This window comes from Campylobacter sp. CCS1377 (assembly GCF_040008265.1).
In the GTDB taxonomy this organism is placed as follows: Bacteria; Campylobacterota; Campylobacteria; order Campylobacterales; family Campylobacteraceae; genus Campylobacter_D.
The window spans coordinates 1671080-1727682 of sequence record NZ_CP155620.1 but is presented as its reverse complement, the minus strand read 5'-3'; the positions used below and the strand labels follow the sequence as shown (position 1 = coordinate 1727682).

Genomic DNA, 56603 nt, shown 5'->3' with positions numbered 1-56603 from the left:
AAAGATGAGCCTTTGTATATGCAAGGAGTTGTTATCATAGGCTTAGCAAGATGCATTGCAATGGTGGTTGTGTGGAGTGATTTAGCAAAAGGCGATATGGAATACACTAGTGCTTTAGTGGCGATGAATAGTATTTTTCAAATTTTCTTTTTTTCTGCTTTGGCTTATGTTTATTTAGACTTTTTACCAAGCCTTTTTGATAAAAATTTAGCGACTAATTTAAATATTAATTTTTCTATGATTAGTGAAAATGTTTTGATTTATTTAGGAATTCCTTTTTTAATGGGCTTTATAACGAGATTTTTACTTTTAAAATACAAAAACAAACAATGGTATGAAAATACTTTTTTGCCAAAAATCAGTCCCATAACACTTATAACTTTGCTTTTAACCATCATCATTATGTGTTCTTTAAAAGGCGATAAAGTGTTTGAGTTGCCTTTGGAAGCTTTGAAAATCGCCTTTGTTTTGGTAATGTATTTTGTTATTATGTTTTTTATAACTTGGTTTATTTCTAAGAAAAATAAAATTCCTTATTCTAAAACTTGTTCTTTATGCTTTAGTGCAAGTGGGAATAATTTTGAATTAGCTATCATTGTTTGCATTGCTACTTTTGGACTCAATTCAGAGCAAGCTTTTGCAAGTATTATAGGGCCTTTAGTAGAAGTGCCTGTGCTTATTTTACTTGTGAAATGGGCTTTGATGAAGAAAGAAATTTCAAGATTTTAATTTATATAATATATTATTGTTAAATTATAGAATTATTTATTATTTATAAAAAAATAATAAATAATTTATTTTATAAATGATAAAATACTAAGTTTTAAATCATTTTTAGGAGAAATTATGCAGTGTTATTCTACGGCGTATTTTTTAAGATTATCTAAAATCATCATCTTGCTTACTGTGGCTTCTTTGGGTGGTATTGTCGTGTTTGGAAATGTGACAGATTATAATTCTAATTTCCAATTTGTTTCTCATGTCATGAGTATGGATACTAAACCTGATTATTTAGGTGAGGCTATCGTTTATAGAGCTATTACTTCGCCAATTATCCATCATATTGGCTATATAGGCATCATTTGTTTTGAGACTTTTATCACGCTGACTGCTTTAAAGGGTGCTTGGGATATGTTTAAGGCAAGAAAGCTTGATGCTAAAGTGTTTCATGAAGCTAAAAAATGGGGAATTGTAGCTTTAACTTGTTGTTGTATTCTTTGGTTTTTTGCTTTTCAAGTAGTGGCTGCTGAGTGGTTTGGAATGTGGATGAGCAAGACTTGGAATGGCTTACCAGATGCTACAAGATTAGTAACTTATATGTTTATAGCTTTAATTTATATTAGTTTAAAAAATGATGATTGATTTTATTTGCTAAAAGTATTTTATACTTTTAGCTTTTTAAGCTTTGCAAAATTTATCACAAGGTGTATAATCTTTACTTTGCGGATTAAAACCATCTATTTCATTTTTTAACATATCTTCATAAATTTTGATTTTTTTGCTTAAGACTTTTTCGCTTTCTTTTAGAGTTTTGATTTGAATTTGTAGTTCTTTTTTTGCCCTTTTTAGCATATCCTGTCTTTCTTTGGCGGTTTTTATGCCCAAAGGACAAAGCATTATATAGTGTTTTATTTGCTCACAACTCATGCCCGAAATTCTAAGCCATTCTATCCATTTTGCCCATTCTATATCGCTTTTTGCAAAATATTTAATTCCATTTTCATCTTTTTGGACAAAGGGAAACAAGCCTTTTTTAGCCCAAAATCTTAGCGTATGTGAGCTTATTTTTGTTTCTTTTTCTACATCTTTTATCGTATAGGCCATTTTTACTCCTTTTAAATTTGGTATTATAAAATATCAATAGTAATTTTCATTTAAATCTAAAAAAATTAATTTAACAAATTTAAGCATTAAAATTTTATTTTTTATCCTTTTTATAAGGAAAAAAAATAAATATTTTGCCAAATTCTCTTGACAATCAAAACACGAATTTACTATACTCTCATTTTTATTTTTAGTTAGTTTTAGCTAACAAGTTCTTTATAAAGGAAAAATTATGGAAAGAATTAGGCTTAAGCTTAAAGCTTATGACCATCGAGTACTAGATAGAACAGTTGCAGCAATTGTAGAAGCTGTCAAAAGAACAGGTGCGGATATCAGAGGTCCAGTGCCAATGCCTACTAAAATCAAACGCTATACAGTGTTAAAATCTCCACACATTAATAAAGATTCTCGTGAACAATTTGAGATGAGAATTCATGCGCGTATGCTTGATATTGTAGCGGCAACTCCAGACACAGTTGATTCTTTAACCAAGCTTGATTTAGCGCCAGAAGTAAGCGTTGAAGTAAGAGCAATGGGAAAATAAGGATAAAACATGGAATATATTGTAGAAAAAATTGGAATGAGTAGAACTATAAGCAATCCAAGTATCCCAGTGACTTTATTAAAACTCGTTGATACAAAAGTTTGTGAAGTGGTAAATGGTAAAGCTATTGTAGCCTATTCAAAAGGTAAAAATAAAAATAAATGTATTGTAGGTCAGCAAAAAAAATACAATCTTTCTGCAGAATTTAACAAATTTGCGACTTTAGAAGTAGCAAATAATGAAGCAGGTGATATTGATGTAAATCCTTTAAGTGAAGCAAAAATTCTAAAAGTAAGCTTTAATTCTAAAGGTAGAGGTTATAGCGGGGTTATGAAAAGACATAATTTTGCTGGTGGTCCTGCAAGTCATGGTTCAAGATTTCACAGACGCCATGGTTCTATTGGTAATAGAGAATGGCCAGGTCGCGTTCAACCAGGTATGAAAATGGCAGGACATTACGGAAATACAACTGTAACTGTAAAAAACGAAGTTGTATCTTATGATGCTGAAAATAAAATTTTAGTTGTAAAAGGTGCAGTGCCAGGATATAACGGTGCTATGGGTAGAATAAGGATTGCAAAATGAGTAAAGTAACGGTTTTAAATGATAAATTTGAAAAAACAAGCGAACTTGAACTTCCTGCAAGTTATGCAGAGGTAAATTCACACAATCTTTACCTTTATGTAAAATCTTATCTTGCAAGTCTTAGAGCAAATACAGCTCATACAAAAGGTAGAAGTGATGTAAGTGGTGGCGGTAAAAAGCCTTGGAGACAAAAAGGTCGTGGCGGCGCAAGAGCGGGATCAACCAGAACAAATGTTTGGGTTGGCGGTGCTGTGGCATTTGGACCTAAAAATAATCGTAATTATTTTCAAAAAGTAAATAAAAAGCAAAAAAGATTAGCGCTTGAAAGAGCTTTAATGGATAAAGCAAATAATAGTATGCTTTTTGCAGTTGAAAATTTAACGATTGAAAGTGGTAAAACAAAAGACGCAAACGCTGTAATTAAAAAGCTTGGTGTAAAAGATGCGTTAATTGTTAAAGATTTACTAGATGAAAAAACACTTCTAGCTTACAGAAATTTAGCAAATTGCTATGTGGTTGATATAAGTGAAGTTAATGCTTATTTAGTATCTGTATTTAATGCTGTGATTATTGAAAAATCAGCATTAGAATCTATTACAAAAGAGGGATAATTATGGCAGATATTACTGATATTAAAACAATACTTTATACAGAAAAAAGTTTGAATTTGCAAGAGCAAGGTGTCGTAGTTATTCAAACTTCACCAAAAATGACTAAAACAGGTTTAAAAGCGGTTTTAAAAGAATATTTTGGTGTAACTCCGCAAAGCATCAATTCCTTAAGAATGGATGGAAAAGTAAAACGCTTTAGGGGTCGTTTAGGTCAAAGAAATGACTATAAAAAATTCTATGTTAAGCTACCAGAAGGTGTTAGCTTAGAAAATACGGAGGCTTAAAATGGCAATTAAAACTTATAAACCATATACTCCAAGTAGAAGATATATCACAGGTTTAAGTTCTGAAGATATTACAGCAAAACCAAGTGTTCGTTCGCTACTTATTAAACTTCCAGCTCATGCGGGTCGCAATAGTTATGGAAGAATTACAAGTCGTCATAAAGAAGCAGGTGCTAAAAAACTTTATAGAATTATCGATTTTAAACGCCGCAAATTTGGCATTGAAGGTAAAGTAGAGGCGATTGAGTATGATCCATATAGAAATTGTAGAATTGCTTTGATTTCTTATAAAGATGGAGAAAAAAGATATATTCTTCAACCACGCGGACTTGGTGTTGGTGATATCGTTGCAGCAGCTGAAAGTGGACTTGATATTAAGCCGGGTAATGCAATGAAGCTTAAAAACATTCCAGTGGGAACTATAGTTCATAATGTTGAGTTAAAACCAGGTAAAGGCGGTCAAATGATCCGTTCAGCAGGTGCTTATGCACAACTTATGGGTAAAGAAGATAAATATGTTATCTTAAGACTTGCAAGTGGTGAAATGAGACAGGTTTTAGCCGAATGTATGGCAAGTATAGGTGAAGTTGGAAATGAAGAATGGGCAAATGTGACTATCGGTAAAGCAGGTAGAAATAGATATAGAGGAATTCGTCCACAAACTCGTGGTTCTGCCATGAACCCAGTAGATCACCCACACGGTGGTGGTGAAGGTAAGAAAAATTCAGGTCGTCACCCAGTAACTCCATGGGGCAAACCAACCAAAGGTGCGAAAACTCGCCGTAAAAAAGCTAGTGATAAACTAATAATTTCAAGAAGAAAAGGAAAGTAAGATGGCTAGATCACTAAAAAAAGGTCCTTTTGTTGATGATCATGTAATGAAAAAAGTCATCGCTGCTAAAAAGGCTAATGATAATAAACCTATTAAAACTTGGTCTCGTAGAAGCACTATCATTCCTGATATGATAGGTTTAACTTTCAATGTTCATAATGGCAAAAGTTTTATCCCAGTCTATGTGACTGAAAATCACATCGGTTACAAACTTGGTGAATTTGCTCCAACTCGCACATTTAAAGGGCACAAAGGCTCTGTGCAAAAGAAAATTGGTAAGTAAGGGATAAGATATGAGTAGAGCATTAATTAAATTCATAAGATTATCTCCAACTAAAGCGAGATTAATTGCAAGAGAAGTTCAAGGAATGAATGCAGAATTAGCGATGGCTAGTTTAAAATTTATGCCAAATAAAGGTGCTAAATACATTGCCAATGCAATTTCAAGTGCAGTAGCAAATGGCGGTTTTGAAGCAAATGAAGTAATCGTAAAAAGTTGCCGCGTAGATGCAGGTGCAGTGTTAAAAAGATTTAGACCGCGTGCTAGAGGAAGTGCAAGTCGTATTAGAAAACCAACTTCACATATTTTGGTAGAAGTAAGCAAAGTAGAAGCAAAAGCAGATAAAAAAACTTCAGCTAAAGCGACAAGCACCAAAAAAGCAACAGCAAAAAAGGAAAACTAAATGGGACAAAAAGTAAATCCAATCGGTCTAAGACTAGGAATTAATAGAAATTGGGAATCAAGATGGTTTCCAACTAAAGCAAATTTAGTAGAAAATATTGGTGAAGATTATAAAATCAGAGCTTTCTTAAAAAGAAAACTTTACTATGCAGGAATCAGTCAAATTTTGGTTGAAAGAACAGCAAAAAAACTTCGTGTAACCGTTGTTGCTGCAAGACCAGGAATTATCATTGGTAAAAAAGGTAGTGATGTTGATATTTTAAGAAAAGAATTGCAAGATTTAATCGGCAAAGATGTAAATATCAATATTAAAGAAGAAAGAAAAGCAGGTGCTTCAGCTCAACTTGCTGCTGAAAGCGTTGCGACTCAACTTGAAAAAAGAATTGCTTTTAGAAGAGCGATGAAAAAAGTAATTCAAGGAGCACAAAAAGCAGGTGCTAAGGGTATTAAAGTTTCAGTTTCTGGTCGTTTAGGTGGTGCTGAAATGGCTAGAACTGAATGGTATCTTGAAGGTCGTGTACCACTTCATACTTTAAGAGCAAGAATTGATTATGGTTTTGCGGAAGCTAGAACTACTTATGGAAACATCGGTGTGAAAGTTTGGATCTTTAAAGGTGAAGTTTTACAAAAAGGTGTTCAACCTGAAAAAACAGAAGAAGCGGCTCCTGCTAAAAAACCAAGACGCACAAGAAGGAGTAAATAATCATGTTAATGCCAAAAAGAACAAAATATCGTAAGATGATGAAAGGGCGTAACAGAGGTTATGCTAATCGTGGAACTGAATTTACATTTGGTGATTATGCGTTAAAAGCAACTGAAGCAGGACGCATCAATTCACGCCAAATTGAAGCAGCTCGTATTGCTTTAACTCGTTTTGTTAAAAGACAAGGTAAAACTTGGATTAGAGTTTTCCCTGATAAGCCTTTAACCAAAAAGCCTTTAGAAACTCGTATGGGTAAAGGTAAAGGTGGAGTTGAAGAATGGGTAATGAATATTAAACCAGGTCGTATTATTTATGAAATGGCAGGTGTAAGCGAAGAAATGGCAAGAGAAGCTTTGACTTTAGCAATGCATAAATTACCATTTAAAACTAAGTTTGTTACAAGAGAGAGCCAAAATGAAATATACTGAGATTAAAGATAAAACAGCAGCTGAGCTTGCAACAATGTTAAAAGAAAAAAAGGTGCTTTTGTTTACTTTAAAACAAAAGCTAAAAACTATGCAACTAACTAATCCAAAAGAGATTAGTCAAGCAAAAAAAGACATTGCTAGAATCAATACAGCAATTAACGCTTTAAAATAAGGATCAAAAATGACATTTAAAAGAGAAATTCAGGGCGTTATTGTTCAAAAATCAGGTGATAAAACTGTAAGCGTATTAGTAGAAAGAAAAGTGGTTCATCCAAGATACAGAAAAATCGTAAAACGCTTTAAAAAATATCTAATCCATGATGAAAGAAATGAAGCTAAAGTGGGTGATGTGATCGTTGCGATAGAATGCAGACCACTTTCTAAAAGAAAATCATTTCGCTTAAAATCTGTATTAGCGACAGGAGTTGAGTAATGGTTCAAAGTTTTACAAGACTTGCAGTAGCTGATAACAGCGGTGCAAAAGAATTAATGTGTATTAAGGTTTTAGGAGGTAGCAAAAGAAGATATGCTACTGTAGGTGATGTAATTGTTGCATCTGTAAAAAAAGCTTTACCTAACGGTAAGGTTAAAAAAGGTCAAGTAGTAAAAGCAGTTATTGTTAGAACTAAAAAAGAAATTCATAGAGATAATGGTTCTTTGATTCGTTTTGATGAGAATGCCGCGGTTATTCTTGATGCTAAAAGAGAACCTATCGGAACTCGTATCTTTGGACCAGTGGGCAGAGAAGTTAGATATGGTGGCTTTATGAAAATCGTTTCACTAGCACCGGAGGTATTATAATGGCGGTTAAATTGAAAATTAAAAAAGGTGATAGCGTTAAGATTATCACCGGTGATGACAAAGGTAAAACAGGTAAGGTTTTAGCTGTATATCCAAAAACTCTTAAAGTAGTAGTTGAAGGATGTAAAATTGCTAAAAAAGCAGTTAAGCCTAGTGATAAAAACCCAAATGGTGGTTTTATAAATAAAGAAATGCCGATGGATATTTCCAATGTGGCAAAAGTTCAGGAGTAAGCAATGAGATTAAAAGAAAAATATGATTCACAAATCAAAGCTGCTTTGGTTAAAGAATTTGATATTAAAAATCCTATGCTTGTTCCTGCACTTGAAAAAGTGGTTATTAGCGTAGGTGCAGGTGAGCTTGCAAAAGATCAAAAAGTATTACAAAATGTTGCTGATACTATTTCTTTAATAGCAGGACAAAAAGCAGTGATTACTAAAGCTAAAAAATCTGTTGCGGGATTTAAGGTTCGTGAAGGTTTTCCTGTAGGAGTAATGGTAACTTTAAGAAAAGAAAATATGTTTGCTTTTCTTGATAAACTCATTACCATAGCTCTTCCTCGTGTGAAAGATTTTAGAGGTTTAAGTAGAGATGGTTTTGATGGACGCGGAAATTATAATTTCGGACTTGATGAGCAATTAATGTTCCCAGAAGTAGAATACGATAAAATTTTACGCACTCATGGTATGAATATTTCTATTGTTACAACAGCACAAAATGATAAAGAGGCACAAAAGTTATTAGAACTTATCGGTGTGCCATTTACAAAAGGAAAATAAGATGGCTAAAAAATCAATGATTGCAAAAGCAGCGCGTAAACCTAAATTTAGCGTGAGGGGATATACTAGATGCCAAATTTGTGGGCGTCCACATTCAGTTTATAGAGATTTTGGAATTTGCAGAGTTTGTTTAAGAAAAATGGCAAATGAAGGCTTAATTCCAGGTCTTAAGAAAGCAAGTTGGTAAGGATGAATAATGATAAATGATATAATTTCAGATTCACTCACAAGAATTCGTAATGCGGGAATGAGAAGACTTGAAACCACCAAGCTTTTACATTCTAAAGTTGTAGAAGCTTTAGTTGGAATTTTTCAAACTAAAGGTTATATTGAAAGTTTTGATGTAATTGAAGAAGACAAGAAAAAATTCATCAATGTTGTTTTAAAATACGATGAAAGAGGTAATAGTGTAATTAATGAAATTAAAAGAGTTTCTAAGCCTGGTCGTCGCGTTTATAAAGGAAAAGATGAAATTAAGCGTTTTAAAAATGGTTATGGTACTATCGTAGTTAGCACATCTCGTGGTGTTTTAGCAAACGATGAAGCTTATAAAGCTGGAGTTGGTGGCGAAATTTTATGCACCATTTGGTAAAAATCTGCTTTTTATGGCATTGGGTATCCATTCTTGAAAAAAGTAGAAATATCCTAGACAAATAAAAAGGAAAAATATGTCTCGTATAGGTAAACAACCAATTGCTATCCCAAATGGGGTAGAAGTAAAGTTAGAAGGAAATTTGCTGAAATTTAAAAAAGGTAATTTAGCAAAAGAACTTGATATTAAAGCGAATGTAAATGTTGAGATTAAAGATAACAATATTATCTTTGCTCCTAAAGGTGAAGATCGTCAAAGTAGAGCTTATTGGGGAACTTATAGAGCTTTAGCTTATAATATAGTTGTAGGTTTAACTCAAGGTTTTTCAAAAACTCTTGAAATTAATGGAGTGGGCTACAAGGCTGCTTTAAAAGGTAAAGTTTTAGAATTAAGTCTTGGTTTTTCACATCCTATTAACTACGATATTCCAGAAGGTATAGAAATTTCTGTAGATAAGAATACTATTGTTGTAAAAGGAAGCGATAAACAAGTTGTAGGTCAAGTAGCTGCTCAAATTCGTGAATTTAGACCACCTGAACCATATAAAGGAAAAGGTGTTAAATATGCCGATGAACGCATTATCCGTAAAGCCGGTAAAACATCTAAGAAATAAGGGTTAAATATGAGAGCGAATATATTAAAAAGAAAAATTAATTTAAGAATTAAAAGAAAAAAAAGAATCAGAGCAAAAATTTCAGGTTGTGAAACTTTGCCAAGAATTTCTGTATTTAAATCAAATAGAACCCTTTATATTCAAGCAATTGATGATATCAAAGCTGTAACTTTAGTAGCAGCAGATGGTCGTAAATTAGGTATTAAGGCAAATAAAGAAGGTGCTAAAAAAATTGCAGCTGAATTTGCAAAATCTTTAAAAGCTAAAAAAATCGAACAAGCTATTTTTGATAGAAATGGTTATGTATATCATGGCGTAATTGCAGCATTAGCTGAATCTTTAAGAGAAAATGGCATTAAGCTATAAAACCCGGAGGAGAATCGATGGAAAAATATAATAAAGAAGAATTTGAAGAAGTAATCGTCGATATTGGCAGGGTTACTAAAGTTGTAAAAGGTGGTAGAAGATTTAGATTTACTGCCTTGGTTATTGTTGGAAACCGCAAAGGTTTGGTTGGTGTTGGTTATGGCAAAGCTAAGGAAGTTCCAGATGCTATTCGTAAGGCAGTTGATGATGCATTTAAAAATATCGTTGAAGTCAAAACCAAAGGTTCGACTATTGCTCATGATGTAGAAGTAAAATACAATGCAAGTAGAATTTTACTTAAACCAGCTAGCGAAGGTACTGGTGTTATTGCGGGTGGTTCTACTCGTCCTATTGTAGAACTTGCAGGTATTAAAGATATCTTGACTAAGTCTTTAGGATCAAATAACTCCGCTAATGTGGTTCGTGCTACAATTAAAGCTTTAACAATGTTAAAAGGATAAAAAATGAATTTACAAAAAGCAGCAGGATCAACTCATAAAACTAAAAGAATAGGTCGCGGACAAGGTAGTGGTATGGGCAAAACCTCTACCAAAGGTGGCAAAGGACAAACTGCAAGAAAAGGTTATAATGAAAAAAGAGGTTTTGAAGGTGGACAACAACCACTTCAAAGAAGATTGCCAAAAGTAGGTTTTACTTCAAAAATTTTGAAACCTTATGTGATTAATGTTGAAAAAATTACAGCCGTAAAAGAACTTAGTGAAATTACTCTTGAGAGCATAAAAAGTGTGCATAAAATTTCAAAGGCTGTTAGTAAAATCAAGCTAATTGGCGTAAGCGCAAAAGATTTAGCTTCTAAAATCAAAGACGAGAATATCAGCGTTACTGGAACAAAATAATGAATAAGGCATTAGTAAATAAAATCCTTATTACTCTAGCCTTTTTGTTGGCATATCGGGTATTAGCTTATGTAAGCGTACCCGGTGTGGATACTGGAGTTATTGCGGATTTTTTTAACAAACAGAGCAATAATGCTTTTGGTTTGTTTAATATGTTTAGTGGTGGTGCAGCTGAGAGATTTTCTATCATTGCTTTAGGCATTATGCCTTATATTACTGCTTCTATCATCATGGAATTGCTCGCTGCAACTTTCCCAAATATCGGCAAAATGAAAAAAGAACGCGACGGTATGCAAAAATATATGCAAATCATTCGTTATGCAACTATAGTTATAACTTTAGTGCAAAGTATAGGTGTAGCCATTGGACTTCAAAGTCTTTCAGGATCAACGGGCGGTAGTGCTATTGTTATCGAAGATATGAATGTTTTTATTGCCATTTCTGCTATTTCTATGCTTGGCGGAACCATGCTTTTGATGTGGATAGGTGAGCAAATCACACAAAGAGGTGTGGGTAATGGTATTTCTTTGATTATTTTTGCGGGTATTGTTTCAGGTATTCCTGCGGCAATTAGCGGAACTGTTGATCTTATCAACTCAGGCGAGATGAATTTCTTAGTAGCTTTTGCGATTTTATTGATTATCTTACTCACTATTGGGGTGATTATTTATGTAGAACTTGGTGAAAGAAGAATTCCTATTTCTTACTCACGCAAAGTTGTAATGCAAAATCAAAATAAACGCATTATGAATTATATTCCTATTAAGCTAAATTTGAGTGGAGTTATTCCCCCAATTTTTGCAAGTGCGATTTTAATGTTTCCAGCTACTATTTTACAAGCTAGTAATAATCAATATTTAAAAATCATCAACGACTATCTTAGTCCAAATGGTTATTTATTTCATATTTTAACTTTCTTGTTTGTGATTTTCTTTGCATATTTTTATGCTTCTATTGTGTTTAATGCTAAAGATATTTCTGAAAATCTTAAAAAACAAGGCGGTTTTATCCCTGGAATTCGTCCAGGAGAAGGCACAGCAAATTATCTTAATGAAATTGCTTCGCGCTTGACTCTATCTGGATCGATTTATCTAGGACTTGTGGCGACTTTGCCTTGGGTTTTAGTGAAATTTATGGGTGTGCCATTTTATTTTGGCGGAACTTCAGTGTTGATTGTAGTGCAAGTGGCACTTGATACTATGAGAAAAATTGAAGCCCAAATTTATATGAGTAAATATCAAACTTTAAGCGCGGTAGGTTTATAGAACCTTTCAATTCAATGCAAAAATTTAAGCAAGGAATTTTAAAATTTTTTCTTTTCTTGCTTGTTTTTGCTTATTTTAGAAAAATTATTTTTTTAGATTTGTCTAAAAATAATGATTTAGGTCAAATGGCTATTTTATCACATAGAAATGGCGCCATTGATGGTTTTTTATACGCTTTTATTTTCCCCAAAATTCAATTTTTACTAGCCAGAAATTTAAGACGCAGTTTTTTAGGAAAAATCTTCTTTCAAGGTATTGAAATTACAAGAGAAAAAGATAAAGAAAGGGCGTTGCAACAAGGTTTAAAAGTAAAAGAAAATGATAATTTTAGCGCCTTAAAACAATGCTTAAATTTGATGCAAAGAGGCAGTACTTTAGGGATATTCCCAGAAGGCACAAGTGCTTTAAATCCCAAGCATTTAAAATTTGCCAATGGAGCTTCTAAAATAGCGTATTTAATGTTGCAAAAAAATGCTTTAGAAATCACGCCTTTAAGTATCTTTTATGATGATCCTACTCAAATGGGTTCTAAAGTTTTTATTGTTAAAGGAAAGAATTTAAAATTTGATCATATTCAAGATAAGGAAATTTTATATACTCAAATTAGCACCGCTTTAGAAAATATACTGATAGAATTTAAAGATGAAAAAGAACAAGAAAATTGTGAGAAGATAGCTATTTTTTCTTCTTTGTATAAAGATGAATTATATTTAAAAGTATTGAAAAATTCTAAAATTTCAAAATTACAAGAAAAATTGAAGTCTTATGAAATCAAAAGCTCTAAAGCTTTTTTGTATAAAAATTGTGCCATTTTTCCTAAGTCTTTTTTGCTCAGCCTTTGGGTATTTTTCATAACAGCAATTATTGTAATACCTACTTTTTTGTTTAATTTGCCTATTTTTCTAAGTTCTTTTATAGCAGCAAAATTTTCTAAAGAAAAACATACCATAAGCCTTTATAAAATTTTATCAGGGACAAGTGCTTTTGTGATTTTTTATATGGCTTTAGCTTTATTTTTTCCGCTTATAGCTTTTTTGTGTTGCATTTTTAGTTTGTGGGGTTTTCATCTTTATGGGGCTTTTAAAAAGCATGGAATTTTTTTGCTTAATGCTTTATTTTTTAACAAATTAAAGCGAGACTATGATGATTTGCAAGAAGAGATTAATGAGTATTTTAAAAACCAAAATTCAGCTTTTTGAATTTTTGTGGTTTTGCTTTTTTGGTATTATGTTTATAAGGCTTATTTCCAACGCATTTTTTAGCATTTATACTTTAGTCATTATGGGTTATTTGGTAATTAGTTTTGCACTTTTCTTTCTTAAAAACTATCGTTTGAAATTTGGTATTTATGTGCTTTTTATGAATAGCATTTTTACTTTGCTAAGAGAAATATCACCTTTAATAAATATGGATAAAAAAGATTCTTATCTTGCTTTAATTGATGCTTTTATTTTGGGAGATATTAAAAATCTATCTTTATTTTTAGAAAATTTTTCTAATATTTATTTGACAGAGCTTTTAAGTATTGCTTATTTACTTTTTATGGTACAACTTGCATTTTATTTCGTCTTTTATCTTTGCGCAGATGAAAAAATTTCAAAAGCCTTTTATAATGGAATCTTAAGCTTTTATGCCATTGGGTTTTTAGGATATATTTTTGTTCCAGCCATAGGGCCTTATTTTTATTATGCGAGTGAATTTAAAAATTCGCTGAGTGGGTTTTTCTTTAGAGATTTTTTAGATAAAGCTTATCCAATTTTTAGTAATTTTAGTGATGTTTTTCCAAGTTTGCATTGCGGAATTTCTTTATTTATTTTGCTTTTTTTGCAATATTTTAATAAAAAACATTTTTATTTTTGGCTCATTCCTTGTATTTTACTTTGGTTTTCTACAATTTATTTGCGTTATCATTATTTGATCGATTGTGTTGTTGGTTTTGTTTTGGCATACTTTTTTTATCAACTTGCAAAAAGGACTTTTAATGCAAATTTTAAAATTCAGCGATGAAAAAGCTACAAATTTAGAGCTTTGTGGAGGCAAGGGGGCAAATTTAGCTAAGCTTACAAGAGCAGGTTTTAAAGTGCCTCAAGGTTTTATCATTAGTGTAAAAGCTTATGGGAAATTCATAGAAAATGACGAAAATATCAAAAATTTAATTGAAAATTTTGGTTATATTTTTGATTATCAAGATTTAGACAAATTAGAAAAACAAAGCAAAATTTTAAGAGAGGCTTTTTTAGAGCTTGATTTTGGCTCGGAATTTTTAAAAGAATTTGATGAAAATTTAAAAGAATTTGATGAAAATACGGCTTTTAGTGTGCGTTCTTCTTCTACAATGGAAGATTTAAATTCTGCAGCTTTTGCAGGAGCTCACGATACTTTTTTAAATATTTATGGCAGAGATGAAATTTTAAAATATATCAAGCATTGTTTTGCTTCTTTATGGCAAAGTCGTGCCATTTTATACCGCGAAGAAAAAAACTTTTTTCAAAACGAAGCTTGTATGGCTGTTGTGGTGCAAAAAATGGTAAATGCGGATTTTGCAGGAGTTAGCTTTTCTATCAATCCTGTCAAAAACCGTAATGATGAAATTTTAATCAATGCAAATTATGGTTTGGGTGAAAGTGTGGTAAATGGCGAATTTGAGGTGGATGAGTATTGTGTTTCAAAGAGTGATTTTTCTTTGCGTTCTAGTCATATAGCCACGAAAGAATTTTGTATTATTCAAGATAAATTTGGCACAAAAGAAGAAAAAATAAGTAAAGAAAGGCAAAACATTCCCTGTCTTAGCGAGGAAAAGCTAAAACAAATTGCAAAGTTAAATTGCGATGTGGAAAAATATTATGCTTTTGCACAAGATATAGAATGGGCCATAGAAAAAGATGAGCTTTATTTGCTTCAAGCAAGAGCAATCACGACTTTAGCAGAGAGATGGACGCGCGATGAGTCAGCAGAGCGTTATCCAAATGTGATTACACCTTTTACTTGGGATTATGTAGATAAAGCTTTTCACATCTCTTTGGAATATTCTTTTGAAATGATGAATTTGCCGAGCTTTAAAGGCAAATGGTTCGCAAGTTTTAACAATTATATCTATGGCAATCAAAATGCAGTTTGGCTTTATATGCAAAGCGGAAATTTAGGTATAGATTTTAAAAATTTAGATACAGCATTAGAGCAAATTTTACAAAAATATCCTCATATTTATGATTTACCAAAGCAATGGATGAGAGATTTGGATGATTATTTAAAAGGGATAGGGAGTTTAGAAAATAAAATGTTGTTAAATGATGAACAAGCTTTTGATTTTTTAGATGAAGTTGTAAATCTTGGCACAATATATTTTCGTCCAAATATCGCTATATCCGTAACTCAAAGCTTGCTTTATAGGATTTTAAAAACATTTTTAGAAAAATTAGTAGGGGAAAAATCGGGCTTTTATTTTGATATTTTAACGCGTTTTGATGAGAGCAAAACGGCGCAAGTAAATGAAGATTTACTTACTTTAGCAGAATTTATAGTCAAAGATCCATTTTTAAAGAGTGAATTTGAAAAATATAATTCGCAAGAGCTTGAAGAAAAAATGTTTAATTATAAAGTTTTAAGGCAGAAATTTTGGAGCTTTTTGGCTCATCACGGACACAGAGAAATAGATTTTGATCCTTATCATCCTACTTGGAGCGAAGCACCTAGTGTAGTTCTTGATAATATTAAGCTTTTATTAAATAGCGATTTTGAAAAGCTTGCAAATGAAAAACTTCACAAGAAAAAATTATATTTTAATACTAAAAATGAGCTTTTTGCATTGTTACCAAAGCAGTGGCATTTTGGCTTTGATGAGCTTTTAAATTTGGTAAAAACCTATACGCTTTTAGATGATTTGGAGCACTATGAAACAACGCGTTTGAGTATTTTAGTGAGAAAAGCTACCAAGGCTATAGGCGAGTATTTTGTAAAACTAGGCATTATAAAAGATCCTTTAGATGTGTTTTTTACTCATATGCAGACAATTTTAGATTATAAAGAAGGTAAAATAACAAGCCAAATGGTGCGTTTAGAGATAGAAAAAGAAAAAGTACAGTATCTTGAAAATTCTAAAAAAATCCCAGCTTGGAATTTGGGTGAAGAAGATGAGGTTCTTGAAGGCGACAGCGAGGTTTTAGAAGGTGTAGCAGGAAGTATGGGAGTTGCTATAGGAGAAGTTTATTTAGTGCATTCTAAAGATGATTTCGCTACTTTTCCAAAAGATGCGATTTTGGTTGCACGCACAACCAATCCAGCTTGGACGCCACTTTTTTACTCCGCAAAAGGCGTGATCACAGAAAGCGGAGGAGCTTTATCGCATGGAGCGGTTACCGCAAGAGAGATGAAACTTCCTGCAGTAATGAGCATAAGAAATGCAATGCAAATTCTTAAAAACGGTATGCAAGTTAAAATAGATGGCAATAAGGGAAAAGTGTATATTTTAGATTGAATTAAAATGAGTAGAAAACGGTTTATTTTTTAAAATCAATACAAAGTTTTTCCGAGTTTGTATAGTATTTATAAGTTTAAGATACAATGCTTGAATATTGAAATTTAGGATATTAAATGAGATTTTCTAGCTATTTTTTAAAAATTTTATTACCTTTTGTTTGTATAGGTTTTTTGGGTGCGAATATGAACGCAAAGCAAAGTGATCCAGAGGGTGAATTTTATTTATTAGAAGGTAAAATTGGACAGGATAAGCTTTTATTGTATTTAGAAATGCAAAAAACCGCTAAAGATTACTATACTATAAATGCTAAATTTTCAGATTCTGATTCGTATTTTATGGGGCAAATTTGGGAGCAAAATCTCAGCTTTGTTTTAAATGAAGAGAATGAAATAAAAAAAATCACAGGTAGTGTGAAATTTGATAAAAATCACTTCCCTATTTTAGAAACAAAAATTGATGAAAAAAAAGTTAATTTTTTGCCTTCAACACATAGACTTAATACTCTAAAATTTGCAAGAATAGAATTTAAAGAAAAGAAAAACATTGAAGATCAGTTTGGGCAAAGAGAGATTACTTATAAATTGGAAGATGAGATGTTTTTTATTCCAAAATCTTTAATAAACACACAAGCAAGGGAAAAAATCAACGATATTATAGCCTTAGGATCTAAAGATTTTAAACATTTAAAACAAAAAATTCAAGAAAAGCATAATGAACAAAGAGCTAAAGAATGGGATAAGCTTTCTTTTAATACAGAATACGCTAGATATTTTGGGGTGGATTATTTAGATGACAAAATTTTAAGTTTTAAAATCACAAATTATCAATATTTTGGTGGCGCGCATGGAAATGTCAATATAAGCCCCTTGAGTTTTTCTTTAAAAGATGGCAGTATTTTGTCCAACAAAAGCGAGGATTTGTTTAAAGATGTAAGCGATCCTGCTTTGCTGGATTTGATTTTACAAGCTTTAGTAAAGTATGACAAAGGCGAGGATGCAGCAAGATTTTTAGAATGGGGCGGTGAAAGCAGAAAAAATATTTCTCTACCGTCAGAATTTTACTTGAATGAGAAAGGAATTAAATTCATTTGGCAGCCATACGAAATCGCATCTTATGCTGAAGGATTCATCAGCGTTGTTTTGGATTTTGATTCTTTGAAACCCTTTGTAAAAGAAAATTCGGTTTATAGATATTTGTTTGAAAAATAATTGATTTTTTCTAATGATTGTAGTGTGAGTTAATATATATTGGAGTACAATACCAAAAAATTTATTTTTTGGAGCTTAAAATGCATTTAAAATTCGGAATTTCAACTAGATTATATTTGGGTTTTCTTTTGTTGATGGTTGCTATGTTGATAGTGGCTTTTTTCAGTATTATAAAAATCAAATTTTTGGATAATACCTTAACTACGGCTACAGGAGAGAATGCATTAGTTTCGCGTCAAGCTATTAATTATCGTGGTAGCATTCATGACCGTTCTATTTTAATAAGAGATATAATATTAATAAAAGATCCTAAAGATTTGGAGTATACTTTAAATCAAATTAAAAAATTGGAGCAAGATTATTTTGTTGCAGAAGAAAAGTTGGCAGAAATTTTAGCTCAAGGCAATGTGAGTAAAGAAGTAAAAATAATGGTTGAGGATATCGCTAAAATAAAGTTGTTGACAACTCAAACTTATGCAAAGATTATTGATTATATAGTAAATCAAAAAGATATTGAATCTGCTAGAGAGTTATTGCTAACTTCGGCTAGAGACCAGTTTATTTTATGGTTGGCTCAAACAAATAAATTAATTGATTATGAAGAGTTGGCAAATCAGCGTCTTACTGAATCTGCTCTAAATGAAACCAGATCATTTGAATTCACAATGATTGTTATAATAGCTATAGCTTTAATTTTTTCTATAATTATTGCTTATTTCATTGTGCGCTATATCAAACAATCCGTAGGTGGAGAGCCAAGAGTTGTAAATGATATTATTACGGAAGTGGCTAATGGAAATTTAACTCAAAAAATTCATACAAATTACAATCAAAGTATTCTTTATGCGGTTTCAAAGATGCAGGAGCAGCTTCGTGGTATTGTTTATAAGGTAATGCTAATAGTAGAAGAGTTAAATTCTAAAGCTGATTTGGTAGCCGAGCGTATTAATGAAACAGAAAAATCAGTTTTATTTCAAGGACAAACTTCCAAAGAATCTGTTTTTAAAATTAGAGAAATCAGTCAAAAAACAAAAAACATTTCGCAAAATGCTTCAGAAACAGAGCAGAATTCAAAAAACACCACTGAAGTTTGTCAAAATAATAAAAAATCAGCAGAAGATACAGCATCACAGATGGAATATATAGCTAATAATTCTTCGCAAGTTTCAGAGCAAATTGCTTTATTGCGCGAACATACAAAAAATATTGATACAAGTACAGATTTGATTAGTGAAATAACAGATCAGACAAATTTGTTAGCTTTAAATGCAGCTATTGAAGCAGCAAGGGCTGGTGATGTAGGAAGGGGCTTTGCTGTCGTTGCGGATGAAATTCGTAAACTTGCTGAAAAAACAGGAGGTGCTACAGATCAAATTGCAATCATTAATAAAAAAATTCAAGAAGAAACCATAGCTACTGTAAAGATGATTGAAGAATCCATTCCGCTCATTGCTCAAGGAAAAAATTTAAGTGAAGGAATGCTTGATAGTGTTGAGCTTATTTATAAACAAGCCAATGATAGCCTTTTGAAAGCACGTGATGTGAATAAAGAAATTGCAGAGCAAGTAGAACTTATGAATGAAATTGAAGAAAAAATTATTTTGGTATCCGATATATCAGAAAAAACCCAAAAAGAAGTAAGTCAAAATAAAGATGCAATGAATGAGCTTAAAGTAATTTCTAATACTTTGAAAAAAGAGATTGAAATTTTTAGACTATAAAAACTTGGTAATTTTAAGTTTTTCATAGATATTGTAATAAATCTAGTATAAAAATTCTAGATTTATTATTTCTATATACAAGTTAAACAAATCAATTTAATATAGATATAAACCATTTCAATTTCCATCTTTCAAAAATTCAAATCATTTCTTTATTTAAAACCCTTCCAAATTCTTATTTTATTTTTATATATTTTAATAATAATTTAAGCAAAACTAGCTATACTTTCATTTCCTTTTCTAAAAAAGGACCTAAACAAAGTAATTAAAAGCCTTTTTACTTTTATTTATGTTGAGTTTTTGTATTGTTCTTTAAAATTAATATTGTTGTTTCAAATCTTATAGTCAATCTTTGAAATCTAAATAAGTGATCGATTGAGCCAGAAAGATTTATTTTAAATCTTAATCAATTATAAAACTTTTTCTTTGAAGAAAAAGATTAAACTATCTATAAGAGCGATAAGGTTTATCTCTTTAATAATAATCTAATATCTATTTATTAGGTTTGGCAGGGTAAGCCTTTAGCTTGCTTCTTAGTTAAGGCTTTGCCTTAACGCTAAAGAATGTTTATTATGGAGAGTTTGATCCTGGCTCAGAGTGAACGCTGGCGGCGTGCCTAATACATGCAAGTCGAACGATGAAGCTTTTAGCTTGCTAGAAGTGGATTAGTGGCGCACGGGTGAGTAAGGTATAGTTAATCTGCCCTACACAAGAGGACAACAGTTGGAAACGACTGCTAATACTCTATACTCCTGCTTAACACAAGTTGAGTAGGGAAAGTTTTTTCGGTGTAGGATGAGACTATATAGTATCAGCTAGTTGGTGAGGTAATGGCTCACCAAGGCTATGACGCTTAACTGGTCTGAGAGGATGATCAGTCACACTGGAACTGAGACACGGTCCAGACTCCTACGGGAGGCAGCAGTAGGGAATATTGCGCAATGGGCGAAAGCCTGACGCAGCAACGCCGCGTGGAGGATGACACTTTTCGGAGCGTAAACTCCTTTTCTTAGGGAAGAATTCTGACGGTACCTAAGGAATAAGCACCGGCTAACTCCGTGCCAGCAGCCGCGGTAATACGGAGGGTGCAAGCGTTACTCGGAATCACTGGGCGTAAAGGGCGCGTAGGCGGATTATCAAGTCTCTTGTGAAATCTAATGGCTTAACCATTAAACTGCTTGGGAAACTGATAGTCTAGAGTGAGGGAGAGGCAGATGGAATTGGTGGTGTAGGGGTAAAATCCGTAGATATCACCAAGAATACCCATTGCGAAGGCGATCTGCTGGAACTCAACTGACGCTAAGGCGCGAAAGCGTGGGGAGCAAACAGGATTAGATACCCTGGTAGTCCACGCCCTAAACGATGTACACTAGTTGTTGGGGTGCTAGTCATCTCAGTAATGCAGCTAACGCATTAAGTGTACCGCCTGGGGAGTACGGTCGCAAGATTAAAACTCAAAGGAATAGACGGGGACCCGCACAAGCGGTGGAGCATGTGGTTTAATTCGAAGATACGCGAAGAACCTTACCTGGGCTTGATATCCTAAGAACCTTATAGAGATATGAGGGTGCTAGCTTGCTAGAACTTAGAGACAGGTGCTGCACGGCTGTCGTCAGCTCGTGTCGTGAGATGTTGGGTTAAGTCCCGCAACGAGCGCAACCCACGTATTTAGTTGCTAACGGTTCGGCCGAGCACTCTAAATAGACTGCCTTCGTAAGGAGGAGGAAGGTGTGGACGACGTCAAGTCATCATGGCCCTTATGCCCAGGGCGACACACGTGCTACAATGGCATATACAATGAGACGCAATACCGCGAGGTGGAGCAAATCTATAAAATATGTCCCAGTTCGGATTGTTCTCTGCAACTCGAGAGCATGAAGCCGGAATCGCTAGTAATCGTAGATCAGCCATGCTACGGTGAATACGTTCCCGGGTCTTGTACTCACCGCCCGTCACACCATGGGAGTTGATTTCACTCGAAGCCGGAATACTAAACTAGTTACCGTCCACAGTGGAATCAGCGACTGGGGTGAAGTCGTAACAAGGTAACCGTAGGAGAACCTGCGGTTGGATCACCTCCTTTCTAGAGTACAAAGTAATAAGTCTCACAACTATTACTTCAATATAGACTCAATCATCCTTGTTTAGATTTCAAAGATTGATGAAAAAGCTAATTGTTTATGGGGAATTAGCTCAGCTGGGAGAGCGCCTGCTTTGCACGCAGGAGGTCAGCGGTTCGATCCCGCTATTCTCCACCATAAAAGGGCCTATAGCTCAGCTGGTTAGAGTGCACCCCTGATAAGGGTGAGGTCACAAGTTCAAGTCTTGTTAGGCCCACCATAGTAATCAATCTTAGAAGAATGAATAAGATTTGAAGTAAAGCTTTAAAATCTAAAGTAAGTATATGATTTATTTTATATACTTCCTTTAGGTTTTAAGCCTAAAAGTTCTTTATAATTATTATTGTTAAGAGTCACAAGCAAGTTTTAATAAAAACAATTTTACAGGACTTGTTAAAGGATGAAACTCAACTATCTTTTCTTTAGTAATAAAACTAGAGACAAGTTTCAAACTCACAGCTTATTTAGATATTAATTATATTAGTATTTATAAGTGTTTGAATGCTTTCCGTCTTAAGATAGCAAAGTCTTATCATAAAAACTTTAACAAGGAAGTGATGCGTTTTAGAATCAATAAAAAGGTAAAAAAGGTAAGCTACTAAGAGCGAATGGTGGATGCCTTGACTGGTAAAGGCGATGAAGGACGTACTAGACTGCGATAAGCTACGGGGAGCTGTCAAGAAGCTTTGATCCGTAGATTTCCGAATGGGGCAACCCAATGTATAGAGATATACATTACCTAATAAGGAGCGAACGAGGGGAATTGAAACATCTTAGTACCCTCAGGAAAAGAAATCAATAGAGATTGCGTCAGTAGCGGCGAGCGAAAGCGCAAGAGGGCAAACCCAGTGCTTGCACTGGGGGTTGTAGGACTGCAATGTGCAAGAGGTGAGTTTAGCAGAACATTCTGGAAAGTATAGCCATAGAGGGTGATAGTCCCGTATGCGAAAAACAAACCTTAGCTAGCAGTATCCTGAGTAGGGCGGGACACGAGAAATCCTGTCTGAAGCTGGGTCGACCACGATCCAACCCTAAATACTAATACCAGATCGATAGTGCACAAGTACCGTGAGGGAAAGGTGAAAAGAACTGAGGTGATCAGAGTGAAATAGAACCTGAAACCATTTGCTTACAATCATTCAGAGCCCTATGTAGCAATACAGGGTGATGGACTGCCTTTTGCATAATGAGCCTGCGAGTTGTGGTGTCTGGCGAGGTTAAGCACACGCGAAGCCGTAGCGAAAGCGAGTCTGAATAGGGCGCTTAGTCAGATGCTGCAGACCCGAAACGAAGTGATCTATCCATGAGCAAGTTGAAGCTAGTGTAAGAACTAGTGGAGGACTGAACCCATAGGCGTTGAAAAGCCCCGGGATGACTTGTGGATAGGGGTGAAAGGCCAATCAAACTTCGTGATAGCTGGTTCTCTCCGAAATATATTTAGGTATAGCGTTGTGTCGTAATATAAGGGGGTAGAGCACTGAATGGGCTAGGGCATACACCAATGTACCAAACCCTATCAAACTCCGAATACCTTATATGTAATCACAGCAGTCAGGCGGCGAGTGATAAAATCCGTCGTCAAGAGGGAAACAACCCAGACTACCAGCTAAGGTCCCTAAATCTTACTTAAGTGGAAAACGATGTGAAGTTACTTAAACAACCAGGAGGTTGGCTTAGAAGCAGCCATCCTTTAAAGAAAGCGTAATAGCTCACTGGTCTAGTGATTTTGCGCGGAAAATATAACGGGGCTAAAGTAAGTACCGAAGCTGTAGGCTTGACTTTGTCAAGCGGTAGGAGAGCGTTCTATTTGCGTCGAAGGTATACCGGTAAGGAGTGCTGGAGCGAATAGAAGTGAGCATGCAGGCATGAGTAGCGATAATTAATGTGAGAATCATTAACGCCGTAAACCCAAGGTTTCCTACGCGATGCTCGTCATCGTAGGGTTAGTCGGGTCCTAAGTCGAGTCCGAAAGGGGTAGACGATGGCAAATTGGTTAATATTCCAATACCAACATTAGTGTGCGATGGAAGGACGCTTAGGGCTAAGCATTGCTAGCGGATGGAAGTGCTAGTCGAAAGTTGTAGGTGCTTATACAGGAAAATCCGTGTAAGAATACACCGAGAACCTATAGGCTTTTTGAAGTCTTCGGATGGATAAGAGTAATGCTGATGCCGTCGAGCCAAGAAAAGTTTCTAAGTTTAGCTAATGTTGCCCGTACCGTAAACCGACACAGGTGGGTGGGATGAGTATTCTAAGGCGCGTGGAAGAACTCTCTTTAAGGAACTCTGCAAAATAGCACCGTATCTTCGGTATAAGGTGTGGTTCGCTTCGTATTAGGATTTACTCCGAAAGCGAAGAAACTTACAACAAAGAGTCCCTCCCGACTGTTTACCAAAAACACAGCACTCTGCTAACTCGTAAGAGGATGTATAGGGTGTGACGCCTGCCCGGTGCTCGAAGGTTAATTGATGGGGTTAGCATTAGCGAAGCTCTTGATCGAAGCCCGAGTAAACGGCGGCCGTAACTATAACGGTCCTAAGGTAGCGAAATTCCTTGTCGGTTAAATACCGACCTGCATGAATGGCGTAACGAGATGGGAGCTGTCTCAAAGAGGGATCCAGTGAAATTGTAGTGGAGGTGAAAATTCCTCCTACCCGCGGCAAGACGGAAAGACCCCGTGGACCTTTACTACAGCTTGACACTGCTATCTGGATAAGAATGTGCAGGATAGGTGGGAGGCTTTGAGTATATGACGCCAGTTGTATATGAGCCATTGTTGAGATACCACTCTTTCTTATTTGGGTAGCTAACCAGCTTGAGTTATCCTCAAGTGGGACAATGTCTGGTGGGTAGTTTGACTGGGGCGGTCGCCTCCCAAATAATAACGGAGGCTTACAAAGGTTGGCTCAGAACGGTTGGAAATCGTTCGTAGAGTATAAAGGTATAAGCCAGCTTAACTGCAAGACATACAAGTCAAGCAGAGACGAAAGTCGGTCTTAGTGATCCGGTGGTTCTGTGTGGAAGGGCCATCGCTCAAAGGATAAAAGGTACCCCGGGGATAACAGGCTGATCTCCCCCAAGAGCTCACATCGACGGGGAGGTTTGGCACCTCGATGTCGGCTCATCGCATCCTGGGGCTGGAGCAGGTCCCAAGGGTATGGCTGTTCGCCATTTAAAGCGGTACGCGAGCTGGGTTCAGAACGTCGTGAGACAGTTCGGTCCCTATCTGCCGTGGGCGTAAGAAGATTGAAGAGATTTGACCCTAGTACGAGAGGACCGGGTTGAACAAACCACTGGTGTAGCTGTTGTTCTGCCAAGAGCATCGCAGCGTAGCTAAGTTTGGAAAGGATAAACGCTGAAAGCATCTAAGCGTGAAGCCAACTCTAAGATGAATCTTCTCTAAGCTCTCTAGAAGACTACTAGTTTGATAGGCTGGGTGTGTAATGGATGAAAGTCCTTTAGCTGACCAGTACTAATAGAGCGTTTGGCTTATCTTTAATAAAGCATCACTTCCTTGTTAAGGTTTTTAGTAAAGCTTTGAATAACAATAATCATTCAAAGTGATATGGAAATCTTGCAAGTAGGGTTTATATTAGAACTTGCTCTTAACATTGTTTTTTAAGTATTCTAAGACTAAAGGCTTATCGAGAAGAAAGATAAGATTTAAAAAGTAAAAGAAGAAAGAATAAACAAGATAAATAAAAAAATAAAAGCTTTATTCTTAAGTTAAATCCTTCAAAGAATATTTAAATAACAATGTCCGTGATTATACAGATGTGGAAACGCCTTGCTCCATCCCGAACCAAGAAGCTAAGCACATCGTGGGTGATGATACTACGCCTTACTGGCAGGGGGAAAGTAGCTCATTGCGGACTTGTTAATTCTTATTCTTACTTACTACTTAGTTTAATTCTTGAATTAGTTTATTCTTTTTATTGGTTTCCAAAGTTTATTTTTATATGTTATTTAGTTATTTCTTATGGTTTAGATTTGTATTGTTGGTTATTGAATTATTCTAATGGCTTATTTGATGGGTTGGATTTGGGGATTTAGTCATTTTAACTTTAAAATGTTTATAGTGAGTTTGATAAATTTGGTTTTTTATGTGTTTCTTTATAGGAATTTTAGTTCTTATATTTAGTTTTTATTAGATTATAATATATGGTTATTGTGTGGATTGGATTTACACTTAAAATTGATTTGTTTGTGTGTAAACAAGATTGGTATGAAAAAAATTATAAAAAATATAATGGGTAATATATGGAAAAATTTGTTGAAAGATTGATTAAAGAAGATGGTAAGTTTGAACAAGATGCAAATAATGGCTTGAGTAATATAAATATATTTGAGGCTTTGGGTGTTGAAGAAAAAGAAAATTATCATTCAAAATTTATAGCTTATTTGATTGATGTGAATAAAGGGCATTACCAAAAAAATTTTGCAAAAGAGTTTTTGGAAAAACTTAGCAAAAGTTTAGCAAATACCAAATTTGAAAATTTAAATATAGGGGATATAAAAAGTGTAGAAACAGAATCTTGTATTAAAGATAATAGAAGGGTAGATATTTTAATAACATTAAGTGACAAGAGATATATTATAATAGAAAATAAAATTTATGCAAAAGATCAAAAAAATCAATTGAAAGATTATATTAGTTTTGTAAGAAAAAATATCAAAAATATAGAAGATTGTTATAAAAATATTTTAACTATATATTTACATCAAGATGAGTATACTAGTCCTAGTGATTATAGTTTGGGAAGTTTTATTATAAGAGAAAATTGGATTAAAGATAAAAATGAAAACAATATTTGTCATTATTTGAAGATAGATTATATATGGATTAAAGAGTGGATTGATGAGTGTATAAAAACATATGAAGAAAAACTAACCAAAGATCAAAAATTTGTTCTCGATATACAAAACATTATTTTTACTCTCAATCAATATAGAAATATTTTGCAATGGTATATAACAAACGAGTATATTCAAAGAGATGATGTGTTGAAATTTATTTTTCAAGATAATGTAAAAATGCAAAATTTAAAGAATGTTATGGTTTTATATAGATATAACAAAAACAAATCAGAGCTTAAAAATTTAAATGAGCAAGATTATAAAAAAGCTAAAGTTATCATCCAACATAAATGGAATAGTATCTGTGAATACATAATAGAAGAATTTTTTGATAATTTTGAATATATGGAAATTAAAATAGGTGATATAACTTTTATTGGTAACAAAATAGAAGAAAATCGTGTCAATCATGGTGTGTTTATGTTTTATCCTAAATCTTACAAAGACGAAAGTTTATACCCTTGTATATATTTATATTTTAAAAAAAGTTACTACAATACTGTTGGTTTGACATTTGAAATTTCAAATGATAATGATGAAGATATAGAAAATGAAAAATATCAAGAATGTTTAAAATTATTTAAAGATATAAAAGAAGAAAATGTTAGAAAATATCAAAACCACTATTATTGCGATAAATTAATAAATAATGAAAAACTAGAAGGAGAATATGCTTTTATTTATTGGTTGATTGAAAGTCAAAATTTTACAAAAGATTTTATTAAAATTTTAAATGATTTTTTTAATAAAAATCTTATACAACAAGCATATAAAGATATTGATGATATATTAAATTCTAAAATATAGCTTTTATAAAAGTAAATTTTAGTAAAATAAAAATTATTTTTTTTCAATAAAGGCGAATTAATGAATTTTAAATCTATAGATGAAAAAGAATTTCTCAACCCTTACTACCGCAAAAAGCCGATTTTAGAAGTAGAGTTAAATAAATTCATTAAAATTTTAAAAGATTATAAAACAAATTTAAAAGACAATCTCAAAAACAACGAAGACTCCCTAGTAGCAAACGCCCTTGGCAAATTTTTTGAAAGTTTGAGTTTTGAGTGTGAGGTAAAAAGCATACATAAAGGCAATAGCGGTATAGATCTAGCCTTGAAAAAAGATAAGCAAATTCAAGTTATCATTGAAGCAAAATTACCAAATTCTAAGGATTTTTTCAGTCCAAACAAGCCAAATTGCAAGGCTTTGCACGAGTGTATTTTGTATTATCTTCGCGAAAGAAAAGCCTTAAATTCATCGCTTAAATACATCATTATCACAGATTTTTATCGTTTTTATATCTTTAAGGCGGAGTTGTTTGAAAATCTTTTTAACAACAACAAATACTTCAAAGAAACTTTTGAAAATTTTGAAAGCAAAAATTCTCTTTTTAAGGGCAATACTGACGAGTTTTATAAAGAATGCGAAAAGCTTTTGAAGAGTCAAAAATATCTTGATTCTATCACGAGAAAAGATCTTTTTGATGAGCCTAGCTTAAAGGGTGTTTTTGTCGATTTCAAGCCTATTTTAGAGCAAGATAAATCAAGTTTTAGCAAACTTAAGCCTTTATTTAAAATTTTTCACAAAGACTTTTTACTAAGCGAATTTAATCCCAACGATGCAAATTCCTTAAACAATACCTTTTACAAAGAGCTTTTATATATCTTAGGACTTTGCGAAAGCAAACAAAACTCAAAGCTCATCATCACAAAAAGCGAAGAAAGCAAAGCAGAACAAGGCACTTTTTATACTGCTATAAATTCCAAACTTAAAGAAGAAAATTTTGAAACCATTTTAAAACTTTTGATTTTATGGCTTAATCGTATCTTATTTTTAAAGCTTATAGAGTCAAATTTGGTGCGTTTTAATGATGATAAAAATTTAAAATTTTTAAATTTTAAAAAAATACCTGATTTTGATAAGCTTAGCGAACTTTTCTTTGAAGTTTTAGCCAAAGAAAGAAGCACGAGAAAGAAAAGTGAATTTGCTTATCTGCCTTACTTAAATTCTTCTTTGTTTGAAAAACAAAGCATAGAAAATACGCTTGAAATTTCGAGCCTAAACAACGATTTAAAACTTAACTACTACAAAAACACTGTGCTAAAAGATGACAAATGCAAGACTAAAAAAGGACAAGTGGGACTTTTGGAATATTTGTTTGAATTTTTGGATAGCTTTGATTTTGGCAGTGATGATGAGCAAAGCGAGATTTTGAGTCAAAAAGAACTCATAAGTTCAAGTGTTTTAGGAAATGTATTTGAAAAACTTAACGGCTACAAAGAAGGAAGCTTTTACACTCCAAGCTTTATCACTTCTTATATGTGTAAAGAAAGTATCACAAAGGTTGTGCTTGATAAATTTAATACCCGATTTGATCTTGATGCCAAAGATATAAGCGAGTTAAGACAAGCTTTGAGAAAAGAAGATAAAAAAGTGCAAAAAGAGCTTTTAAATTCTATAAAAATTTGCGATCCTGCAGTGGGTAGCGGACATTTTTTAGTGTCGGCTTTAAATGTTATGCTTAGTATCTACGATGAGCTAAATCTTTTTGATGAGGAGTTTTACCTGGAAGTGCAAAACGATGAAATTCTCATCACTAACCGCAAAGGTGAATTTATAGAATACAAACGCCCGCATTCAGACAAGGACAAAGCCCACTTGATCCAAAAAGAACTTTTTTACACGAAAAAAGACATCATAGAAAACAACCTTTTTGGAGTAGATATCAACCCAAACTCATGCGAGATCACAAAGCTAAGGCTTTGGATAGAGCTTTTAAAACACAGTTTTTATCAAAGTTTTGATGATGAGAATTATCATGATCTTAAAACTCTGCCAAACATCGATATAAACATAAAATGCGGGAATTCTTTGATATCTTACTTTGAAATTGACAAAAGCCTAAGCCATTATCCTAATATCAAAGAACGCATGAATAAATACAAAAACATAGTCAAAGACTACAAAGAGGGCTTTTATACAGATAAAAGCCAAATCAACCAAGAGATAAAAAATCTCAAAATTTCTTTTAAAAATTTCTGCTTTGCGGATAAATTTAAAAAAGAGATGAAAAGTTTTAATGAAAAATGCGAAAAATACTCCAAAAAATACGGCAATTTCTTAGCTGTAAATGATGAGAATTTGAGAATTTTTGTCAGTGCGAATTTGACTCTTTTTGATTTTGATGAAAAAGAAGCCACAAAAGAATTTAAAAAACTCAAAGATGACTACAATGCTATTTTTAACCTAGAAAGCAATCATCCTTTTGAATGGCGTTTTGAATTTCCTGAAATTTTAGACGATGATGGAAATTTCAAAGGCTTTGATCTCATCATTGGCAATCCGCCTTATATAAAAGAAGCGGACAATAAAGAACTTTTTACTAATACAAAAAAGCTAAGAACTTATCAAGGAAAAATGGACATTTGGTATCATTTTGTAGGGCGTGGATTTGATATATTAAAAAACAATGGATATTTATCGTTTATCGCTACAAATAATTGGATTACAAATTCAGGAGCTAAAAAACTACGCAATATAGTTTTAGAAGAATCCCAAATTTTAAGCCTTGTTGATTTTAGCTCTTTTATGGTGTTTGATTCTGCAAGTATACAAACGATGATAATGCAATTTCAAAAAACAAAACCGCCTAAAAATTATGAATTTCATTTTGCTAAAATCACAACCCAAACTCCAATTTATGAAGATGCTCTAAGTATTTTAAAAAATGAAAAAAACCAAAACAATGAAATTTTAAGCATAAATTTAGCTCCAAAAAAATTCATAGATAAAACTTTAAATTTCACAAAAAGTGATTATGAAGAACTTTTCAATAAAATTCAAAAATATGGGAAATTTTATCTTGAAGAAAAAGAAGTCGCACAAGGGATAGTTTATCCACAAGAGAATGTAAATAAGAAGTCTTTAGAGATTTTGGGAAAAAATTTTTATATAGGACAAGGTATTCAAAAGCTAACAAATGAAGAAGTTGAAAAACTAAATCTTTTAAAAAATGAAAAAAATTTATTAAAACCTATTTTTGAAAGCAATAGCATAGAAAAATATTACGCTAAAAAAGATAATGATTTTTGGGTTATTTATACAAATTCATCATTTAAAAATCTAAATTCTATGGATAATTATCCAAATTTAAAAAAGCATTTAGATAAATTTAAAAAAGTTATAACTTCAGATAATAAACCTTATGGTTTGCACCGAGCAAGAGATGAGAAATTTTTTAAAGGAAGCCCTAGAATTGTGGCACTTAGAAAATGCGTAGGTGAGCCTAAATTTAGTTATGTTGATTTTGATTGTTATGTTTCAGCAACTTTTTATATTATCAAAACACAAAGAATAAATGTGAAATATTTAACAGGGCTTTTAAATTCAAAGCTTGTCGCATTTTGGTTAAAACATAAAGGAAAAATGCAAGGTAATAATTATCAAATCGACAAAGAGCCTTTGTTAAATATTCCTATAGCGGATACAAATTCTAAAAATCAAAAAATAGCCGATGAGCTTGTAAATTTAGTCGATGAAATTTTAAAAGTTAAAGAACAGGACAAAAACGCAAACACCAAAATCCAAGAAGACAAAATAAACTCTATCGTTTATAAACTCTACAACCTAACCGAAGAAGAAATAAAAATAATCGAAGGCAAGTGATGGAAGAATTAGAACAATTTGGGATTTTAGCAAAAAATGGTAGGCAAGATATAAAAGATGATAAAATAACCATACTTGGTGCTGAAATAAAAGAGATAAATTTTCAAACATTGCAAGAAGCAGGCATAAAAGAAATTTGTATACTTAGAAGTGAAATAAAATATCTTTATTTCTTAGAAAAGAATACTATAAAAATAGATTTTGAAAATTGCAATTTTAAAAATCAAATTATCGCTAGAGAGTCATATTTTAAAAATGAAGTTATATTTCGTCAATGCGTGTTTGATGCTGTAGTGGATTTTTCTAAAGTAGAATTTAATTCTAAGATAGATTTTTTGGCATCTGTGTTTAAAAGTGAAGTGAGATTTATAGAAACTCAGTTTCAAGCAGAGCAAAGTAATAATGAAACAATAGAAAATAATTTTGGAGAAATCATCTTTGAAAGAAGAGTATCTTTTTCTAGTGCTACATTTCAAGCAAGGGTTAATTTTGCACTCTCACAATTTAAAGACGAAGTAAATTTTACAAAAACCAAATTTCAAGCAAATCAAAGCAATGATAAAATAATTGAAAATCATTTTTTAGGGGTCATTTTTACAGGAAAAGCAATCTTTGACGACGCCATATTTAAAGCAAGGGTTAGTTTTGGAATTTCACAGTTTGAAAATGAAGCAAGGTTTATAGGAACTCAACTTCTAGCAAAACAAGATAGCAATGAAACAATAGAAAATGAATTTAGGGAAACTATCTTTAAAGGAAAGGTAACTTTTGATAGTCTTGTACTTAAAACAAGAATTAGCTTTTTGTTTTCGATATTTAAAGATGAAGCACTCTTTTTAAATATAAATCCAAATAATTTTATATTTCATAATTTAGAATTTAACAAAACAAAGTTTGCTTGTAAAACTCTTACAAATGTCATTTTTTGTCTATTCCAATACTCGGTATTTAAAGATGCATTAAGTTTTGAAGGAATGAAAATTGAAAGATTGAGATTTGATAATGTTTTATTTAATGGTGTTGTAACTTTTAGCAATACAAAGCTCAATACCAAACCACAATTTATAAACTGTACTTTTTCTAATCAATTTAATATAGAACATCAATATATCAAATATAGCGATAAAGATATAGAGAATAAGATAAATAGTATACAAAATGAAAATGATAAATTTCAAGCCTTGCTAAATTTAAGAGATTTGTTTAGAAAGCTAAAGAGTAACCGCATAGCTCATCACAATCTAATCGACGCTTCAGAGCTAAGAACGCAAGAGCTTTATGCTAGGGAGTTGGAGCTAAAATATCAAGAAAATAAAAGCTTAAAAGAAAAAATCGAACAATGGCAACTTTTCTTTTATCGCAAGCTTTGTGATCATCATACTGATATTTTGCAGAGTTTAAATTCACTTATTTTGGTGATAGGAATTTTCGGTGTGCTAAATTTAGCGATAATTATAGGTTTTAATTGTTATCTTGGTTATAAGCCTATTTTGGAGCATTTGTATTTTTCATTAGACTTTTATAATTTTCATATAAAACCTTTCATAGAAAATAATCATTTGTTTATAATATTTGTAAATTTTTTAATACTTTTTGTTTATTTGATTTTAGTTGGTTTTGCTTTGTGTGAAAAATATATAAGAAAATTTTTTATAACTATATCTTATGTGATAACTTTCTTTATCATGATAACTTCACCAAAAATTCTTATCCCTGCTATGGGGATTTTTACAGATAAAAGAGTTATGCTAGATCCACTTAGTGTGCTTGGTGGAATTTATACAATCGTTTTTGGTTTTGTTGTATTTTCTTTTATAAAGACAATTAGAAAAAATTCCATAGTGCCAAGCTGAAATATAGGAAGATGAAATGATAGAAGAAACACTTGAAAGAATTAATACCTTAGAGAAATGTCGCAAGGAAACACATCAAAATGATAAGAGTAAAAGTGAAGATGAAGTTAAAAAGACTTTGTCCGAAGTTTTATCTATAAATGAACAAAATATATTTGATCTAAGTGATGAAAAAACAAAAGAAATAATAAAAGAAAAAGATGAGCTATTTCCTGATAATGAAAAATGGTATTCAGTTTGTGGTAAAGACGATGGGATAATAGATATATGCTTACCATATGATAAGATAAAAAGTATTCCATGTAATGTTATTTTTAATAATTGCAATATTGATTTGCAGATTGATGAGTCAAAAGGCGTGAAAAAAAATAATGTAGAGATAAGTAAAAATCGTCTATATTTTTACAATTGCATTTTTGAAAAGTCATTAAATTTGAAAAATATTATTTTTGAAAAAATATTAACTTTTAATCAGTGTGCGTTTTCTAAAGATCTAAAAATATATCAAAACCAATTTTTAGATCATTTGGTTTTTATAAATTGCTCTGTTGAAAACAAAAAAATTAAATCATTAGATTTGCAAGAAAATATTTTTAAAGGATATCTTTTTATAAAAAATTGTGACATAGAAAATATGGGACTATGGAAAAATAAATTTGAAAATAGGTGTTATTTTGTAGATTCTAAATTTAGATATGAGGATAAAGACAATAAAACAAAATTTAATTTTTCAAATGCTCATTTTCAAGACAATGTTTATTTTAATAATTCCCATTTTAAAGATTATGCTGATTTTCACGAATGTGAATTTGAGAAAACTGCTTGTTTTTATGGAGTGACATTTGAAAAAACTCCAAATTTCTCTCAAGCAATTTTCAAGGGAAATTTAAATGCTGTAAATACAAATTTAAATTTTACTTTTGATGATTTACAAGAGAGAATCAAACAAGAATGCAAAGATTTTAATGAAGCTAAAGAAAAAAAACCTTTAGATAAAATTGCAAATAATTTTAGAGATTCTTTTAGGAATTTCAAAAGTGTTTTGATAAAAGATAATAATCTTTTAGATGCTTCAAATTTTCATAAATACGAGCTTTATTGTAAAGAGCTAGAACTTAAACAAAATTGGGATAAAAAAGGTAAGAATGTAGAAAATATAATGGATTTAGAAAAAAATGTTTCAAGAATTCGAGGTTTTGTGGATTTTTTACTTTTGGGATTTTATAGAAAATTATGTGATCATCATACAGACTTTTTAAAAGTTTTTAATAATCTTGTATTGTTAATTGTTTTATATGCTTTGTTTTTTTGGGGTTTTGTTTGGCTTCATGATGATAAACTAAAAGATACAAGAGAGATTTTAACTTTATTTAAATTTTTTGATAATCTTAAACTTTGTTTTAATATTGGGGTTGTTATCTGTATAATCTTGGGTTTTATTTTGGTATTATATAAGATAAATAAAATTTCTATCAAATCTTTTTTGAATATTTTAAAAATTTTTCAATCTTTGTCTCATATAAAAAAATGGTTACTAAAAATCTTTAAAAAAGAAATTTTTATAAAACTTTTTTTAACATTAAAAATAATAGGGTTAGATTTATGGTTTTTGACAGAAAGTTTAATTATTATATTCTTCATTCCTTGTGTTTTTTATGTGTTATTTTCATTATTTGGATTTTTCTTAAATTTAGGCAAAGATTTTGGATATTCGTTATTTATAAATACTTTGTTTGTTAGTTTGTATATTTGTCTAGTTTATACTAAATCTTTGTTCTTTGGTAGATATGTGGTGCTTGTATTATCGTATATAGGATTTTTTATAGTATTGATAAAACAACCTAGTATAATTCACCCTTTGATTGGAAAAATCGCAGATAAAGCTGATAAAGGTTTTAATTATCCAAGTTTGATGGTGTTAAACATACTATATACCATACTTTTAGCTTTAGTCCTTTTCTCACTCCAAAAAACCGCACGAAAAAATTCCATAGTGCCAAGCTAAGCCTTATGCTTAGCTAGAAAATACACCCCATTTGCGATTAAAACACAAGCACACATTACAAAAGCAAGGATTAGCGGAGTATTTGCGTCTAAAGCACCCACTAAAGATGAGATAAGTCCTGCTAGGGCAAATTGCACAAAGCCAAGCACCGCAGAGGCTGTGCCCGAGTGATCCTTAAAACGCGCCATAGCCAAAGTTGTGGTATTTGGAATGATAAAACCAAGTAAAGCGATACAAGAAAAAAGAGAAATTTCAAAAAGCCAAAAATTACCCTTTATAAAAGCGCCAAGTGTTAAAACACAAGCACATACAAGCATAATTAGTAGGGCATTTTTTAAAATCTTTTCAGGATCAAATTTGCGCACCAAACGAGCATTGATATTGGCAAAAATCACAAAACCAAGCGCATTGATACCAAAAAGTGCTGAGTATTGCTGCTCACTTAAATCATAAACCCTAGTAAAAACAAAAGAAGAGCCGGTTATATAAGCAAAAAGCATAGCCATAGCAAAGCCTGCAGAAAAGATATATACGATGAATTTTTTATCCTTTAAAACAAAGATATAATTTTGCAAAGTTTGCTTGTTTGAAAATTTGATTTTTCCAAGGTGAGGCGCGGACTCTTTAAGCCCAAATGCTATCATAAAAAATAAAATAGTCCCCAAAATGAATAAAGTCGTAAAAATGCTATGCCACGAAAAGTATTCAAGCAAAAATCCCCCAAAAGTCGGCGAAAGCATAGGGGCAAGAGAGCTAAAAACCATCATTAAAGCAAAGATCCCCGCTGCTTCTTTGATCTCAAATAAATCATTAACAATAGCCCTTGCTATAACTATCCCTGCACATCCGCCCAAAGCCTCAAAAAATCTTAAGACAATGAAAGCTTCGATCGAGCTTGCAATCATACAAGCAAAAGATGAGGTTAAAAAAAGTGCTATTCCAATGAGTGCGGGAATTTTTCGTCCAAAAATATCGCTTATTGGTCCATAAATTAATTGTCCTAAAGCAAAGGCGACAAAAAAGCTAGTCAGCGAAAGCTGGGTAAGTGCTGTTGTGGTTTGAAAGCTTTGTTCTACATGTGTAAGTGCAGGTAAATACATATCCGTTGAAAGCGGAGCAATGCTTGACATCAAAGCAAGGATAATAATGAGTTTAAATTTAGCAAAGCCGTGAATTTTGGTGTGTTTTTGCATTTTGTAATCCTAATTATTTAAAAAAATGATTTTAACAAGTCAATCTTAGAATAATCTTGTATAAAACAAAGAAAAATTACTTAATTTACCTTTTTTTAAAGACAATCTCGCTAAAGTTAAGAAAATAATTATAAGGAAAACAAATGATGCCTTTTAGTGATGAAGAGCTTGTAAAGCCTGTTAAAGCAAGTTTGGATAAAAGTATGTATATTTTAGAACGCGATGGCGGTGGGCTTGAATTTTTAGGCATTAAAAACGGCGTGGTTTATGTGCATTTAATCGGTGCTTGCAAGGGCTGTGCGGCAAGTGGAACAACGCTAAAATACCACTTAGAAAGACAGCTTAAAATCGACATACATCCTGAAATTACCATAGTGAATTTAAATGGCGGAGCGGACGAATTTGCAAAATTATAAAAAAATAGCCATAGAGCATTTTTTAAAAATGGATTTTAAAACAGCAAAATTGTATTTTTCTTTGGCTTATGAAAAGAGAAAAAATAAGCGTTTGTTTATCTTTGTCTCTCTTTGCGATATAGGACTTCATTCTCCTCAAGAAGCTTTGTTGCTTTTTGAATTTTATAAAGATAATTATAAATTAAAATTTATTGATGAAGAAATGGAAGAATTACTAAAAATTCGTGAGTCAAAGCACCAAAAAGCCGTAGATTATAACGAAGATGAAAACAAAGCTTTAAATTATAGGGATTTTTTGGAAAGCGAGAAAAATGTTGGCTTTAAAAGAAGTTTTGAAAATGTGATTTTTTCAGGAAAACTCATCATAAGCGATAGAGAAGATTTCATAGAATTTTTAGAGAAATTACTTGATAATGGCTATATCGAAATGACTTTAAATTATATAGAAAGTGTTTTGCCACATTTTTCAAACCACGCAAGATTTATAAAACTTCAAGAACGCCTTAAAGGATATAAAAGTGATAATAAATTATAAAAATACCTTCATCACAGATAATTCTTTAGAATGCCAAAAAGACTGTTTTTTTCTCAGCACAGCACAAAATGCAAAATTTGTGAATCAAGCTAGGCAAAATGGTGCAAACATTATCGATATAGAAAAAGCCAAAAAAATGCTTGAAATTGATGAAAACATTAAAATCATAGGCATTACAGGCACTAATGGCAAAACCACAACTGCGGCTGCGATTTACTCGATTTTGCTTGATTTAGGCTTTAAATGTGCCCTTTGTGGGACGCGTGGGGCTTTTATGAATGATGAGAAAATTGATGAAAAATCCTTAACCACTTCGCCTATTCTTAAAACTTTGGAGTATTTACAGCTTGCTACACAGAAAAAATGTGAATTTTTCATTATGGAAGTAAGTTCTCATGCTTTGGTTCAAAATCGCATCGAGGGCTTGAAATTCGCAGCCAAAATTTTCACCAATATCACTCAAGATCATTTAGATTTTCATAAAACTTTTGAAAATTATAAACTAGCAAAAGAAAGCTTTTTTACCGATGAAAGCTTGAAATTTATCAACAAAGACACACAAGCAATTAAATTTAATGTTAGAAATTCTTTTACTTATGGCATAGAAAATCCGGCTTTGTATCATATCAAAGCTTATTCTTTAGAGAGTGGAATTAGCGCAGTTGTGATGGCAAAAGATCAAACTTTCCATATAGATTCTTCCCTTGTGGGACTTTTTAATCTTTATAATCTTTTAGCCGCAAGTGCTTGTGTTAATGAGCTTGTAAGTCCTAATTTAAAAGATTTAGAAAAAGCTATTAGTGGTTTTGGTGGGGTTTGTGGCAGAATGGAAGTTGTAGCAGAAGGGGTAATCGTTGATTTTGCACACACGCCAGATGGCATTGAAAAAGTCCTTGACGCACTTAAAAATAAAAAACTCATTGTTGTTTTTGGCGCAGGTGGTGATAGAGATAAAAGCAAACGCCCTTTGATGGGAAAAATTGCAAAACATTATGCCAAAACGCTAATTATTACAAGCGACAATCCACGCAGTGAAGAGCCTTTGGATATCATTAATGATATTTTATCTGGGATAAAGGTCGATGAAAATGTATTTATCGAGGCGGATAGAAAAAAAGCTATTGAAATGGCTTTAAAAATGCGCAAAAATGATGAATTTGTCGTTATTTTGGGTAAAGGCGATGAGGACACTCAAGAAATTAAAGGAGTAAAATATCCTTTTAGTGATAAAATAATCGTCAATGAAATTTTAAATCAAAAATAAGGAATATGATGTTTGAAAATATGGATTTTTCTAAAATGGGGGAGCTTTTAAATCAAGTGCAAGAAAAAGCAAAAAGCATAGAATTAGAGCTTGCAAATCGTGAATTTAGTGCAAAAAGTGGTGCTGGGCTTGTAAAAGTAAGTGCAAATGGCAAAGGCGAAATTATCGATGTGAGTATTGATGATTCTTTGCTTGAGGATAAAGAATCTTTGCAAATTTTACTTATCTCTGCGATTAATGATGTTTTGGCTATGGTGGCGCAAAATCGTAATAACATAGCAAGCGATGTTTTAGGAGGTATGAAACTATGAGAACAAATTTAATCAAAGGTGCTTTATTATCTTTGTTTGTTGTTGTTTTTGCTTTTGGGATTGAAAGACCTAGAATGGAAGATTTTATCACTTGTTTTGAGAAAAATAAGGCGAGTATTTTAAATTATGAAGGAATGAATGCCTTTGCTTTAAGTGAAAATTTGCTTGCTGTTGTGAAAAGTCCTAGTAAAAAATTAAATAAATATGTTAAATACGATCCTTTTTTAAATTTATACCTTGTAAGAACTGATTTTAGTTTAATTCCAGCAAAAATGACAGATGAGCAAAATTTAACACGCAATGATTGGGTGGGGATTTTAGATGCTAATACCCCTTTTATAGGACATTTGAAATATTTGGCTCAAAATATTGACGAAAAAGATCAGCTTGATTTTAAAACTAAAATAGGGCAGTTAAATACTCCGTGTTGTAATATGGTCGGAATTTCTCTTAATAATGGCGCATTTATTGGAAATCGTTATTTAAAGCATTTTATGAAGTATAATGATGTGTATTGGGGAGATATTGGCGCGGATTTTGAAGTGCGTGATGATAAAATTTATGTCAGCAATGTCAGAAAAACAGGGCAGTTTTTGGTTAATGATGAAATTATCAGCGTAGATGGTGAAAAAATTAAAAACATAAGAGAGCTAAATGAAAAGGTTTTATTTGCCGATAGGGGCAGTACTTTGTATTTTTCTATTTTAAGGGACAATCAAGATGTGAATGTTTCTGCGGTAGTTTTTAATAAAGACTTAAGTAAATTTAATTTACCAAATTCAAAACCAAAGCCTAAAATTTCAAGTTTTAGAAGCAATCTTGGCTTAAGTGTGAATTCAAATCTTGTTATAACCAAAGTGGAAACAAATTCAAAGGCAGATAGCGCTGGTTTTTTGGTTGGAGATAAAATTTTAAGAGTAAATAATCAAATCATTAATGATTTTAAACAGTTGCAAAATATTCTAGCACAAGGAAATGATTTTAATGTTTTGGTGCAAAGATCGAGCAAAAAACTTCCTGTTGGAAAATTAGACAGCAGTCAAGGCGATGGACAATTTCAGTTTTTCATAAGGCTTGTTAAGTGATTTTAGAACTTTTCAACAATCATTTAGAAAAAAACTTGCCTAAAGTAAAAAGCTTCCATCCTTTTTTTAATGAAGCTTTAGCAGTAATGTTAAAAGCAGGAGGGAAGCATTTTCGTGCTCAACTTTTACTAGGCATTGTAGAAGCAAAAATGCCAAGTCTTATACCTAATGCTTTGGGTGTAGCTTTGGCATTAGAATTTATCCACACCTATTCACTCATACACGATGATTTACCTGCTATGGATAATGCAGATTTTAGAAGAGGAACTCCAACTTTACATAAAACTTATGATGAAACCACGGCTATTTTAGTGGGTGACGCTTTGAATACTGAAGCTTTTTTGCTTCTTTCAAAACTTGATTTAAAAGATAGCGTGAAATTAAAACTTGTAAATACCCTAGCTTTTAACGCGGGGCTTAATGGTATGATTATAGGTCAAGCAATTGATTGTTATTTTGAAGATAAAAGGCTAAATTTAGAAGAGCTTGAGTTTTTACACATACATAAAACCGCAAGACTTATAGCAGCGGCTTTGAAAATGGGTTGTGAAATTTGTGAGTTAGATGAAAAAGAAAGCGAAAAAATTTATCAAATCGGCTTAAAACTTGGGCTTATTTTTCAAATCAACGATGATATCATCGATGCAACTATGAGTGAAGAAGAAAGTGGAAAGCCCACAAAACACGACGAGCATAAAAATTCTTTTGTGAATTTGCTTGGCTTAGAAGAGGCTATAAATTCAAAAAATCGCTTAAAGCTTGAGTGTGAGCAAAGTTTGGCTAGTGTGGATAAAGTGATCGCAAAAATGATAAGCGATCTAATAAAACAATATCTTTAAGGAAAACAATGAACGATCAAGATATAGAAGCTTTAAAATTTGAAGACAAAATAAGAGAGAAGAAATATATGCTTTTTTTTAGTCTTTTATTTTGGTGTGTTGCTTTTGGATGGGGGATATATTTTAGTGAAAATCCTATGAATAGTGAGTTTCCTTTTATCCCTTCTATTTATCCGTACTATTCTCCTTATGTTTTTGCTGTTTGCTATATTATTTTTTCTATTTTTTGGATAAAAATTCTTAATGATTTTGGCTTAAAAATAAAATATTTTATTTGGTTTTTAATCGCTACTTTTTTGTGGGGTATACTACAAAATGATATTTTTTATATACGCGCTGTAGATTATGACAAACACAGGGCTGTCCTAAGTATTCTTAAAATGGTTTTATTATTTTTTATGAGTGCAAGTTTTTGTTTATGGATAAGGTATTTAGTGAAAATTAGCGAAAAGAAGTTTTTAAAATGTGTGCTTATAAGCTCTGCTGTATTGGCAGTAGTTGCATTTTTATGTTTGTTTTATTTTAATAGAATTCCAACACTTAAGTATCCATTCAGCTCGGGAATGGCTCATATGGTTTTATTTTATAGCTTGGCTTTATTGGTTCTTGCAATCGCTTTGGCAAATTTTAATTTTGTAAATATTATAAAGGAAAAACAATGAATAAACTTATGCTTGCTAAACAGGCAAATACTTTAAGATTTTTAAGTGCAGATATGGTGCAAAAGGCAAATTCAGGTCACCCTGGTGCGCCTTTGGGAATGGCTGATATTTTAACGGTTTTAAGTTATCATCTTTCTCATAATCCTAAAAACCCAACTTGGTTAAACCGCGATAGATTAATATTTTCAGGCGGACATGCCAGTGCTTTGCTGTATAGCTTTTTGCATTTAAGTGGGTATGATTTAAGTTTGGATGATCTTAAAAACTTTCGCCAACTTCACTCAAAAACCCCAGGTCATCCTGAAATTTCAACCACAGGCGTAGAAATCGCTACTGGACCTTTAGGACAAGGCGTGGCAAATGCAGTAGGCTTTGCTATGGCAGCTAAGAAGGCGGCAAAAATTTTGGGCGAAGATTTAATTAATCATAAAATTTATTGTCTCTGTGGAGATGGAGATTTACAAGAAGGGATTTCTTATGAGGCTTGTTCAATGGCTGGACTTCATAAGCTTGATAATTTGATTTTAATTTATGATAGTAATGAAATTTCCATTGAAGGCGATGTGGCTTTAGCTTTTAATGAAAATGTAAAAGAACGCTTTAGAGCACAACATTTTGAAGTGCTAGAAATCGATGGGCATAATTTTGAAGAAATTGATGTAGCTTTAAAAACTGCAAAAGCAAGCAAAAAACCTTGTCTTATCATCGCACACACAAAAATCGCAAAAGGCGCGGGAGAGCTTGAGGGAAGCCATAAAAGTCACGGCGCACCTTTGGGTGAAGAAGTGATCAAAAAGGCTAAAAAAGAAGCGGGGTTTGATGAGAATTTAAGCTTTGAGATAAGCGAAGATGTAAAAATTCGCTTTGAAAGTGCAGTAGAACTTGGGGATTTAGAAGAAGCAAAATGGAAAAGTGTGCTAGAAAAAAGCGGTAAAAAAGAATTATTAGAAAGACTTTTAAAGCCTGATTTTAGCAAGATTAATTTCCCTGATTTTAAAGGAAAAGACTTAGCCACAAGAGATAGCAATGGCGAAATTTTAAATGTCTTGGCCGCAAGTTTAGAAGGCTTTTTGGGTGGAAGTGCGGATTTGGGCCCTTCAAATAAAACAGAACTTCATAAAATGGGCGATTTTGTAGAAGGAAAAAATATCCATTTTGGTATAAGAGAACACGCTATGGCAGCAATTAATAATGCCTTTGCAAGATATGGAATTTTCTTACCTTTTTCGGCGACTTTTTTCATTTTTAGCGAGTATTTAAAACCAGCAGCTAGAATTGCAGCTTTAATGAAAATAAAACATTTTTTTATCTTTACACACGATAGTATAGGTGTTGGAGAAGATGGACCAACGCACCAACCTATCGAACAACTTAGTACTTTTAGAGCTATGCCAAATTTCTTAACCTTTAGAGTGGCTGATGGGGTAGAAAATGTCAAGGCTTGGCAAATTGCTTTAGAAGCTGAAGTGCCTTGCGCTTTTGTGCTTTCACGCCAAAAACTCAAAGCCTTAAGTGAGCCTATTTTTGGTGATGTGAAAAATGGAGCTTATTTGCTAAAAGAAAATGAAAATGCTAAATTCACACTTTTAGCAAGTGGAAGCGAGGTTAGTCTGTGCTTAGAAGTGGCAAATGAGCTAGAAAAGCAAGGCGTGTTTTGTAATGTAGTTTCTATGCCTTGTTTTGAGCTTTTTGAAAAACAAGACAAAGCTTATCAAGAAAGGCTTTTAAAAGGTAAAGTAATAGGAATTGAAGCGGCACATTCTAATGAACTTTATAAATTCTGTGATGAGGTTTATGGCATAGAAAGCTTTGGTGAGAGTGGTAAAGATAAAGATGTGTTTGAGTATTTTGGTTTTAGTATTTCAAAGCTTTTAAATTTCATTTTAAAGAATTAAAATGAGTGCGAATTTCAAATTTCAAAAACAAGAGCAAAACGACGAGCTTATGGTTTTTGGAATTTGGGATAAAAACTCTATTGCAAATTTAAATCCAAAAGATATTTTAAGTCAAATTTCAAAACAAAATTTAATCTTAAATTTTGAAAATTTAGAAGACATTGATATGGCTGGAGTTTGCTTTTTTCTTGCTTTAGAACATGATTTAAAACTTCAAAATATTAACACCCAAAAAAGCAATCTTCGTCCCCAATTTCAAAGCCTTTTTGAGCTTTGCGAGAAAAATTACACACGCTTTGTGCCTTTGAAAAAAGATAAACTTGTTTGGAGTGATTTTTTTTATCGATTAGGGAATTTTTGCATACAAAACTTAAAAACTTTTCAAAAATTCATAGCTTTTAGCGGTATGGTTTTTTATACTTTATTTTATTCTTTATTTCAACCTAAGAAAATCCGCTTTATTTCTTTTTTATATCACATAGAATACTCAGCCTTCAGAGCTTTGCCTATAGTGGCTTTGACTTCTTTATTAGTTGGGGTTGTTTTAGCTTATCAGGCTGCTTATCAACTCGAACAATTTGGGGCAAATATTTTCATCGTTGATCTAACTGGAATTTCAGCCACTAGAGAGATCGCTCCCTTAATTGCCGCTATTGTAATTGCGGGTAGGAGCGCAAGTTCTTATACGGCGCAAATTGGAGTGATGAAAATCACCGATGAAATTGATGCGATGAATACTATGGGTTTTAAATCAAGTGAATTTATCATTTTGCCAAGAATTTTAGCTCTAGTTGTTGCGATGCCTTTAGTTGTTGCTCTTGCTGATGCTGTGAGTATTTTGGGTGGAATGATTATTGCTGATTTAAATTTAGATATTAATTATAATGAATTTATGCGCCGTTTTAAAGAAGCAGTGGAACTAAAGCATATTATTATAGGGCTTATCAAGGCACCTATTTTTGGGTTTTTAATAGGCATTATCGCTTGTTTTAGAGGCTTTGAAGTAAAAAATACCACAGAGAGTATAGGAATTTACACGACAAAAAGTGTTGTAAATGCTATTTTTTGGGTTATAGCTTTTGATGCTTTATTTTCTGTTGTGCTAACGCAAATGGGGATTTAATGATCATTAAAGCACAAAATATCATCACGCGTTTTGGCAAAAAGCTAGTGCATGATGGAGTAAGTTTTGAAGTAAGAGAAAATGAAATTTTTGGCATTTTAGGTGGAAGTGGGAGCGGAAAATCCGTGCTTTTAAAGCAAATGTTGCTTCTGGAGCATTTTGATGGTGGAGAGTATGAAATTCTTGGTACAAGATTAAAAAATATTAGCGAAAAAGATGCTTTAAATTTGCGACAAAAATGGGGAGTGGTTTTTCAATTTGGTGCTTTATTTAGCTTTTTTTCTGTGTTTGAAAACATAGCCATACCTTTAAAAGAATATACAAAATTAAACTCACAAACCATCAATGAGCTTGTAAGAATGAAATTAAAAATGGTAGGCTTGGATGAGAGTGTTTTAACGCAATATCCTAGCGAGTTAAGTGGCGGCATGAAAAAACGCGTGGCTATTGCTAGAGCTTTAGCGCTTGATAGCAAATTACTTTTTTTAGATGAGCCAACTTCGGGGCTTGATCCACATAGTAGCCGCGAATTTGATGAGCTTATTTTAAAACTCAAGCAAAGTTTTGATTTAAATATCATTTTAGTTACGCACGATAAGGAGAGTATGGGAAATTTACTCGATCGTTTTATTATTTTAGAAGAGAAAAAAATTGCATTTTGTGGGACTTATGATGAGTTAAGAGAGCAAAATGAACGGCTTTTTCAAAGATTTATGGGGTAGATTATGGAGAATAGGGCGAATTATTTTTTTGTAGGATTTTTTGTTTTTGGAGTGTTTTTTGCAGGCATTTTTTTTGTGATGTGGATGAGTGGCTTTTCTCAAAAACAAGAATTTGAGTATTATCAAATTTACACTCAAGAATCCGTCGCAGGACTCGGGATTAAAGCTCCGGTAAGGTTTTTGGGGGTGGAGATTGGTAGTGTTGAAGAGATCAATATCGACACTAAAGAAGGTATAGGTGTGAGTATTTTAATCAAAGTCAAAAAAGGAACGCCTATCAAAGAAGATACTTATGCAAATTTACAATTTCAAGGCATTACGGGGCTTAAATTCATACAATTACAAGGCGGGAGCAATGAAGCACCTTTTTTGAAAACAAGTGATAAAAATATCGCTACCATTAAAATCAAAGAAAGTTTTTTAAGCACTTTTGATAGGCAAAGTGGCAAACTTTTTTCTTTAGTTGAAACTGCTGATAATAAAACAAAAGTTTTACTAAGTGATCAAAATTTGAAAAATCTTTCCATTGCACTTGAAAATTTGGCAAGTGTGAGTAAGACTTTAAATAAAGATACTAAAGTAATGACGCAAAAAATCATCAACGCCAGTGAAGATATCAGCAAAATGGCAAAAGCAATCGAAAAAACAGCAAATTACGAAAAATTCAATCAAACTTTAGATTCTATCGAAAAAAGTGCCAATGCTATTAATAATCTTTCACAAAAGATTTCAACCAAATTTGATGAATATGATGAAATTAAATACGATTTAGGTGTAAATTTAGAGCTTTTACGAAGGCTTTTGGTGCAAAGCAATGAATTTATTAGAAATCTTGAGCAAAGTCCTTCGGATTTGCTTTTTAAAAAAAGTTCTAAAAACCCAGCTCCAGGAGAGAAAAGATGAGAAAAATTTTACTTTGTATTTTTGCACTTTTTTTAAGTGCTTGTTCTTTTAGTCAAAAAGAAATCAATCCTCCTTCGGTTAAATTCATTTTAAATTCTGATGAACTTTTGGCTACAGAAACTTTGACTCAAACCCATTATAAAATTAAAATTTTGATGCCACAAAGTCCACTTTATTTACAAAGCAATCAAATATATTATCTCAAAAAGAACGAACTTAACAGCTATGCATTTCATATGTGGGAAAGCCCGCTTACTATGAGTTATTATTCATTTATGACGCATAAACTGCAAAATAGCGGTATTTTTGAAGCGGTGATTAATAAAAACAGTTTAATTTCGCCAGATTATATCCTAGAAAGCAGAATGGATAATTTTGAACAAGTATTTGATGATAATGATAATTTTGTGTGGCTTAAAATGAGCGTGAGTTTGATAAGGGCGCAAGATAAGACTTTGCTTGGACAGAGATTTTTTGATTATAGAACCGAGGTGGATAATCAAAATATACAAAGTGTTGTTGCTGCCTTTGATAAAACCTTAAATTCTTTGAGCAATGATCTTGTGGTTTGGATTAGTGAGCTTTTAAAAAAGGAATGAAAAGTGCTTATAAATGCCAAATGCATGTTGAAGGATAAATAATGAGTAAAGAATTAAAAATTTTAGAGCAGCATTTGGGAAAAGTGCAGGCTGTGGGTGAATTTAAGGCGAGTCAAATTTGTACGCAAATCAATGATGCGAATGATTTTATCGGAGCTTTGCAAGTTTTAGATCTTGCTTTAAGGAAAATTCATACAAGTATTAGCACATATGATACGAATTTAGATGAAAGTCAAAAAGGCACTTTGGATGCAAATATATCGCAGCTCATACAAAATTGTTCTTTTATGGGCACGGCACTTTTTGATAATGCTTTTAATGTCTATGTAGGGCAAAAACTTTTTGAATTTGAAATTTCAAATCCGCTTTTAATACTGCAAAAATATGGCTACGAAGGTGTTTTGGCTTATGTTGAAGATAAAAGAGAGGAGCTTAAAGGCATTTTAGGCGAGCTAGCAAGCATCATTGCGATGGGGATTGATACTGATTTTGCTAATGCTTTAAATTCTACAAACGATCTTAAAAAAATCTTTTATTAAGCTTGTCAAATTCGGCAAGCTTAATCGCTTCTTTTTTCTTACAATAAATTTTTCTAATAATTTTTTCAAATGACACAAGCTGTCGCAAGCTTATTTTATACTTCTTCTTGAAATCAAAATCAAGGAGAAAAAATGAATAAATTAACTTTATTTTTAGGCGGTGTTGCACTAGGTGCTTGTGGCTATGGACTTAAGAAGTGGTATGATAAACAATGCCAAAAAGAACAAGGCGATTGCGATGAGAATTTAGGCAATTTTTTTGAAAACACGACAAAAGACGAAGAAAACTTTAGTGAAGAAAGTTTAAACAAAGAAAAACTTAATGAAAAAAGACTTAACAATAATAGTGAAAGAATTATTGATTTGTTTTATCTTTTAGATAAATACAGCAAGCCTTTTTTGCAAGATTTAAAAGATAAAGAGTTTTTAAATTTCAAAGCAAAATACACAGATGATGTTAGCTATGATTTAAAAAATATAAATTTAGAATTTAAAGATGACTTAGAAGAAATCATTAGGCGGGCTAAAAATTTAAAAGCCTTAGAAGCTTTTTACGAAATCAAAAATAAATACACATCATTTATTTATGCCCTAAATAGAGAGATACACAGAAGAATAAGCAAAATTTTAGCAAAGCAAAAATGATTATTGTAGGAATTTTGGGAGTTTTAATTAGCGTAGTGGCTTTGTTTGCTCATGGGGTGTTTTGGATTGTATTTGGGAGTATATTTTGGGGCGTGATTTTAGCTTTTATGCTTTTAGATTTAAGCGGAAGTTATAGCGTAGTGGCACTTTATATACTTTTTGTAGTACTTAATTTAATTTTAATTTACAAAATTACAAAGGAGAAAAAATGAAAAAATTAGTTTTAGCTTTAGGTGGAATCGCACTAGGTGCTTGTAGTGGCAAAATTTATCAAGGGATTAAAAATACTTGGAATGAATTCATTTTTAAGGATCTTATCACACTTAGAAAGGTCATTAAGCAATATGAAGAGATGGAGAAAATTTATCCTAGTTATTTAAACGATCCTAAGTTTTTAGAATTTAAAAAAGCTTATAAATACGATGCAGAAGAGATTAATAATATTAATAGATATTTATTTAGTGATTTAAAAAAGGAAAAGCTTATACAAATAGGCACTACAATGGAAGCTTTTATAGAGTATGGCGATAAATATCTTAAAGATGATGGAACAGCATCAAAAATCATCTTGAGTTTTATCTATATGAAATTTAATTTTAATATTGCTTTGTTGCAATTATAAGATATAAATAAGATGGATTAGGGGGTTAAATGCGAGAAAATTTAAAAGAAATTTATCAAAATTTTGAACTTTTAAATACTCAATTTTCAAGTTATTTTAATGATAAAGAATTTGCGAATTTCAAAAAAGATTTTGAAGTGAAAAATGCTTTAAATTATCGTGATTTTAAGGAATTTGACTTAGAGGAAAAAGACAAAGAAAGGCTTGGGGGTATACAAATTTGTTTGTTAGCTTATGTGGATTTTTGCGGTAAAAATACCATGAAAGAACAAACAATGCAAATAATTTCTAGGATTTTTATGCCTATGTTTCTTATCTCTAGTTTGTATTTTGCATTAAAAGAGGAAAAGTTAGATAAGCAAATTTGCAAGGTGTTTCAAGAAAAAGATGAGTTGATGAGAGAAAAATCTTTATGGATTTCCCAAGTCCTACCTTTTTAAAGTTTTGATTAAAATTTTTTAACCTTGTGTTAAAAAATTTATTGACTTTTTAGGGGGGGGGGGATTATAATTTTACGGAATTTTTAAGGAGAGAGAATGGCTTATAAATTTGATATAGATTTAGAGTTTTTAAGGGAATTAAAAAATGAAGAATTAAATGATTTGGTAAGTATAATTACACATGATAAAGATGGTTCTGCAAGATGGACAGAACTTTTAAGTGTTAGTGAGCTTTATAAAACACATTATCCAAATCATCAAAAATATTTAAATCTTATCTTGGAAGAAATTCAAAAATTTGGTGGAAATAGTCTTGCAAATGTTTTTAGAGGGAGTGGGATTTTATACAAAGAAATTTTGTGTGATGTGGCTGATAAATATAAGGTCAATTACAACAGAAAAGCCGATACTGAACTCATAGAAACAAATCTTTTTATGAAGATTTTAGAAACTTCTTTAGATAAAATGAGTCAAGAGGATATAAAAACAATCTCTCAAGAATTAGACTTAAGGCTAACCAATTTTGACAAACAAGCTTTAATGGCAAGTTTGCAAATTTTAATAAAACAAAGTCTAATAATACCTTTTGTGATAAATAGAACTATTCTTATGGGTATAGGTTGCATACCACCTATAATTACTGGCGGTTCCATTCTTGCTGGTACTGCACTAGGGCGTGTTGTTACTATATTCACAGGTCCTATAGGTTGGGCGATTACTGGAGCTTGGACTGCTATAGATTTAGCAGGTCCTGCTTATAGGGTAACAATGCCTTTAGTGATACAAATAGCTTTTTTAAGACAATTATACAAAGCAAAACCCAAAGGCATTAATATTAATTCAATAGTAGGAGGTTTTGAAAAAATCAAAAATAATGAAAAATGAAATTTTTCCTTGCTCATCTTGTGGAATATGTTGTAAAAATATAGGCAAAGTAGATGAGTTAAAGGAATTTAATAATAATGGCGTATGTGTAAATTTGCAAAATGATAATACTTGCAAAATTTATCATAATCGTCCTTTGGTTTGTAGAGTGGATGAATTGTATGAAAAATACTTTTCTAAACAAATGAGTAAAATTGATTTTTATAATGAAAATATAAAAATCTGCAACTCATTACAAGAAAAATTTAATATAGAGAAAAAATATAGAATTAATTTTTTAAATAAGGAGAATTAAAATGGCAGTTCCATTTATTTTAGGTGGTATAGCATTAGCAGCAGGTGCTTTTGGCGCAAAAAAAGCTTATGATGGTTTCAAAGACAAGTCCGAAGCTAACTCTATAAACGATAGTGCAGAGAGTATATTTAATTTTTCAAAAGAAAAATTAGAACAAGCAAGAAGTGACGCAGAAAATTCTTTAGAGAATTTAGGTAAAGCCAAATTACATATTCATCAAAATTCTTTTAAAGAATTCGTAGAAATTTTTTCAAAAATGAAAAATGTTGAAACGCAAGATTTTTCAAAAGATGATTTAAATTTTAATATTCAAGAATTTGTTAAATTCACTAGAGAAAGTGTAGTAAGTTTTACAGAATTAGCAGGAGGTGGAATAGCGTCTTTAGGGGTTGGAGCGTTAGCTGGAATTGGAGCATATGGAAGTGTTGGAATGCTTGCTAGTGCTTCAACGGGAACAGCAATAGCATCTTTAAGTGGAGCAGCAGCTACAAATGCTACTTTGGCTTGGCTTGGCGGTGGAAGTTTAGCTGCTGGAGGCCTTGGTATGGCTGGGGGAATGGCAGTTTTAGGCGGTATAGTGGCTGCACCTGTCTTGGCTGTAAGTGGATCTTTATACGCAAAAATGGGAGAAAAAGCTTTAGATGATGCAAGAAGTAATTTAGCAAAAGTTAAAGTAACAGCACAAGAAATGGATACTGCGACGGTAGCTACAAATGCTATTGCAACCATTGTTATGAATTCTTTGGAAATGATTCAAAAATTAGATGGAGTATTATCAAATGAATTGAGCACTTTTAAATTAATGGTTATTAGAGAAAATGATTATTCTAAATATAGCAATGGAGAAAAATCATATACGCAATATATTGTAAATTTGGTTAAGGCTATTAGCGGAATATGCAAAGTTAATGTTTTAACTGAAGAAGGTGAAGTCAATGAGGAATTTAAAAAAGCTGTGCAGGTAGCAAAAGATTTAAGCAAAGAAATTCAAAGCTTATAAGAGGTAGTTTTACCTCTTAAATTTGGGAGAATAAAATGAATAAGAAATTATTATTTGATGAATTAATTGATCAACTAGGCACACAAAGCTTAGCAAGACTCGATTTAAATATCTTTGATTTAAATTCTTATGGAGCAATGGTGGAGAGTGCAAAACACACTACAAATACACAAAAAACCATAAAGCAACATGGCGATAATCCAAATGGTTTTGGGCAGTCTTTTGAAACCTTAGAAGTGGGAAAAGAAAATATTAAAAACACTTATTATAAAACAGGAGAAAGAAGCTTTACTACAGATGAACTAGCTGATATTAAAGCGGTTTATAATAATGAAGAAATTGGTGGTAAATATAGCCAAGAAAGAAAAGAAAATATTTTAGCAAATTATAGTTCAGAAGAAATAAAGGCAATAGCAAAAAATGAAAAATTAATGAAATATGCCACCACAAATCACAATTTAGTTGATGTTGTTATGATTGATAAAAATGGCAATATTACCACAGAGCAACTAAAAGCTGTAAATGATAATATATTTAGCAACAAATATAATAGGTATTTTGAAGGAGTAGATAGCGTAAGAGTGGATGAAAATGCCTATAATAACGCTAAAGAAAAATTAGAACAAGCAAAGCTAAATTTTGAAAAACATCCCTCAGAAAAAAATAAAGAAACCTTAAAAGAATATGAAGAAAAATTTAGCAAACTTAAAATGGGTTCTAATAAAGAAGAAGCAGGATATGTAAAAGGCGATAAGAAAGATAAAAATCATACACATACCAACGAGCCTATGAAAAATGCTTTAAAAAATCAAGCCAAAGAAACATTGAATAATATCCATCAAACAGGAATAAGTGATGCGGCAAGTGTTGTGCTTAGCACTTTTGCAAGTGGTGTTTTATGGGAAATTAAAGATGAATTTTTAGATAATAATTCACAAGATTTTAGCACTAGAATTAAAAGGATAATCACTGAAGTGATTAAAAAAGGTTCAGATTCTTATGCAAGAGGTGCAAGTTTTGGGATGATTGATGGTTTAGTAACTATAATATCGCAATTTTTTAAAAAGATAGGCGGGCAATTAAAATATCTTTGGACCAATATTAGAAATGCAGCAAAATCAATATGGAATGAGATTTATTCTTATATAACTGGAAAAATCACAAACTACGCAGAACTTATCAAAACCATTCTTAAATCTTTATTTTCAGCAGTTATGACTGTATTTGCAGTTGCATTAGAAGCAGAAATCTCAAATAAGCTAAAGCTAATTTTAGGTGAAACCATAGCGGGTATTTTGTCAATTGGAATTTCAATATTTGTTTGCTCTGTAGCTGTTATTTTGTTTTCAAAAACTATAGATTTGACTATCAATGCATTTTTTGGAATTTGTGCTGCAGCTAATATGGCTAAACAAAGAAGAGAAGAAATCGAAAGAGTATATGATGTAATTATGCCTAAAATGATGGAAAATCTTGATAATTTGGAAAAATATATCGCAGATTATACGATAAATTTGCAAAATATGGGCGAAACGAGTTTCAATGAGCTACAAAATGCTTTAAATAAAGAAAATTATGATAAAGCAAATCAAAGCATTATAAAATTAGCTAGTGTATATGGTGTCAATGATTTATTTGTAACAAGAGAAGAATTTGATAATTTTATGGCGAGCGACGAATCGTTTAAAATATAAACAAAGATAATATATGGCACACGATAAACTTGCAGTGCGTTTAGCACAAATTTTAATGCGTTTTAATGATGGAGGAAGCTTTAGTTTAGAAGAGTTAGCAAGTGAGTTTAATGTGGACATTAGAACCATACAAAGAGATTTAAACCAAAGGCTTTCCTTTATGCCTATTAAAAAAGAAAATGGAAGGTATTTTTTAGAATCTTTTGCACTCGGCAAGCTTAGTTTTAAAGATATACAAAATTTTGCTATGCTAAGTGGCATTAGAGAGCTTTATCCTAAGCTTGATGAACGCTTTGTAACGGATTTGCTAAGTTCTAAGATAAATGGCATTTTTATGGTAAAAAATGATGGTTTTGAAAAGATTGATTATGAAAGTTTTGAAAAAATCAGCGTGGCTATTTTAAAAAATTTTATAATCACTTTTACTTATAAAGAGAAGCAAAGGGAGGTTAAGCCCTATAAACTTATAAACTATCAAGGAATTTGGTATTTAATAGCTGATGAAAACAATAAATTAAAACATTTTAGTGTAAGCAAAATTAAAGATTTATCCACTACTTCAAAAAGCTTTATTCTAAAAAAAGAATTTATAAATCAAATTTTAAATGATAAAAATATCTGGCTAGATGATAGCAAAGAAGCCATTATAAGGCTTAGCAAAAGTGCCAAGGAGTATTTTTTTAGAAAAAATATTTTGCACAATTTTGAATTTATCGATGAAGATGAGCAAAGTTATACTTTAAAAGTGTATTTTTCCTATGATGATGAACTCTTAAATGTGGTAAAACAATGGATACCTTATATAAGAATTCTAAAACCGATAAATTTAAAATCAAAACTTGAAATGATTTTAAAAGATTATTTGCAAAATTAATTTTTCATAAATTCAAAGATTTTTTGGTATAATCTTGGCTTTGTATTTTTTATGAAAGGAGAAAATTTGGCTAAAGACGATGTTATTGAAATAGATGGCACCGTTGTTGAGGCTTTGCCTAATGCAACTTTTAAGGTGGAACTTGATAACAAGCATGTGATTTTGTGCCATATTGCAGGTAAAATGCGTATGCATTATATTAGAATAATGCCAGGTGATAAAGTGAAGGTGGAGCTTACACCTTACAGCTTAGATAAGGGACGCATTACTTTTAGATATAAATAATCTAAGTTATTTAAAAGTTTTTTTTAGATAAAATTAGCGTTTTTGCGACAAAATGTATCGAACTATATGAAGAGGTATTTTTAAAATTCACCACTTATTTTAAAAATAGTTGGTTATTCATAAAACCTGATGCAGTCGTAAATCAAGTGGAATTTATTTTAAGGAGAACTCATGAAAGTGAGACCATCGGTTAAAAAGATGTGCGACAAGTGCAAAGTAGTTCGCCGTAAAGGCGTAGTTCGCATTATTTGCGAAAATCCAAAACATAAACAAAGACAAGGATAAACATGGCTCGTATTGCAGGTGTGGATTTACCAAAGAAAAAAAGAATTGAATATGGACTCACCTATATCTATGGTATAGGACTTTTTACTTCAAGAAAAATCTTAGACAAAACAGGCATTTCTTATGATAAAAGAGTGCATGAGTTAAGCGAAGATGAAGCAGCAGCTATCAGAAAAGAAATCCAAGAAAACTATATGGTTGAAGGGGATTTAAGAAAGCAAGTTGCTATGGATATCAAAGCACTTATGGATTTAGGAAGCTTTAGAGGCTTAAGACACAGAAAAGGCTTACCAGTTCGCGGACAAAAAACAAAAACAAACGCAAGAACTAGAAAAGGTAAGAGAAAAACTGTTGGTGCAAAATCATAAGGATAAGAAATGGCAAAAAGAAAAATTGTAAAGAAAAAAGTAGTTAAAAAAAATATAGCAAAGGGTATTGTTTATATTAGTGCGACTTTTAACAATACCATGGTAACAGTTACAGATGAAATGGGAAATGCTATCGCTTGGAGTAGTGCAGGTGGTTTAGGATTTAAAGGTTCTAAAAAATCAACTCCTTATGCAGCACAACAAGCAGTAGAAGATGCTTTAAATAAAGCAAAAGAACACGGAATTAAAGAAGTAGGCATTAAAGTGCAAGGACCAGGAAGCGGCAGAGAAACCGCTGTAAAAAGCGTAGGTGCTATGGAAGGAATCAAAGTAACTTTCTTGAAAGATATTACTCCATTAGCTCATAATGGTTGCAGACCGCCTAAGCGTCGTCGTGTCTAAGAAAAGATAAAAATTAGGAGAATTAATTATGGCAAGATATAGAGGACCAGTAGAAAAATTAGAAAGACGCTTTGGTGTTAGCTTGGCATTAAAAGGAGAAAGAAGGCTAGCAGGAAAAAGCGCACTTGACAAACGCCCTTATGCACCAGGACAACACGGAGCAAGAAAAGGTAAAATCAGTGAGTATGGACTTCAATTAAGAGAAAAACAAAAAGCTAAATTTATGTATGGCGTGAGCGAAAAACAATTTAGAAGACTTTTTGCAGAAGCTGCTAGAAAAGATGGAAATACAGGGGTTTTACTCATCCAACTTTTAGAGCAAAGACTTGATAATGTAGTTTATAGAATGGGCTTTGCTACTACTCGTCGTTTTGCAAGACAACTTGTAACTCATGGACACATTTTAGTTAATGGAAAAAGAGTGGATATCCCTAGCTTTAGAGTAGAAGCTGGTGCGAAAATTGAAGTGATAGAAAAAAGCAAAAATAATCCTCAAATTACAAGAGCAATCGAACTTACTGCGCAAACTGGAATCGTTGCTTGGGTAGATGTGGAAAAAGATAAAAGATTTGGAATTTTCACCAGAAAACCTGAAAGAGAAGAAGTTGTCATTCCAGTAGAGGAAAGATTTATCGTTGAGCTTTATTCTAAATAATAAAGGAGTTGAATATGAGATATATTACAACATCTGCTTATACACCAACAGAATTTACTATAGAAAATATCAGCGATAATGTGGCCAAGATTAGTGCTTGGCCTTTTGAAATTGGCTATGGCATTACTTTAGCCCATCCACTTCGTCGCTTACTTTATACTAGTACCATAGGTTATGCGCCAACAGCGGTGCATATTGATGGTGTGACTCATGAATTTGATAGTATGCGTGGTATGCTTGAAGATGTGGCTCTTTTTATTATTAATCTTAAAAAACTTCGTTTTAAATTAAAAAACGATTCTGAAAAAGAAACAATAGAGTTTCATTTTAAAGGACCAAAAGAAATTTATGGCAAAGATCTGCAAAATGAGCTTGTTGAAGTTGTAAATGCTGATAGTTATCTCGCGACTATTAATGAAGATGCTGATTTAAAATTCACTGTAATTGTAGAAAAAGGTATAGGCTATGTTCCAAGTGAAGAAATTAGAAATACTTTGACTGATGCTAATTTCATTGCTTTAGATGCTTTTTTTACTCCAGTTAGAGAAGCTGTGTATGATCTTGAAAAGGTATTGTTTGAAGATAATCCAGATTATGAAAAAGTGGTTTTTACCATTACAACTGATGGACAAATTACACCTAATAAAGCTTTTGAACATGCTTTAGAGGCAATGTATAAGCAATTATCGGTATTTGATAAAATCACCAATATACACAATGTTTTAAAAAGTCAAGCTTCAAATAATGACATTGAGAATGCGAAATTATTGCAAAATATTACGGATTTAAATTTAAGTGCAAGAAGTTTTAATTGTCTTGAAAAAGCAGGAATTGTTTATATAGGCGAACTTGCTTTGATGAGTGTAAATGAGCTTGCTGGACTTAAAAATTTAGGCAAAAAATCTTTAGATGAAATTAAAAGCATTATGGAAAGCATAGGTTTTCCTGTGGGGACTTCTAAACTTAGCGATAATAAAGATTTGCTTAAGAAAAAAATTGATGAATTAAAAGCACAAAACGAAGGATAAAGAATGAGACATAAACACGGATATAGAAAACTTGGTAGAACTTCATCTCATCGTGCTGCCTTGTTAAAAAATTTAACTATAGCTTTAGTTAATAGCGGTAAAATCGAAACAACTTTACCAAAAGCTAAAGAATTAAGAGGCTATGTAGAAAGATTAATTACTAGAGCAAGACTTGGAGACTTTAACGCGCATAGGGCAGTTTTTGCTTCTTTGCAAGATAAAAATGCAACGAACAAGCTTGTTACAGAAATAGCTCCAAAATTTAAAGAAAGAAATGGTGGTTATACAAGAATCATCAAAACAAGAATTCGCCGTGGCGACGCAGCCGAAATGGCTTTTATTGAATTTGTAGCTTAATTAATCCTAG

63 protein-coding genes, 2 tRNA genes and 3 rRNA genes (1 of these 68 cut by a window edge) are annotated in these 56603 nt (G+C 32.1%); 66 read left to right on the top strand and 2 right to left on the bottom strand.

The genetic code is table 11. The features are described 5' to 3' along the window. Nucleotides 1-729, top strand: partial view of an ACR3 family arsenite efflux transporter gene (gene arsB, locus AAH949_RS08745; RefSeq protein ID WP_134238819.1) — the 3' portion only. Its footprint begins 297 nt before the window's first position; the window shows 729 of its 1026 coding nt (coding positions 298-1026); its start codon lies beyond the left edge, outside the window; it ends in the stop codon at nt 727-729. 117 nt (nt 730-846) lie between these two features. Next, the gene (locus AAH949_RS08740) at nt 847-1362 is read left to right on the top strand and encodes a DUF2165 family protein (RefSeq protein WP_134238820.1); all 516 of its coding nucleotides are present in this window, start codon (nt 847-849) and stop codon (nt 1360-1362) included. A 36-nt stretch (nt 1363-1398) separates the two neighbouring features. Here the strand turns inward: AAH949_RS08740 and AAH949_RS08735 are convergent, their stop codons facing one another. Beyond that, nucleotides 1399-1824, bottom strand: a complete 426-nt coding sequence (locus AAH949_RS08735) for a MerR family transcriptional regulator (RefSeq protein WP_134238821.1) — start codon at nt 1822-1824, stop codon at nt 1399-1401. A 232-nt stretch (nt 1825-2056) separates the two neighbouring features. Between AAH949_RS08735 and rpsJ the strand changes: the two genes are divergently transcribed. From rpsJ to AAH949_RS08560, 35 genes are all read left to right on the top strand, one after another. Then, nucleotides 2057-2368: a 30S ribosomal protein S10 gene (gene rpsJ, locus AAH949_RS08730; protein ID WP_134238822.1), complete on the top strand. Its 312-nt coding sequence runs from the start codon at nt 2057-2059 to the stop codon at nt 2366-2368. Between the two features lie 9 nt (nt 2369-2377). Beyond that, on the top strand, nt 2378-2953 hold the full coding sequence (gene rplC, locus AAH949_RS08725) for a 50S ribosomal protein L3 (protein WP_134238823.1): 576 nt from the start codon (nt 2378-2380) through the stop codon (nt 2951-2953). Further along, entirely contained in the window at nt 2950-3564 is a 615-nt protein-coding gene (gene rplD / locus AAH949_RS08720; protein WP_134238824.1) for a 50S ribosomal protein L4, read from the top strand. Before rplC ends, rplD begins: the two co-directional genes overlap by 4 nt. A gap of 2 nt (nt 3565-3566) precedes the next feature. Then, a complete protein-coding gene (locus tag AAH949_RS08715) occupies nt 3567-3848 on the top strand; it encodes a 50S ribosomal protein L23 (protein ID WP_087725871.1) in 282 nt (93 codons plus the stop codon). A 1-nt stretch (nt 3849) separates the two neighbouring features. Continuing rightward, nucleotides 3850-4680, top strand: coding sequence for a 50S ribosomal protein L2 (rplB, locus tag AAH949_RS08710; RefSeq protein WP_134238825.1), 831 nt, complete (start codon nt 3850-3852; stop codon nt 4678-4680). A gap of 1 nt (nt 4681) precedes the next feature. Next, complete coding sequence (gene rpsS, locus AAH949_RS08705) at nt 4682-4963, top strand: 30S ribosomal protein S19 (protein ID WP_337201057.1); 282 nt, start codon at nt 4682-4684, stop codon at nt 4961-4963. A gap of 10 nt (nt 4964-4973) precedes the next feature. Beyond that, nucleotides 4974-5363: a 50S ribosomal protein L22 gene (rplV, locus tag AAH949_RS08700; protein ID WP_134238826.1), complete on the top strand. Its 390-nt coding sequence runs from the start codon at nt 4974-4976 to the stop codon at nt 5361-5363. Beyond that, nucleotides 5364-6065, top strand: a complete 702-nt coding sequence (gene rpsC, locus AAH949_RS08695; protein ID WP_134238827.1) for a 30S ribosomal protein S3 — start codon at nt 5364-5366, stop codon at nt 6063-6065. A 2-nt stretch (nt 6066-6067) separates the two neighbouring features. Beyond that, nucleotides 6068-6493 (top strand): 50S ribosomal protein L16, encoded by a 426-nt coding sequence (rplP, locus tag AAH949_RS08690; RefSeq protein WP_134238828.1) that lies wholly within the window; start codon nt 6068-6070, stop codon nt 6491-6493. Next, nucleotides 6480-6665 carry a 50S ribosomal protein L29 gene (gene rpmC / locus AAH949_RS08685; protein WP_134238829.1) on the top strand — a complete coding sequence of 62 codons (186 nt, stop codon included), beginning with the start codon at nt 6480-6482 and terminating at the stop codon, nt 6663-6665. Before rplP ends, rpmC begins: the two co-directional genes overlap by 14 nt. Nucleotides 6666-6674: 9 nt before the next feature. After that, nucleotides 6675-6926, top strand: a complete 252-nt coding sequence (gene rpsQ / locus AAH949_RS08680; protein WP_134238830.1) for a 30S ribosomal protein S17 — start codon at nt 6675-6677, stop codon at nt 6924-6926. Further along, complete coding sequence (gene rplN / locus AAH949_RS08675) at nt 6926-7294, top strand: 50S ribosomal protein L14 (protein ID WP_134238831.1); 369 nt, start codon at nt 6926-6928, stop codon at nt 7292-7294. The genes rpsQ and rplN overlap by 1 nt, the downstream gene beginning before the upstream one ends. After that, nucleotides 7294-7527: a 50S ribosomal protein L24 gene (gene rplX / locus AAH949_RS08670; protein ID WP_134238832.1), complete on the top strand. Its 234-nt coding sequence runs from the start codon at nt 7294-7296 to the stop codon at nt 7525-7527. The genes rplN and rplX overlap by 1 nt, the downstream gene beginning before the upstream one ends. A 3-nt stretch (nt 7528-7530) precedes the next feature. Further along, the gene (rplE, locus tag AAH949_RS08665; protein ID WP_134238833.1) at nt 7531-8073 is read left to right on the top strand and encodes a 50S ribosomal protein L5; all 543 of its coding nucleotides are present in this window, start codon (nt 7531-7533) and stop codon (nt 8071-8073) included. Between the two features lies 1 nt (nt 8074). Beyond that, the gene (locus tag AAH949_RS08660) at nt 8075-8260 is read left to right on the top strand and encodes a type Z 30S ribosomal protein S14 (RefSeq protein WP_012660824.1); all 186 of its coding nucleotides are present in this window, start codon (nt 8075-8077) and stop codon (nt 8258-8260) included. 9 nt (nt 8261-8269) lie between these two features. Further along, entirely contained in the window at nt 8270-8665 is a 396-nt protein-coding gene (rpsH, locus tag AAH949_RS08655; protein ID WP_134238834.1) for a 30S ribosomal protein S8, read from the top strand. Nucleotides 8666-8741: 76 nt separating this feature from the next. Further along, on the top strand, nt 8742-9278 hold the full coding sequence (gene rplF / locus AAH949_RS08650) for a 50S ribosomal protein L6 (RefSeq protein ID WP_134238835.1): 537 nt from the start codon (nt 8742-8744) through the stop codon (nt 9276-9278). A gap of 9 nt (nt 9279-9287) precedes the next feature. Continuing rightward, nucleotides 9288-9644, top strand: a complete 357-nt coding sequence (gene rplR, locus AAH949_RS08645; protein ID WP_134238836.1) for a 50S ribosomal protein L18 — start codon at nt 9288-9290, stop codon at nt 9642-9644. A gap of 17 nt (nt 9645-9661) precedes the next feature. Then, nucleotides 9662-10105: a 30S ribosomal protein S5 gene (gene rpsE, locus AAH949_RS08640; RefSeq protein WP_134238837.1), complete on the top strand. Its 444-nt coding sequence runs from the start codon at nt 9662-9664 to the stop codon at nt 10103-10105. 3 nt (nt 10106-10108) lie between these two features. After that, on the top strand, nt 10109-10501 hold the full coding sequence (gene rplO, locus AAH949_RS08635) for a 50S ribosomal protein L15 (protein ID WP_134238838.1): 393 nt from the start codon (nt 10109-10111) through the stop codon (nt 10499-10501). After that, nucleotides 10501-11766 (top strand): preprotein translocase subunit SecY, encoded by a 1266-nt coding sequence (gene secY, locus AAH949_RS08630; RefSeq protein WP_134238839.1) that lies wholly within the window; start codon nt 10501-10503, stop codon nt 11764-11766. The genes rplO and secY overlap by 1 nt, the downstream gene beginning before the upstream one ends. 14 nt (nt 11767-11780) lie before the next feature. After that, a complete protein-coding gene (locus AAH949_RS08625; protein WP_348518522.1) occupies nt 11781-12965 on the top strand; it encodes a 1-acyl-sn-glycerol-3-phosphate acyltransferase in 1185 nt (394 codons plus the stop codon). Next, nucleotides 12931-13773: a phosphatase PAP2 family protein gene (locus AAH949_RS08620; protein ID WP_348518521.1), complete on the top strand. Its 843-nt coding sequence runs from the start codon at nt 12931-12933 to the stop codon at nt 13771-13773. The genes AAH949_RS08625 and AAH949_RS08620 overlap by 35 nt, the downstream gene beginning before the upstream one ends. Next, nucleotides 13748-16240: a PEP/pyruvate-binding domain-containing protein gene (locus AAH949_RS08615; RefSeq protein WP_348518520.1), complete on the top strand. Its 2493-nt coding sequence runs from the start codon at nt 13748-13750 to the stop codon at nt 16238-16240. Before AAH949_RS08620 ends, AAH949_RS08615 begins: the two co-directional genes overlap by 26 nt. A gap of 116 nt (nt 16241-16356) precedes the next feature. Continuing rightward, nucleotides 16357-17451: a DUF3298 domain-containing protein gene (locus AAH949_RS08610; protein WP_348518519.1), complete on the top strand. Its 1095-nt coding sequence runs from the start codon at nt 16357-16359 to the stop codon at nt 17449-17451. Between the two features lie 80 nt (nt 17452-17531). Beyond that, nucleotides 17532-19172 carry a methyl-accepting chemotaxis protein gene (locus AAH949_RS08605; protein WP_348518518.1) on the top strand — a complete coding sequence of 547 codons (1641 nt, stop codon included), beginning with the start codon at nt 17532-17534 and terminating at the stop codon, nt 19170-19172. 569 nt (nt 19173-19741) lie between these two features. Further along, nucleotides 19742-21255 (top strand): 16S ribosomal RNA (locus AAH949_RS08600). A 99-nt stretch (nt 21256-21354) separates the two neighbouring features. Further along, a tRNA-Ala gene (locus tag AAH949_RS08595) sits at nt 21355-21430 on the top strand. A 5-nt stretch (nt 21431-21435) separates the two neighbouring features. After that, nucleotides 21436-21512 (top strand) — tRNA-Ile (locus AAH949_RS08590). Between the two features lie 368 nt (nt 21513-21880). Then, a 23S ribosomal RNA gene (locus AAH949_RS08585) occupies nt 21881-24789 on the top strand. A gap of 261 nt (nt 24790-25050) precedes the next feature. Continuing rightward, nucleotides 25051-25167: ribosomal RNA gene (gene rrf, locus AAH949_RS08580) — 5S ribosomal RNA — on the top strand. Together the 16S, 23S and 5S rRNA genes with 2 tRNA genes alongside form the textbook arrangement of a ribosomal RNA operon. 385 nt (nt 25168-25552) lie before the next feature. Then, nucleotides 25553-26956, top strand: coding sequence for a PD-(D/E)XK nuclease family protein (locus AAH949_RS08575; RefSeq protein ID WP_348518517.1), 1404 nt, complete (start codon nt 25553-25555; stop codon nt 26954-26956). A 60-nt stretch (nt 26957-27016) separates the two neighbouring features. Further along, complete coding sequence (locus AAH949_RS08570) at nt 27017-30814, top strand: Eco57I restriction-modification methylase domain-containing protein (protein ID WP_348518516.1); 3798 nt, start codon at nt 27017-27019, stop codon at nt 30812-30814. Beyond that, nucleotides 30814-32667 (top strand): pentapeptide repeat-containing protein, encoded by a 1854-nt coding sequence (locus AAH949_RS08565; protein ID WP_348518515.1) that lies wholly within the window; start codon nt 30814-30816, stop codon nt 32665-32667. The genes AAH949_RS08570 and AAH949_RS08565 overlap by 1 nt, the downstream gene beginning before the upstream one ends. 16 nt (nt 32668-32683) lie before the next feature. Continuing rightward, nucleotides 32684-34672, top strand: a complete 1989-nt coding sequence (locus AAH949_RS08560; RefSeq protein WP_348518514.1) for a hypothetical protein — start codon at nt 32684-32686, stop codon at nt 34670-34672. Here AAH949_RS08560 and AAH949_RS08555 read toward each other — a convergent pair. Further along, entirely contained in the window at nt 34669-35865 is a 1197-nt protein-coding gene (locus AAH949_RS08555; protein WP_348518513.1) for a multidrug effflux MFS transporter, read from the bottom strand. The genes AAH949_RS08560 and AAH949_RS08555 overlap by 4 nt on opposite strands. Nucleotides 35866-36008: 143 nt before the next feature. Between AAH949_RS08555 and AAH949_RS08550 the strand changes: the two genes are divergently transcribed. From AAH949_RS08550 to rplQ, 29 genes are all read left to right on the top strand, one after another. Further along, on the top strand, nt 36009-36281 hold the full coding sequence (locus AAH949_RS08550) for a NifU family protein (RefSeq protein WP_134237756.1): 273 nt from the start codon (nt 36009-36011) through the stop codon (nt 36279-36281). Next, nucleotides 36268-36816, top strand: a complete 549-nt coding sequence (locus AAH949_RS08545) for a histidine kinase (RefSeq protein ID WP_348519157.1) — start codon at nt 36268-36270, stop codon at nt 36814-36816. The genes AAH949_RS08550 and AAH949_RS08545 overlap by 14 nt, the downstream gene beginning before the upstream one ends. Further along, entirely contained in the window at nt 36800-38080 is a 1281-nt protein-coding gene (locus AAH949_RS08540; RefSeq protein ID WP_134237757.1) for a UDP-N-acetylmuramoyl-L-alanyl-D-glutamate--2,6-diaminopimelate ligase, read from the top strand. Before AAH949_RS08545 ends, AAH949_RS08540 begins: the two co-directional genes overlap by 17 nt. A gap of 8 nt (nt 38081-38088) precedes the next feature. Next, nucleotides 38089-38391 carry a YbaB/EbfC family nucleoid-associated protein gene (locus tag AAH949_RS08535; RefSeq protein WP_134237758.1) on the top strand — a complete coding sequence of 101 codons (303 nt, stop codon included), beginning with the start codon at nt 38089-38091 and terminating at the stop codon, nt 38389-38391. Between the two features lie 74 nt (nt 38392-38465). Further along, nucleotides 38466-39476 carry a PDZ domain-containing protein gene (locus AAH949_RS08530; protein WP_348519156.1) on the top strand — a complete coding sequence of 337 codons (1011 nt, stop codon included), beginning with the start codon at nt 38466-38468 and terminating at the stop codon, nt 39474-39476. After that, nucleotides 39476-40315, top strand: a complete 840-nt coding sequence (locus AAH949_RS08525; protein WP_348519155.1) for a polyprenyl synthetase family protein — start codon at nt 39476-39478, stop codon at nt 40313-40315. Before AAH949_RS08530 ends, AAH949_RS08525 begins: the two co-directional genes overlap by 1 nt. 8 nt (nt 40316-40323) lie before the next feature. Further along, nucleotides 40324-40977, top strand: a complete 654-nt coding sequence (locus tag AAH949_RS08520; RefSeq protein WP_348518512.1) for a hypothetical protein — start codon at nt 40324-40326, stop codon at nt 40975-40977. After that, nucleotides 40974-42872, top strand: a complete 1899-nt coding sequence (tkt, locus tag AAH949_RS08515; RefSeq protein ID WP_348518511.1) for a transketolase — start codon at nt 40974-40976, stop codon at nt 42870-42872. The genes AAH949_RS08520 and tkt overlap by 4 nt, the downstream gene beginning before the upstream one ends. 1 nt (nt 42873) lies before the next feature. Then, entirely contained in the window at nt 42874-43995 is a 1122-nt protein-coding gene (locus tag AAH949_RS08510; protein ID WP_348518510.1) for an ABC transporter permease, read from the top strand. Next, nucleotides 43995-44717, top strand: a complete 723-nt coding sequence (locus AAH949_RS08505) for an ATP-binding cassette domain-containing protein (protein WP_348518509.1) — start codon at nt 43995-43997, stop codon at nt 44715-44717. Before AAH949_RS08510 ends, AAH949_RS08505 begins: the two co-directional genes overlap by 1 nt. Before the next feature lie 3 nt (nt 44718-44720). Continuing rightward, nucleotides 44721-45620, top strand: a complete 900-nt coding sequence (locus AAH949_RS08500; protein WP_348518508.1) for an MlaD family protein — start codon at nt 44721-44723, stop codon at nt 45618-45620. Then, nucleotides 45617-46219 carry an ABC-type transport auxiliary lipoprotein family protein gene (locus AAH949_RS08495; protein ID WP_348518507.1) on the top strand — a complete coding sequence of 201 codons (603 nt, stop codon included), beginning with the start codon at nt 45617-45619 and terminating at the stop codon, nt 46217-46219. The genes AAH949_RS08500 and AAH949_RS08495 overlap by 4 nt, the downstream gene beginning before the upstream one ends. A gap of 41 nt (nt 46220-46260) precedes the next feature. Next, the gene (locus tag AAH949_RS08490) at nt 46261-46758 is read left to right on the top strand and encodes a flagellar FLiS export co-chaperone (protein ID WP_348518506.1); all 498 of its coding nucleotides are present in this window, start codon (nt 46261-46263) and stop codon (nt 46756-46758) included. Between the two features lie 132 nt (nt 46759-46890). After that, nucleotides 46891-47403 carry a hypothetical protein gene (locus AAH949_RS08485; RefSeq protein WP_134237767.1) on the top strand — a complete coding sequence of 171 codons (513 nt, stop codon included), beginning with the start codon at nt 46891-46893 and terminating at the stop codon, nt 47401-47403. After that, nucleotides 47400-47615 carry a hypothetical protein gene (locus AAH949_RS08480; protein WP_134237768.1) on the top strand — a complete coding sequence of 72 codons (216 nt, stop codon included), beginning with the start codon at nt 47400-47402 and terminating at the stop codon, nt 47613-47615. The genes AAH949_RS08485 and AAH949_RS08480 overlap by 4 nt, the downstream gene beginning before the upstream one ends. Further along, complete coding sequence (locus AAH949_RS08475) at nt 47612-48025, top strand: hypothetical protein (RefSeq protein ID WP_348518505.1); 414 nt, start codon at nt 47612-47614, stop codon at nt 48023-48025. The genes AAH949_RS08480 and AAH949_RS08475 overlap by 4 nt, the downstream gene beginning before the upstream one ends. A 29-nt stretch (nt 48026-48054) precedes the next feature. Beyond that, the gene (locus tag AAH949_RS08470) at nt 48055-48465 is read left to right on the top strand and encodes a hypothetical protein (RefSeq protein ID WP_348518504.1); all 411 of its coding nucleotides are present in this window, start codon (nt 48055-48057) and stop codon (nt 48463-48465) included. Nucleotides 48466-48561: 96 nt separating this feature from the next. After that, nucleotides 48562-49350, top strand: coding sequence for a DUF3944 domain-containing protein (locus AAH949_RS08465; protein WP_348518503.1), 789 nt, complete (start codon nt 48562-48564; stop codon nt 49348-49350). Continuing rightward, nucleotides 49340-49645: a YkgJ family cysteine cluster protein gene (locus tag AAH949_RS08460; RefSeq protein WP_348518502.1), complete on the top strand. Its 306-nt coding sequence runs from the start codon at nt 49340-49342 to the stop codon at nt 49643-49645. The genes AAH949_RS08465 and AAH949_RS08460 overlap by 11 nt, the downstream gene beginning before the upstream one ends. Nucleotide 49646: 1 nt before the next feature. Continuing rightward, nucleotides 49647-50645 (top strand): hypothetical protein, encoded by a 999-nt coding sequence (locus AAH949_RS08455; protein WP_348518501.1) that lies wholly within the window; start codon nt 49647-49649, stop codon nt 50643-50645. 35 nt (nt 50646-50680) lie between these two features. Continuing rightward, the gene (locus AAH949_RS08450) at nt 50681-52339 is read left to right on the top strand and encodes a hypothetical protein (protein WP_348518500.1); all 1659 of its coding nucleotides are present in this window, start codon (nt 50681-50683) and stop codon (nt 52337-52339) included. 13 nt (nt 52340-52352) lie between these two features. Continuing rightward, nucleotides 52353-53213 (top strand): YafY family protein, encoded by an 861-nt coding sequence (locus tag AAH949_RS08445; protein ID WP_348518499.1) that lies wholly within the window; start codon nt 52353-52355, stop codon nt 53211-53213. A 66-nt stretch (nt 53214-53279) separates the two neighbouring features. Further along, the gene (gene infA / locus AAH949_RS08440; RefSeq protein WP_134237774.1) at nt 53280-53498 is read left to right on the top strand and encodes a translation initiation factor IF-1; all 219 of its coding nucleotides are present in this window, start codon (nt 53280-53282) and stop codon (nt 53496-53498) included. A 171-nt stretch (nt 53499-53669) separates the two neighbouring features. Next, nucleotides 53670-53783 (top strand): 50S ribosomal protein L36, encoded by a 114-nt coding sequence (rpmJ, locus tag AAH949_RS08435; RefSeq protein ID WP_002781429.1) that lies wholly within the window; start codon nt 53670-53672, stop codon nt 53781-53783. Nucleotides 53784-53785: 2 nt separating this feature from the next. Further along, nucleotides 53786-54151, top strand: a complete 366-nt coding sequence (gene rpsM / locus AAH949_RS08430; protein WP_002779545.1) for a 30S ribosomal protein S13 — start codon at nt 53786-53788, stop codon at nt 54149-54151. Between the two features lie 9 nt (nt 54152-54160). Beyond that, on the top strand, nt 54161-54553 hold the full coding sequence (rpsK, locus tag AAH949_RS08425) for a 30S ribosomal protein S11 (RefSeq protein WP_002779544.1): 393 nt from the start codon (nt 54161-54163) through the stop codon (nt 54551-54553). A gap of 28 nt (nt 54554-54581) precedes the next feature. Continuing rightward, on the top strand, nt 54582-55208 hold the full coding sequence (gene rpsD, locus AAH949_RS08420; protein WP_087725074.1) for a 30S ribosomal protein S4: 627 nt from the start codon (nt 54582-54584) through the stop codon (nt 55206-55208). A 14-nt stretch (nt 55209-55222) separates the two neighbouring features. Next, the gene (locus AAH949_RS08415) at nt 55223-56236 is read left to right on the top strand and encodes a DNA-directed RNA polymerase subunit alpha (protein WP_134237775.1); all 1014 of its coding nucleotides are present in this window, start codon (nt 55223-55225) and stop codon (nt 56234-56236) included. 3 nt (nt 56237-56239) lie between these two features. Beyond that, nucleotides 56240-56593: a 50S ribosomal protein L17 gene (rplQ, locus tag AAH949_RS08410; protein ID WP_134237776.1), complete on the top strand. Its 354-nt coding sequence runs from the start codon at nt 56240-56242 to the stop codon at nt 56591-56593. Nucleotides 56594-56603 lie beyond the last annotated feature (10 nt).

Coding starts and splice junctions, on each gene's coding strand:
- AAH949_RS08740 (WP_134238820.1), top strand. CDS start 847: ATGCAGTGTTATTCTACGGCGTATTTTTTAAGATTATCTAAAATCATC.
- AAH949_RS08735 (WP_134238821.1), bottom strand. CDS start 1,824: ATGGCCTATACGATAAAAGATGTAGAAAAAGAAACAAAAATAAGCTCA.
- rpsJ (WP_134238822.1), top strand. CDS start 2,057: ATGGAAAGAATTAGGCTTAAGCTTAAAGCTTATGACCATCGAGTACTA.
- rplC (WP_134238823.1), top strand. CDS start 2,378: ATGGAATATATTGTAGAAAAAATTGGAATGAGTAGAACTATAAGCAAT.
- rplD (WP_134238824.1), top strand. CDS start 2,950: ATGAGTAAAGTAACGGTTTTAAATGATAAATTTGAAAAAACAAGCGAA.
- AAH949_RS08715 (WP_087725871.1), top strand. CDS start 3,567: ATGGCAGATATTACTGATATTAAAACAATACTTTATACAGAAAAAAGT.
- rplB (WP_134238825.1), top strand. CDS start 3,850: ATGGCAATTAAAACTTATAAACCATATACTCCAAGTAGAAGATATATC.
- rpsS (WP_337201057.1), top strand. CDS start 4,682: ATGGCTAGATCACTAAAAAAAGGTCCTTTTGTTGATGATCATGTAATG.
- rplV (WP_134238826.1), top strand. CDS start 4,974: ATGAGTAGAGCATTAATTAAATTCATAAGATTATCTCCAACTAAAGCG.
- rpsC (WP_134238827.1), top strand. CDS start 5,364: ATGGGACAAAAAGTAAATCCAATCGGTCTAAGACTAGGAATTAATAGA.
- rplP (WP_134238828.1), top strand. CDS start 6,068: ATGTTAATGCCAAAAAGAACAAAATATCGTAAGATGATGAAAGGGCGT.
- rpmC (WP_134238829.1), top strand. CDS start 6,480: ATGAAATATACTGAGATTAAAGATAAAACAGCAGCTGAGCTTGCAACA.
- rpsQ (WP_134238830.1), top strand. CDS start 6,675: ATGACATTTAAAAGAGAAATTCAGGGCGTTATTGTTCAAAAATCAGGT.
- rplN (WP_134238831.1), top strand. CDS start 6,926: ATGGTTCAAAGTTTTACAAGACTTGCAGTAGCTGATAACAGCGGTGCA.
- rplX (WP_134238832.1), top strand. CDS start 7,294: ATGGCGGTTAAATTGAAAATTAAAAAAGGTGATAGCGTTAAGATTATC.
- rplE (WP_134238833.1), top strand. CDS start 7,531: ATGAGATTAAAAGAAAAATATGATTCACAAATCAAAGCTGCTTTGGTT.
- AAH949_RS08660 (WP_012660824.1), top strand. CDS start 8,075: ATGGCTAAAAAATCAATGATTGCAAAAGCAGCGCGTAAACCTAAATTT.
- rpsH (WP_134238834.1), top strand. CDS start 8,270: ATGATAAATGATATAATTTCAGATTCACTCACAAGAATTCGTAATGCG.
- rplF (WP_134238835.1), top strand. CDS start 8,742: ATGTCTCGTATAGGTAAACAACCAATTGCTATCCCAAATGGGGTAGAA.
- rplR (WP_134238836.1), top strand. CDS start 9,288: ATGAGAGCGAATATATTAAAAAGAAAAATTAATTTAAGAATTAAAAGA.
- rpsE (WP_134238837.1), top strand. CDS start 9,662: ATGGAAAAATATAATAAAGAAGAATTTGAAGAAGTAATCGTCGATATT.
- rplO (WP_134238838.1), top strand. CDS start 10,109: ATGAATTTACAAAAAGCAGCAGGATCAACTCATAAAACTAAAAGAATA.
- secY (WP_134238839.1), top strand. CDS start 10,501: ATGAATAAGGCATTAGTAAATAAAATCCTTATTACTCTAGCCTTTTTG.
- AAH949_RS08625 (WP_348518522.1), top strand. CDS start 11,781: ATGCAAAAATTTAAGCAAGGAATTTTAAAATTTTTTCTTTTCTTGCTT.
- AAH949_RS08620 (WP_348518521.1), top strand. CDS start 12,931: ATGAGTATTTTAAAAACCAAAATTCAGCTTTTTGAATTTTTGTGGTTT.
- AAH949_RS08615 (WP_348518520.1), top strand. CDS start 13,748: ATGCAAATTTTAAAATTCAGCGATGAAAAAGCTACAAATTTAGAGCTT.
- AAH949_RS08610 (WP_348518519.1), top strand. CDS start 16,357: ATGAGATTTTCTAGCTATTTTTTAAAAATTTTATTACCTTTTGTTTGT.
- AAH949_RS08605 (WP_348518518.1), top strand. CDS start 17,532: ATGCATTTAAAATTCGGAATTTCAACTAGATTATATTTGGGTTTTCTT.
- AAH949_RS08575 (WP_348518517.1), top strand. CDS start 25,553: ATGGAAAAATTTGTTGAAAGATTGATTAAAGAAGATGGTAAGTTTGAA.
- AAH949_RS08570 (WP_348518516.1), top strand. CDS start 27,017: ATGAATTTTAAATCTATAGATGAAAAAGAATTTCTCAACCCTTACTAC.
- AAH949_RS08565 (WP_348518515.1), top strand. CDS start 30,814: ATGGAAGAATTAGAACAATTTGGGATTTTAGCAAAAAATGGTAGGCAA.
- AAH949_RS08560 (WP_348518514.1), top strand. CDS start 32,684: ATGATAGAAGAAACACTTGAAAGAATTAATACCTTAGAGAAATGTCGC.
- AAH949_RS08555 (WP_348518513.1), bottom strand. CDS start 35,865: ATGCAAAAACACACCAAAATTCACGGCTTTGCTAAATTTAAACTCATT.
- AAH949_RS08550 (WP_134237756.1), top strand. CDS start 36,009: ATGATGCCTTTTAGTGATGAAGAGCTTGTAAAGCCTGTTAAAGCAAGT.
- AAH949_RS08535 (WP_134237758.1), top strand. CDS start 38,089: ATGTTTGAAAATATGGATTTTTCTAAAATGGGGGAGCTTTTAAATCAA.
- AAH949_RS08530 (WP_348519156.1), top strand. CDS start 38,466: ATGGAAGATTTTATCACTTGTTTTGAGAAAAATAAGGCGAGTATTTTA.
- AAH949_RS08520 (WP_348518512.1), top strand. CDS start 40,324: ATGAACGATCAAGATATAGAAGCTTTAAAATTTGAAGACAAAATAAGA.
- tkt (WP_348518511.1), top strand. CDS start 40,974: ATGAATAAACTTATGCTTGCTAAACAGGCAAATACTTTAAGATTTTTA.
- AAH949_RS08510 (WP_348518510.1), top strand. CDS start 42,874: ATGAGTGCGAATTTCAAATTTCAAAAACAAGAGCAAAACGACGAGCTT.
- AAH949_RS08505 (WP_348518509.1), top strand. CDS start 43,995: ATGATCATTAAAGCACAAAATATCATCACGCGTTTTGGCAAAAAGCTA.
- AAH949_RS08500 (WP_348518508.1), top strand. CDS start 44,721: ATGGAGAATAGGGCGAATTATTTTTTTGTAGGATTTTTTGTTTTTGGA.
- AAH949_RS08495 (WP_348518507.1), top strand. CDS start 45,617: ATGAGAAAAATTTTACTTTGTATTTTTGCACTTTTTTTAAGTGCTTGT.
- AAH949_RS08490 (WP_348518506.1), top strand. CDS start 46,261: ATGAGTAAAGAATTAAAAATTTTAGAGCAGCATTTGGGAAAAGTGCAG.
- AAH949_RS08485 (WP_134237767.1), top strand. CDS start 46,891: ATGAATAAATTAACTTTATTTTTAGGCGGTGTTGCACTAGGTGCTTGT.
- AAH949_RS08480 (WP_134237768.1), top strand. CDS start 47,400: ATGATTATTGTAGGAATTTTGGGAGTTTTAATTAGCGTAGTGGCTTTG.
- AAH949_RS08475 (WP_348518505.1), top strand. CDS start 47,612: ATGAAAAAATTAGTTTTAGCTTTAGGTGGAATCGCACTAGGTGCTTGT.
- AAH949_RS08470 (WP_348518504.1), top strand. CDS start 48,055: ATGCGAGAAAATTTAAAAGAAATTTATCAAAATTTTGAACTTTTAAAT.
- AAH949_RS08465 (WP_348518503.1), top strand. CDS start 48,562: ATGGCTTATAAATTTGATATAGATTTAGAGTTTTTAAGGGAATTAAAA.
- AAH949_RS08460 (WP_348518502.1), top strand. CDS start 49,340: ATGAAAAATGAAATTTTTCCTTGCTCATCTTGTGGAATATGTTGTAAA.
- AAH949_RS08455 (WP_348518501.1), top strand. CDS start 49,647: ATGGCAGTTCCATTTATTTTAGGTGGTATAGCATTAGCAGCAGGTGCT.
- AAH949_RS08450 (WP_348518500.1), top strand. CDS start 50,681: ATGAATAAGAAATTATTATTTGATGAATTAATTGATCAACTAGGCACA.
- AAH949_RS08445 (WP_348518499.1), top strand. CDS start 52,353: ATGGCACACGATAAACTTGCAGTGCGTTTAGCACAAATTTTAATGCGT.
- rpmJ (WP_002781429.1), top strand. CDS start 53,670: ATGAAAGTGAGACCATCGGTTAAAAAGATGTGCGACAAGTGCAAAGTA.
- rpsM (WP_002779545.1), top strand. CDS start 53,786: ATGGCTCGTATTGCAGGTGTGGATTTACCAAAGAAAAAAAGAATTGAA.
- rpsK (WP_002779544.1), top strand. CDS start 54,161: ATGGCAAAAAGAAAAATTGTAAAGAAAAAAGTAGTTAAAAAAAATATA.
- rpsD (WP_087725074.1), top strand. CDS start 54,582: ATGGCAAGATATAGAGGACCAGTAGAAAAATTAGAAAGACGCTTTGGT.
- AAH949_RS08415 (WP_134237775.1), top strand. CDS start 55,223: ATGAGATATATTACAACATCTGCTTATACACCAACAGAATTTACTATA.
- rplQ (WP_134237776.1), top strand. CDS start 56,240: ATGAGACATAAACACGGATATAGAAAACTTGGTAGAACTTCATCTCAT.